We start from the raw sequence: 57,671 nt of genomic DNA on the forward strand, positions 1-57,671 counted from the left end.
GGGTGCTCGCCGGTGACCGCGCGCAGGACCTCGCCGTAGACGCTGTAGTTCGTCTCCGCCGTGTACCAGTCGAGACCGGACGTCGAGATCGGCAGACCGTCCTCGTTGTACCGGGTGACGATCTTCTCACCGCTCAGGGTGCCGGCGGCGGGCAGGGAGGCGGACTTCAGCAGGCCGCCCTTGCTGTACTCGTAGGCGTAGGAGTAGTTCTCCTGAAGCCCGTACGCCGAGGCGATCGACGCCGGGAGCGTCAGCTTCTTGCCCGTCGGCTGGTAGTCAGGCGTGTAGCCGGTCACCGCCAGGGTGTACGGCAGGCCGTCGGTGTACCGCGTCTCCGTCGCCGGCAGACCCAGACCGCCGATCACGGTGTCGTACGTCGCGGCGGTGAGCACGTCACCGGTCGCCGACCCGACCCGCTGTTCGGTCTGGCGGGACAGCTTGTCGTAGCCGTTCCAGACCGTCACTCCCCGTGCGGTCTTGAAGGTGACGGGCCGGTCGAGTGTGTCGTACGTCGTGAACGTGGTTCCCGCGTCGGGGTCGGTGGCGGAGAGCTGCCGGCCTCGGACGTCGTACGTCCAGGACCAGGTGTTGCCCTTGGAGTCGACCGCCTTGCTCTTGTCGCCCCGGGCGTTGAACTCGTAGGTGACCGAACGGGCCGTCGTCCGGGCCGTGTTGGTGAAGGTGTCGACGCGGACATTGCGGCCGTTCGCGTCGGTCCAACTGCGCTGTGCGGCTGCGCCGGTGGGCGGGATGACGGTGGAGTGGTCGAAGCCGTACTCGTACTTCGTGGCCTTCTCGGGCTTCTCCGTACCGGCCTCGTACGGGGTCTCGGCAAGGATGCGGCCGGCACCGTCGTACTTGTAGAACGTGGCGTTGGGGACGTTGAAGTCCGAGGCCAGCTCGTACATCACCGTCTGCGGGTCACCCGCCGCGTAGTACGCGTTGTTCGTCCGGGAGATCGTGCCGTTGGCGCTGTAGATGGTGTCGGTGATCAGCCGGCCCTTGCCTACCGCGGGCATCTGGCGCTGGCGCTCACGACCGAGACCGTCGTAGAAGACGACCGACGTGTCGTAGTTGCCACGGTCGTCCAGCGTCTCGGTGACGACGGAGACCGGTTCGCCGGGGGTGGTGTTGTACGTGATCTTGACCGAGGGGTCCTCGGTCGTCGCCTGCGACGTCTTCCAGCCCCTGATCGTGCGGCCGAGGGCGTCGTAGGCGAAGGAGGTGCTGCGTCCGTTGGCGTCGACATCCTTGATCGACGTGCCGCGACCGGGCTCGACGTAGGTGGTCTCGCTGTGGTTCAGCGGATTCTTCGTGGTGATCGAGTACACCTGACCCGTGGCCGGGGTGTACGTCGTGGTGCTGGTGTTGCCCAGTGCGTCCGTGGTGGACGTGGGACGGCCATAGGAGTCGTAACCGACGGTGCCACTCTGGACCCACGCACCACCATTGGCGCCGATGTCCCAGGTGGCGGTGGCGAGACCCACAGTGGGAGCCGCCCCGTAGGCGCCGTTGTCATAGGCGACCCGCGAGCCGCCCATCCAGTCGGCCGCCGTGGCGGTCGCCGCTGCCGCACACGTACCGACCGTGGTCAGCGTCTCCTTCGACAGACCGATCAGGTGCTTGGCGGTGTTGTGGACATACGACATCACCGAGCAGGACTCGTCGCCGGTCTTGCCGGTGTCGCCCAGCGTCTCCACCTTGACCGGGAGGCCGTAGGTGTCCTCGTAGGTCGTGGCCGTCCTCGTCGTACGCCAGGTGCGCGTGTCACCGGGAAGGGTGCCGGAGGCGCGGGTGACGGAGATGTTGTGGCTCTCCTGGACCCGGTGGGCCTTCAGCGCGGGTATGCCGCCGTCGCGGGCACGGCTCGCGAGTTCCACGGCGACCGGGTAGTCCACGGAACGGGTCAGCAGGTTGCCGCCCACACCGTCATACGTCAGCGTCTCCGCGACGCGCCCCTGGAACGGCAGCTTGTCGACGGCGATCGTCGCGCCCGCGCTGTCGGTGACCGTCACCGACCGCTTCGTGCCGTCGGGCAGCGGGTCGCCGTCCATGCCCCGGAAGTACCGGGTCTCACTCATCGACCGCTTCGTACCACGGTAGGTGTCGGCCGAGTCGGCGCCACTGATCGTGCGCACGAGCGCGTAGCCGCGCCACTGGTCGTACGTCCGGGTCTTCTTCTTCGAGAACTCCGCCTGGTTCAGCGCCCAGGCGCCGCCGATGGTCTCGTCGTACTGGTAGCTGGTCGTGGTCTCGGCGACACCGGAGACGCCCGGGAGTTCCTGGACGTTGGTGACGACGTACTTGTGGAACCAGTCGATCGTCTCGTCGGCCTTGTCCGGGTCCGGGTGCCAGTACGCCGGGAAGCAGCGTCCCTTGTTGTCCTTGGGAGCGGGGAATCCGGTGCCGGTGGCGCAGGGGCCGGTGGGCTTGGAGTAGGTGACGACGGTCTCGCCGCCGTACTCGTTGACGATCCGGTGGATGCGCAGCCGGTCGAAGGTGGGGTTGGGGTCGCTGGCGCCCTTCTTCACCCGGTTGTGCATCGGCAAGGTGTTCGCGACGAACGTCACCGGCCGCAGCGCGATCGCCTCGCCGTTCGGCGCGTAGCCGGTCCGGGTGATCGACTCCAGCCACAGCGCGGTGCCCTCATCGGTACGCTCGGCCGGCAGCGACTGCTGCAGCGTCCACGTGTCCAGCTTCGACAGCGCCGTCGAACCCTCGGTGCGCTGCGCGAACGTGGTCACCTGGGCGAGGCGCTTGCGCGACCAGAACGTCGGGACCGGGACGAAGCACTCCTTGCCCGTCGCGCCCGAGCAGTACAGGTCGGCGGGCGTGTCGTACCAGATCCGGTTCTTCGCGAAGTCACCCGACGCGAAGTTCGTGTCCGTACACGCGATGCCGTCCTCGACATAGCACCGCTCATCGATCGAGAACGCCACCCGCGCCACCGGGGCACCGGTGTACAGGGCGCTGGAGCGCAGGCCGTAGTCGATGCGGTTGAGGTAGCCGCCCCGGTCGTACTTCACCGGAGCCTTGAACTTCAGGTTCTGCGCGTAGTAGTTGGCCTCCTTGGACCACCACAGCGTCATCGCGCCACCGGAGGTGTCCACGACGTAGTCGAGGTTCCACCGCCACGCCTGCTTGCAGAACGAGCTCGCGAAGGAGGTGTTGTAGCACGGCTCACCCGACTGGTTACCGGAGACCGGGACCGTCAGCACGGAGTTGGTGACCGGGTCGGGGTCGACCTTGTCGGTCGTGGCGGGGTTGTCGGAACGCCATCCGGGCAGCTTGTGCCTGCCGAAGTAGTACTGCGTACCGTCGCGCGTGGTGACCCGCCAGTACTCGCCGTCCTCGTCGCCGTTGCCCAGCGACGTGTCCTTGAGGAGTTCGACCTTCGAGCCGTCACCGTTGGCCGTGATCCAGGCGCCGGACGTGTCGTCCTTCACCAGCTCCGTCGTCGTACCGCCGAGGGTGAGGATCGCGTTGTCGGAGCCCCAGCACAGGTCAGCGGTCTTGCGATCGGCGTTGTTGCCGTTGGTCCGGTCATCCCGGCAGGCCCGGTACGTACGCGAGATCGAACCCGCGTTGTACTCCCAGCCCTCACCGATCCACGACGCCTGGTTGTTCGTCGCCGACGTCCGGCCATCCGCGCTCTGCGAGCTGTAACCGAACCCCAGAGACGGCGACGGACCACCCGGCACCGTCGGCGCCTGCATCGCGTACGTGTACGAGAAACCACCCGCCGACGTACCCGCCGACCACGAACCCGCCGACGGCAGCGGCGTCGCCGAGAAGTCACCCTTCGCGCCACTGCCCGAGGACGTGGCCACGAAGACGGACGAACCGGAGGCCGCGGCAGCAGCCGTCAGCACCGACGGGGCAACAGCCTTGCCGCCCTCCCGGTACACGGCGTCGTTGACCGTGCCGTCACCGTCGGCGGAGGCGGGGGTGGTGCCACCGGCGGCCGGGTCGGTCAGCGTGGCGACATCCACCGTCGCCTCGATCCGACGCGTACCGTCCAGCACACCGTCACCCGGCTGGTCACCCGCCTTCGGCGTCACGACATTCGTCGTGTCCACCTCCGTCGGCTCCTGACACCCCTCCACCTGTGGAGTCGTCAGGAAACACTGCGGATACTGCACGAGCTGAAGACGGTCCGCCCAGTTCGCGCCGTACAACTCCGCGAACTGCGTGTAATCCAGAGCCACCACCGCCGTGCCCGTCGCCGAAGCCGGCGGCGTCACGGTGAACACCATGCCCTCGATCTCGGTGTCGACCAGCTCCGACTGATCCGCCAGCGAAACCTGCCAGTCACCCTCAAGCGCCCGAGCCTGCTCCGCCGTCGCCGACACCGGAGCACCCACCGCCACCGGCAGCGTCCCCACCGGCACCGTCTGACCAGCCGACAGACCCGTCACCGTCTCCGTCGCCGCCGCACCCGCCGGCGCCACCGTCTTCGTCGGCTCGTACTCGACCGCCGGAGGCACCTCCGCCGTCGTCATCTCCGCCAGCAGGCCACCGTCCTGACCCGACGCCACATCCGACTTCGGCAGGTCGACCAGATCGACACCAGCACGGTCATCATCCGCCGGCGGCAACGCGTACGCGGCCGGCAACAACCCGACCGTCAACGCCAACGCCACCGGCGCCACCACAGCAAAGCGCAGACGAGCACGTCTGCGCCTCACAGCCCTCGTGCCGGGCGGCAACCCACCCCGGCCACTCCAAGAAACGGATCTGAACACGACGGCGGCAGCCCCCCACGAACGATTCGGATCGACCGCCGGACAGAGGTGTCCGACGATCACACAATCAACGTGGCGAATGCTCAGTCACAAGATCACAAGTCGTCAAATCACGATTACATAAAGCATCGGCAGCGTGTCGCTTATGGACGAATCGACCGTTACGACGCGAAGACTTCACAGGGAATCGATGCCCTTCACCCTTAATGGGCGGTTCACTCCCGCTTTAGCTGGGCGTCCGATATGACCGACGAAGATGATCACAGGATGACTACACCAGTGGAGGATCTGCGCACCAGCGGTCATGATCTGATTCGCGCTGCTCAGGATCGGTCTACCCGGTCTGAGCGGCCAGCAGAAACAACGTCACGGTATGCCCAGGCCGGACGGGTCGCGGGCACGACTGTTGCGGTCGAGCGGCGAAACGACCGCGTGGGCTTCCGTCCAGGGAGGGAAAGCCAGACAGTGAATCGCCGTAATTCGATCCGGGGAATATCCCGGCGCACTGTCGCGGGGGTGGCCGGTCTGGTCGCTGCCGCGTTGGGTGTGACGTTGTTGACCCCGATGTGGGGCGAGCCGGACGGTGCCGCCGAGCCCGGCCCGGCGAAGGTGGCCGGTCCCCTGGACGAGAACGCCGCGCAGAAGAAGGCCCGCGCCACCGGCAAGCGCGTCGAGGTCACCGCGCTGCGCAACGAGACCTCCACCACCTACGCCCTGCCCGACGGCAGCTTCCAACTCACCGCCCACGGCGCCCCCATACGCGCCAAGGTCGGCGACACCTGGAAGCCCATCGACACCACCCTGACCCGCACCGGCGACGGCTGGGCACCCAGGGCCGCCGCCGACCCCGTCGTCTTCCACACCGGCAACCAGAACAAGGACCGGGCCTCACGGGCCGTGTACCGGAGTGTCCTCAACCAGCTCCCCGCCGACGGCACCAACACCTCGTTCACCGACCTGGTGACCTTCACCTCCGGCGGCCACCAGCTCACCGTCGGCTGGCACGGCACCCTGCCCGAACCCGTCATCGACGGCGCCAGCGCCCTCTACAAGGACGTCTTCCCCCGCGTCGACCTCCTGCTGACCGCCCGCGACAGCGGCTTCAGCCACGTCCTGGTCGTCCACGACGCCACCGCCGCCGCCAACCCGGCCCTGAAGAACATCGCCTACCGGCTCACCTCGCCCGACCTCACCTTCCACCACAACCCCGTCACCGACGTCGTCTCCGCCAAGGACTCCAAGGGCAACGAGATCGCCGTCTCCCCCACCCCCTACATGTGGGACTCCGCCGGCAAGATGCCCACCGCCGGCAACGGCAGCGTCTTCACCCTGCCCGGCCTGGCCGGACCGCAGATCGGCACCCACACCGCCATCGGCGACGCCGACCTCACCGGCGGCGGCACCAGCACCGCCACCATGACCATCACCCCCGACACCGACTGGCTCACCGGCCCCGACCTCACCTGGCCCGCCTTCGTCGACCCCTCCATCACCGGCAAGACCAAGAACTGGACCACCGTGTACGCCAAGTACCCGTCGTCCAGCTTCTACGACGGCGCCAACTACAACTCCGGCACCACCGAGGCCCGCGTCGGCTACGAGTCCACCACCGGCGGCCTGTCCCGCTCCTACTTCCGCCTCGGCTGGACCACCGCCTTCAAGGGCGCCACCGTCACCTCCGCCTCCATCCGGCTCCTGGAGACCTACGCCTGGTCCTGCTCCGCACGCGAGATGCAGATCCACCACACCGGCGGCATCTCCTCCGCCACCACCTGGAACAACCAGCCCGCCAAGAAGTCCGAGATCGGCCGCAAGTCCTTCGCCCACGGCTACAGCAGCTCCTGCCCCGACGCCTACGTCACCTACGACGCCAAGAGCATCGCGCAGAGCGCCGCCACCGGCGGCTGGACCGAGTTCACCATCGGCCTGTTCGCCACCACCGAGACCTCCTCCTACTCCTGGAAGAAGTTCAAGGCCGAAGGCGAATCCGCGCCGAAGATCACCATCAGCTACAACCGGCCGCCCAACGTTCCCACCGGCCTCACCATGACGCCCGGCCCGGACTGCGACACCAACGGTGGTGACGGCTACGCCTCCGTCGGCAAGAGCGACCTCACGTTCGCGGCCGCCGCCTCCGACGCCGATGGAAACCTGGCGAATCTGGACTTCGAGGTCTGGCAGTCCGGCAGCACGACGAAGCTCGCCGACAGCATCCGGCCGGTCGATTCGACCGGCAAGGCCAGTGTGGCCGTGTCCAGCGCCAAGTTCATCGACGGCAAGACCTACTTCTGGCAGGTCCGGGCCATCGACACCTCGGGCGCCGCATCGGACTACGCGCCCGTCGGTACGGCCGTCTGCGGCTTCAGATACGACGCGTCCGCGCCGAACAGCCCCGAGGTCAACTGCACACCGACCGCTCCGGCCGCGTTCCCGCCCGCCGGGCCTCACGGTGAGGTGTGGAGCACCGTGGAGTTCGGCACAGCCGGCCTCATCGAGTTCTGCCCGAACGGCACCACGGACATCAAGGAGTACAAGTACAGCTTCGACACGTCGTTCTCGAAGACGGCCCTGCCCAACCCGAATCGGGAGAACCGCTCCTACCCGGCGGTCACTCCGCCGCACGCCGGGCCGAGCGTGCTGTACGTCCGTACCGTGGACACCGCCGGCCAGGTCTCCTCGCCCACCAAGTACCTCTTCAACGTCAAGCCCCGGGCCAGCGCGGACACCGCGGGTGATGTCACGGGTGACGGCGTTCCGGACGTGTACACGATCGACCCGGCGGGCAACCTGCTTCTGTACGCGAAGACCAGGGGAACGGACCGTCTGCACTTCCCCATGCGGGCCGCGTACGCGGAGGACGCCGACGGCAGGTCCGGCCCCGTCGCCGCCGGCTACTGGACCGGGGCCCTCATCACGCACAACGGTGACTGGCTGCCGGGTGACGGTATCCAGGACCTGGTGGCACGGATGCCCGACGGCAAGCTGTACCTGTACCGGGGCGACGGTTACGGCGGTTTCGACGTCGGCAAGCGCCACGAGATGCTGCTGCCGCCCAATTCACCTGCGCCGAGCACCTTCCGCCAGATCATGTCCGTGTCGGACATCAGCGGTGACGGCCGTCCCGACCTGCTGGCGCTGGCCGGCGGCACCCTGTGGTCGTTCACGGGATACACAGGCGCGAGCTTCAGCGCGGTCAAGCAGCTCAGCGGTGACGACTGGGCGCCGCGCACGCTGGTGCAGGCGGACAGCATCGCGGGTGGCGCCGCCCTCGACCTGGTGTACCGCACGGACACGACCGGGCGGGTCTTCCTCCGCAAGGGTCTGAAGAACGCGAACGGCATCGGTACGGATCCGGCGTCGTTCGCCACGCAGGCGGCGTCGGAGGGAGGCATCGACGTGGTGTACGGCTCATCGGGCTGGTCATCGACCGCGCTGCCGATCGTGATCGGCACACCCGACGTCACCGGTGACTCGGTGCCCGACGTCTGGGTCGTACGGGCGGACGGCAATGCCTCCGTTTACCCGGGCAACAGCACGGGCGCCCTGAGCACGACCACGATGTTCAACGTCATCAGCAGCACCGTGGGAACAAGCTGGACGGGACACACCGCGCTCGGCTGACCATCCGACTCGGACCGCCCAGACCGCCCACCCTCCGCAATCACGCGCGGAGGGTGGGCGGGCGCGCTCGTGGGGACGTACGGGTGGGCGCGGCGAGCATCTGCGGGGGCCCGCCCTGGCGCGGCACGCGTTCGCCCGCCTCAGCGCACGCGGTCGCCCGCCTCAGCGCACGCGGTCGCCCGCCTCAGCACACGCGGTCGCCCGCCTGCCAGACCGCTGTGACCAGGGGGACGCCCGGGCGGTAGGCGAGGTGGACGTGGGACGGGGCGTCGAGGAGGGCGAGGTCGGCGCGGGCGCCGGGGGTGAGGCGGCCGATGTCGGTGCGGCGGAGGGCCGCCGCGCCGCCCGCCGTGGCGGACCAGACGGCCTCGTCGGGGGTCATGCCCATGTCCCGTACCGCGAGGGCGACGCAGAACGGGACGGACGAGGTGAAGGACGAGCCGGGGTTGCAGTCCGTGGACAGCGCGACCGTCACGCCCGCGTCCAGCAGGCGGCGGGCGTCCGGCCAGGTCGCGCGGGTGGAGAACTCGGCGCCCGGGAGGAGGGTGGCGACCGTCGACGAGTTCGCCAGGGCGTCCACGTCGGCGTCCGTGAGGTGCGTGCAGTGGTCGGCGCTGGCCGCGCCCAGCTCCACCGCGAGTCGCACGCCGGGGCCGTACGTCAGCTGGTTGGCGTGGACGCGGGGGTGCAGGCCGCGCGCCTTGCCGGCGGTGAGGATCGCGCGGGCCTGGTCGCCGTCGAAGGCGCCCTTCTCGCAGAACACGTCGATCCAGCGGGCGTGCGGCGCGCACGCCTCCAGCATCTCCCCCGTGACCAGGGCGACGTACGCGGCCGGGTCGTCGGCGTACTCCGGGGCGACGATGTGCGCGCCGAGGTACGTCACTTCGCCGGTGTGACGGGACGCGATGCGCAGCGCCCTGGCCTCGTCCTCGACCGTCAGGCCGTAGCCCGACTTCGTCTCGAAGGTGGTCGTGCCCTGCCGGAGGGCTTCGGCCAGGTAGCGGGTGAGGTTGGCCTCCAGCCAGGCGTCGGTCGCGGCGCGGGTCGCGGCGACCGTGGTGCGGATGCCACCGGCCTCGTACGCCCGGCCCGACATGCGGGCGTTGAACTCGGCGGTGCGGTCGCCCGCGAAGACGAGGTGCGAGTGGGAGTCGACGAAGCCGGGGATGACGGCCCTGCCCGCGGCGTCGACGTGATTGTCAGTGGCGGGTGCTTTGCTTGATTCACCGACCCAGACGACGCGGTCGCCGTCGATGACGAGCGCCGCGTCCTGGATCAGTCCGAGGGGGGATCCGTCACCGAGGGAGGGGTCGTTGGTGACCAGGCTGGCGATGTTCGTGATCACTGTGGCGGGGGCCGCGACGGCGCTGTTCGTCGTGTCGGGGCCGGCGGTCGCCGGGGGCCTGTTCGTGGGCTCGTTGCCGCTGTTCATGGTGCGGGGTGTCTCCTTCAGTCGTGCAGCAGCGCGGCGATCGAGTCCGTCAGGGCTCGGGCGACGTCCGGGACCCGGGTGTGGACCCCGTCCCGTACGACATGGCGGCCACCGACGACCGTATGACGGACATCTGCCGCGGACCCGGCGAATACCGCTGTCTCAGCTGCCAGACGCGGTGGCGGCCCCGCTGTCCTGACGGAGTCCAGGGCCACGGTCGTGAAGTCGGCCAGGGCGCCGGGCTCCAGACGGCCCGCGTCGGGCCAGGCCAGCGCGGCATGGCCGTCGGCGGTGGCGGCGCGCAGCAGGTCGGCGGCCGTCCAGTTGCCCCGGGTGCGGGTGCGCAGCCGCTCGTCCAGCTCCATCGCCCGCGCCTCCTCCAGCAGGTCGATCACGGCATGGCTGTCGGAGCCGAGCGACAGCGGCGAGCCGGCCCGCTGGAGGGCGACGGCCGGGCCGATGCCGTCGGCGAGGTCGCGTTCCGTGGTCGGGCACATGCAGACTCCGGTGCCGGAGCCGCCGAGCAGCGCGATGTCCTCGTCGGTGAGGTGGGTGGCGTGGACGGCGGTCGTGCGGGGGCCGAGCGCGCCGTGGTCGGCGAGGAGCCGGGTGGGGGTGCGGCCGTGGACGTCGAGGCAGGCCGCGTTCTCGGCGGGCTGCTCGGAGAGGTGGACGTGCAGGGGCGCCTGGTGGTCCCGTGCCCATGTCGCGACGGTGTCGAGCTGGTCGGCGGGGACGGCGCGTACGGAGTGGATGGCCGCCCCGATCCGTACGGTCCCGGCCCGTGCGGTGTCGCCGTCCTTGAGCCGTGTCACGCGCGCGGCCCAGGCGTCGGCGGTGCCGTCGGAGAAGCGCCGCTGGTGGGCGGTGGGCGGTTCGCCGAACCCGGACGACAGATAGGCGGTGTCGAGGAGGGTGATCCGGATGCCCGCCTCGACGGCCGCCGCGATCAGGGCCTCGCCCATGGCGTTGGGGTCGGTGTAGGGGGTGCCGTCCGGAGTGTGGTGCAGGTAGTGGAACTCGCCGACGGAGGTGATGCCCGCGAGCGCCATCTCGGCGTACACGGCCCGCGCGAGGGCGTGGTACGTATCGGGGGTGAGGCGGGACGCGGTCTGGTACATGGTCTCGCGCCAGGTCCAGAACGTGCCGCGGTCGGCCTGGACGCGGCCGCGCAGGGCCCGGTGGAAGGCGTGGCTGTGGGCGTTGGCCAGGCCGGGGATCGTCAGGCCGCGCAGGGCCGTCGCGCCGGGGGGCGGGGCGGCCAGGCCGGTGCGGACGGCGGTGACGCGGTCGCCCGTGACCTCCAGGGCCGCGCCCGGCTCGACCCGGTCGCCGAGCCAGGCGTGTTCCAGCCAGTACGTCGCCGTCAGCGGCATGCCAGGCCCTCCAGTACGTCGGCCAGTGCCCGCACCCCGGCCACGCAGTCGTCCTCGGCCGCGAACTCGTCCGGGGAGTGCGAGACACCCGTGGGGTTCCGTACGAACAGCATGGCGGTGGGGATGCTGGCGGACAGGATCCCGGCGTCGTGTCCCGCGCCGGTGCCCAGTACGGGCACCGTCAGGTCGCTGTCCGCGCCGATGATGCGGGCGAGTTCGTCGCGCAGGGCGTGGTCGAACTCGACGACGGGGGTGAAGGACTCGCGGACCACGTCGAGGTCGACGCCGTGCGCGGCGGCGTACTCGCGGGCGGCCCGCTCGACGCCCCGCACCACGGTGTCCAGGGTGTCCTGGTCGGCGGCGCGGGAGTCCAGCCAGCCGCGTACGAGGGAGGGAATGGCGTTGACGCCGTTGGGTTCGACCGCGATCTTGCCGAAGGTGGCGACGGCGCCCGCGAGTTCCGCCTCGCGGCGGGCGGCGATGACGGTCTCGGCGTACGACAGCATCGGGTCGCGGCGGTCGGCCAGCCGGGTCGTGCCCGCGTGGTTGGCCTCGCCCCGGAAGTCGTACCGCCAGCGGCCGTGCGGCCAGATGGCGGAGGCGATACCGACGGGATCGCCCGACAGGTCGAGGGCGCGGCCCTGCTCGACGTGGAGTTCCACGAACGCGCCGATGCGGGCGAGCCGCTCCGGGTCGGGGCCGATGGCGTCCGGGTCGTATCCGGCGGCCTCCATGGCCTGGGGCAGGGTGATCCCGTCGCCGTCGCGCAGCTCGTACGCGGCCTCCCGGGTCAGCCGCCCGGCGGTGAGCCGGGAGCCGACGCAGGCCAGCCCGAACCGGGCGCCTTCCTCGTCGCCGAAGTTGACGACGGCGACGGGCTTGGTGAACTCCGCCCCCCTGTGGCGGAGTTCGTCGAGGGCGGCGAAGGAGGACACGACGCCGAGGGGGCCGTCGAAGGCGCCGCCGTCCGGGACGGAGTCCAGGTGGGAGCCGGTGACGACGGCGTCCCCCGCGGCCGGGTCGCCGAGCCAGGCCCACTGGTTGCCGTTGCGGTCGGTCTCGTAGGCGAGGCCGCGCGACTCGGCCTGCTCCTGGAACCAGGTGCGGCAGTCGGCGTCGGCGCCGGTCCAGGCGTGGCGGCGGTAGCCCGTGGACCGGGTGTCCCGCCCGATGGGGGCGAGCTGGGCCCACATCTCGTGGAACGAGGCGCCTGCCGCGGGCGGGCCGCCGCCCGGGGTCGCCGCCGTTCCACGGGCGGCCGCGCGCCGGTGGTCGCGCTGGGCGTCCCGCTCGGCGGGACGGTCGCCCACGGCGGGGTTCACGACTCCTCCCGCATCGGGACGCGGACGCCGCGCTCGTCGGCCACCGACTGGGCGGTGTCGTAGCCCGCGTCGACGTGGCGGATCACGCCCATGCCCGGGTCGTTGGTGAGGACGCGGCGGATCTTCTCGCCGGCGAGCGGTGTGCCGTCGGCGACCGTGACCTGGCCCGCGTGGATGGAGCGGCCCATGCCGACGCCGCCGCCGTGGTGGAGGGACACCCAGGACGCGCCGGACGCGACGTTGACCATGGCGTTGAGCAGTGGCCAGTCGGCGATGGCGTCGGAGCCGTCGAGCATGGCCTCGGTCTCGCGGTACGGGGAGGCGACGGAGCCGCAGTCGAGGTGGTCGCGGCCGATGGCCAGGGGGGCCGCGAGTTCGCCGCTCGCCACCATGTCGTTGAAGCGCTCGCCGGCGCGGTCGCGTTCGCCGTAGCCGAGCCAGCAGATCCTGGCGGGCAGGCCCTGGAAGTGGACGCGCTCGCCGGCCATCTTGATCCAGCGGTGCAGGGACTCGTTCTCGGGGAACAGGTCGAGGATCGCCTTGTCCGTCTTGTGGATGTCGGACGCCTCGCCGGACAGGGCCGCCCAGCGGAACGGGCCCTTGCCCTCGCAGAACAGGGGGCGGATGTAGGCGGGTACGAAGCCGGGGAAGGCGAAGGCCCGGTCGTAGCCGGCGAGCTGGGCCTCGCCGCGGATGGAGTTGCCGTAGTCGAAGACCTCGGCGCCCGCGTCCATGAAGCCGACCATGGCCTCGACGTGCCTGGCCATGGACTCGCGGGCCCGGGTGGTGAACCCGGCAGGGTCCTTGGCGGCGGCGTCCGCCATGTCGTCGAAGGCGACGCCGAGCGGCAGGTACGACAGCGGGTCGTGGGCGCTGGTCTGGTCGGTGACGATGTCGATGGGCGCGCCCATCGCGAGGAGCTGGGGGACGAGTTCGGCGGCGTTGCCGAGGACGCCGATGGACAGCGGGCGGCGGGCGTCGCGGGCCTCGACGGCGAGCTGGAGCGCGTGGTCGAGGGAGTCGGCCCTGACGTCCAGGTAGCGGTGTTCGATGCGGCGGTCGATGGCGCGCGGGTCGCAGTCGACGCAGATCGCGACGCCGTCGTTCATGGTGACGGCGAGCGGCTGGGCGCCGCCCATGCCGCCGAGCCCGGCGGTCAGGGTGATGGTGCCGGCCAGGGTGCCGTCGAACTTCTTCGCGGCGACGGCGGCGAACGTCTCGTAGGTGCCCTGGAGGATGCCCTGGGTGCCGATGTAGATCCAGGACCCGGCGGTCATCTGGCCGTACATGGTGAGGCCGAGCTGTTCCAGGCGGCGGAACTCCTCCCAGTTCGCCCAGTCGCCGACGAGGTTGGAGTTGGCGATCAGGACGCGGGGGGCCCATTCGTGGGTCCGCATGACGCCGACCGGGCGGCCGGACTGGACGAGCATGGTCTCGTCCTGCTTGAGGGTGCGCAGGGTGCGGACCATGGCGTCGAAGGAGCGCCAGTCGCGGGCGGCCTTGCCGGTGCCGCCGTAGACGACGAGCTTGTCGGGGTGCTCGGCGACCTCGGGGTCGAGGTTGTTCTGGAGCATGCGCAGAGCGGCTTCCTGCTGCCATCCCAGGGCGCTGAGTTCCGTACCGCGCGGGGCCCGTACGGGTCGGGGTCCTGACATGGGGGTGCCTCCTCGAAGCCGGTCCACGGTGGTGAGCCGGCCGGGTCGCGCCCGGCCGGCATGTCTACGAGCTATTCACATCCTGACCGTCTGAATAGATGTAGTCAACAGCTGCGCGGCCCGACACTCGGTGCTTGGCTGGGGGCCATGGCTTCAGACGCTGCGGAACGTCGCGACCAGGCCCCCGTTTCGGCTCCGGCCACCGGCCCCGATGCGGCCGCCCCCCACGATCCCGCCGTACCGGACGGGGCCGGGGACCATGCCGTACGGGCCACCCCCCACGATCCCGCCGTACCGGACGAGGCGCGGGACCATGCGGTACGGGCCGGGGCGCGCGACCGGGCCGTGCGCGGCGCGGTCGAGCACGCGCTGCTCTCCGACGCGCGGCCCGTCGTCGCCCTCCTCGACATCGCCGGCATCCGCGCGTCCGCCGCCGCCCTGCACGCCGCCTTCGCGGCCGTGACCGACGCCCCCGTCCTGCACGCCTTCGCCGTCAAGGCCTGCCCGCTGGTCCCCGTGCTGCGCCTGCTGTACGAGGCGGGCCTGGGCGCCGAGGTCGCCAGCCCGGGCGAGCTGGCCCTCGCCCGCGCCGCGGGCGTCCCCCCTGACCGCACCGTCCTGGACTCCCCGGCCAAGACGCCCGCCGAACTCCGCGAGGCGCTCGCCCTGGGCATCGCCGTCAACGCCGACAACCCGCAGGAGCTCGACCGGCTGGACGCCCTCGTCGCCGCCGCGCCCACCGCCTCACCGCTCGGGCTCCGGGTCAACGCCCAGGTCGGCGGCGGAACCATCGACGCCCTGTCGACCGCGACCAGCACCTCCAAGTTCGGTGTCCCGCTGCGCGACGAGGGCGCCCGCGACCGGATCGTGCGCGCCTGCGTCGCCCGGCCGTGGCTGACCCGGCTGCACACCCACTCGGGCTCGCAGGGCATACCGCTCGACCTGATGGCGGCCGGGGTGCGGGCGGTGTACGGACTCGCCGAGGAGATCAACGCGGCGGCCGGGCGGCGGCAGATCGACACGATCGACATCGGCGGCGGGCTCCCGGTGAACTTCGCGTCCGACGAGGAGACGCCCACGTACGCCGCGTACGCGCGGCTGCTCGCCGCCGGGGTGCCGGGGCTGTTCGACGGGCGGTACGGCCTGGTGACCGAGTTCGGCCGGTCGCTGCTGGCCAAGCACGGCACCGTCGTGGCCCGCGTCGAGTACACGAAGACGTCGGGTGCGCGGCCCATCGCCGTCACCCACGCGGGTGTGCAGGTCGCCACGCGGACCGTGTACGACCCGGCGTCCTGGCCGCTGCGGATCGCCGCGTACGACGCGGAGGGGCGGCCGAGGACGGGGCCGGCCGTCGACCAGGACGTGGCGGGGCCCGCCTGCTTCGCCGGCGACCTGCTGGCGGTCCGGCGTCCGCTGCCGCGGCTCGCGCCGGGCGACCTCGTGGCGGCGCTGGACACCGGCGCGTACTACTTCGCGCACCACTACGCGTACAACTCGCTGACCAGGCCCGGGGTGTACGGGTTCCTCGCGCCGCCCGACGGCCCGGTCCGCTTCACGACCGTGCGGCCGCCGCAGACGGTGGCGGAGATCGTCGCCGAATCGGGCGGAGACCACCGGGACGCGCTGCTGCTGGAGTGACGCGAGACAGCGGGCGTCAGGGGCACGGTGGACGTGAGGGGCATGGCGGACGTGAGGGGCGCGGCGGACGTGAGGGGCATGGCGGACGCGAGGGGCATGGCGGACGCGAGGGGCGCGGCGGGCGTGGCCGGCGGAGCCTACCGGTTCCGGGCATGTTCCAACGGAAAATGCCCGAACTCCTGCCCATGGCGGCGACGTTGCGTAACCTCTCCCTCACTGACGCGACCGCACCAGGGAGGGAGCCGCGTGCCCGGAATCGACGAGTGCCTGCTGGAAGCCATGGCCCTGCCGGGCGCGCGCGGAGCGGCCCTCGTCGACTGGACCAGCGGGCTCGCGCTCGGCACGGCGGGTGAATCGCCGGTCGGCGACCACGAGACGACGGCCGCGGAGACCGCCGAACTGGCGCGGGCGGCGGCGGAGTACGAGTCGTTCGCCCCGCCGGTCGACGCGTCCGCACCGCCGAGCGCATCGGCCGCACCGCCAGGCAACGCGTCCGCCCCGTCGAGCGCATCGGCCGCACCGCCGAGCGTCGCGTTCGCGCCACCGGGCGAACCGGGCGTGCCACCGGACACGTCGTTCGCGCCGCCGGGTGAGCCGTTCGCCCTGCCGGGCGGTGCGGACGCCGGGGCGCGGCCCGCCGCCGGTGCCACCGGGCCGGGTGAGCCGCCCGTCGAGGACGTCATCGTGACCACCCGCGACAGCTACCACGTCCTGCGGTTCGTGGAGACCACGTTCGACTCCAGCGTCTTCCTCCACCTCTGGCTCGACCGTACGACCGGCAACCTCGCCCTGGCCCGGCTGCGGCTGCGGGACCTGGCGCGGCGGCTGGTCCTGGGATGAGCACCGTCGTCTCACCGATGCTGCGGCGGCTCGCCGTCGAGCGGGCGACCGGCGCGCTGTTACGGGACCACGGCACGCTCTACCTGGTCGACGGCCGGGTGGTGCACGCCGAAAGCCCCGTGTCCCCGGGCGTCGACGTCCTGCTCACCGCCGGGGGCAGGCTGCCCCGCCGGGGCGTGGACGGCGGTCGGGCCGGCTCGGAGCCGGGCGGCGGCGAACTGGAGATCTGCCGCCTGGCCGCCCTGTACGACGCGGCGTTCTTCGCCCTCGCCCCCGGCCGGGGCCCCGCCCGCTTCCGCTACGGCGACGCCTACGACACCGACTGGATCGGCGCCCCGTGGCCCGGCACCGTACACCCCGTCTCCGCGACCTCCGTGGAACGCGAGACGCTCCGCCGTCGGCGGCTCCTCGACCGCGTGTGGCCGTACCCGGCCGTCGACACCGCGCCGGTGGTCGCCCGCCCGGCCGCTCCCGGACAGCGCGTCACCCCCCGGCGGCGCGCCCTCCTGGCCCACGCCGACGGTGTCCGCACCCCGGTCGGGCTCGCCCGCGTGCTGGGCCGCCCGGCGTTCCACACCGTCCTGGAGGTCCGCCGCCTCGCCGCGGCCGGGCTCGTGGAGACACCGCCCGCGGACACGGCGCCGCCGCCACGGCCCCGGGTCCCGGCCCAGGCGGGCCCCCGGGACCCGCTCGACGCCCCGGCCCCGCGCCCGTCGGCCCCGGGGACCCAGCACCCGGCGGTCCAGGGCGCCCCGCACCCGGCCGGGTCACGGATCCCGGCCGGGTCGCCGGCCCCCGACCGGTCACCTCTCCCGGACCGGGCGGGAGCACCGTTCCCCGACCGGGCGGGGCCGCCGGTCCCGCCCTGGATCGCGGACTACGCGCCCGAACCCGACATCGCCCTGCTCCGCCGGCTCCGTGACGCTCTGGAGGCTCACCTGTGACCACCCGCTCCACCCCCGTCCCGTCATGAGGGAACCGTCATGAGACTCACCCTCAGACAACGTGCCGAGAGGAGGCAGATGAGGCAGTTGATGACCGCCGAGGCCGATGTGCTCGGCGAACTACGCCGGTTACGGGCCACGCTCCCGCAACTGACCGGGGCGCTCACGGCAAGCGCCGACGGGCTCGTCCTGGCGCAGGACACGCTCGACGGCGAGGCGGAGGGCGTCGCGGCGCTGACCGCCGCCGCCCTCGGCGTCGCCCTGCGGCTGACCGACGCGACCGGTCAGGGCGGCTTCCGGGAGCTGCTGGTCCGGGGCGAGCACGGCTACATCGCGACGTACGCGGCGGGCACATCGGCCGTCCTCACCGTGCTCGCCGAGCCCCGCGTCAACGTCGGCCGGCTGCACCTGGAGGCCCGGCGCTCCAGCGCCCGGATCGGCGCGCTGGTGGACAGCGCGCTGGAACGCCGCGAACCGACCTGACCCCCGACCACAGCCCCCGGCACCGGCCCTCGCCGCGTCGAGGCGCCGCCAGACCTCACCCACGTACTCCACCCCCCGTACCAGGAAAGGAATCCGCATTCCCATGGCCAACACGGAAACCGCCCTCAAAGAGGCGACCACGATCATCGACGGCGCCCTCGGTGCCGCCCTCGTCGACTACACGAGCGGCATGGCCCTCGGCACCATCGGCGGCGGCAAGGACCTGGACCTGACGGTCGCCGCCGCCGGGAACACGGACGTGGTGCGCGCCAAGGTGCGCACCATGGAGATGCTCGGCCTCAACGAGGACATCGAGGACATCCTGATCACGCTCGGCAGCCAGTACCACCTGATCCGGCTGCTGAAGTCCCGGGGCTCCAACGGGCTGTTCCTCTACCTGGCGCTGGACAAGAACCGGGCGAACCTGGCGATGGCGCGCCACCAGCTGAAGAAGATCGAGGCCGACCTGGAGATCTGAGGGTCAGCGGCGGCGCCGCGCCCCACCGGGCGCGGCGTCACCCGCCGCGATGCCGGTCGTCCGGTACGCGGTGACGGGCTTGCCCACCGGGCCGCCGACGAGGCCCTTGCCCAGCCGGTCAACAGGCACCCACAGCAGCGCGTCGGCGGCCAGTTCGCGACGGCCGAGCCACACCGCCTTCAGCCACAGCCCGGCGCCCGCGCCCGCGAGCACGAGCCCGCCCGCGCCGGGCAGCGCGAACGACGAGCCGACGGCGGCGACGAACGCGGCGAGCAGCCACCACACCCGGGCGCGCCGCCATGTCCGCAGGGTCACCGCCCGGTCCTGGAGGAAGTCGGCGCGGGCGGCCCTGGTGGCGCCGTCGGCCAGCGACACGTACCGGCCGCGCCGTGCGAGGGCCACCGCGGCGGCCGTCACCAGGAACAGGGCGGCGCCGGCGAGCAGCCCGACGCGCCGCCCGGTCAGCCCGGGGAGCAGCGCCCCGACCCCGGCGGCGATCAGCCCCGGCCACCACAGGGGTGCCGCCCCCGCCCTCACGACCACGGCCACTCTTGCGAGCGCCTGCCCTCCGCGCGCCACATCCGCCTCCCTGCGATCGTCCGATGGTCATCGGTGCCGGTGTGCGGCGGCAGGGTACCCGCGCTTCCTTAAGGTTCCATGAGGGCGGGGCCCGCCCTCAGCCGGTCGTCAGTCGACGAACAGGCCCCGCGCGGCGGCGCCCGCGTCGAACTCCTCCAACCGGGCCTGGGCGTCCGGGAGGCCGTCGCACATCGCCTCCAGCAGGACCCTCCCCAGCAGCATCGGCGCGCACGCCGTGTCGAAGGCGAGGCCCGTGCCGACGGCGGCCGGGAGGAGCAGGTCGCTGTGGCGGGCGACCGGGGCGAACGCCGAGTCGGCGACCGTCACCACGGTCAGGCCGACCGTCCGCGCGTACGCGAGGGCCTCCACGACCTCCCTGGGGTGCCGGGGCAGCGCGAAGCACAGCAGCACCGAGGCGCCCGCCCGTACGGCGGCGTCGATCCGGTCGGTGAGCATCGTCCCGCCCTCGTCGAGCAGCCGTACGTCCGGATGGACCTTGGCGGCGAAGTACGCGAAGCCGCGCGCCTGCGACGAGGCGGCGCGCAGGCCGAGGACGGGCAGCGGCCGGGAGGAGGCGAGCAGGCGCCCCGCGCGTTCGACGGGTGCGGGGTCGGCGAGCACTTCGGCGAGGTGGCGCAGGTTCTCGATCTCGGCGTGCACGGCCTGCTGGTACCCGTTGAACCCCGTGTCGCCCTTGTCGGGTTCGCCGGGGACGGGCTCCACGGGCGCCACCTCGCGCAGGTGCCTGCGGAGCGCGGGGTAGCCGTCGAAGCCGAGCGCCACCGCGAACCGGGTGACGGACGGCTGGCTGACACCGGCGAGCTCGGCCAGCTCGACGCTGGACAGGAACGGCACGTCGGAGGCGCGGCGCACCATCCAGTGGGCGATCCGGCGCTGGGTCGGCGTCAGCCGGTGCCCTTCGAACAGCGCCTGGAGCCGTGCACCGGGACTGTCGCTCATCGCAGCTCCCCCTTCTCGTACCTATTCAGCCACCCATGCCCTTGCATGACCATATGCAAGCGGTGGGGCGGGGCGAAAGCGGGGGTTAACCCCACTGACGCGCGCCGCGCCCTTCCGTACGGTGATCGGTATGGAAGCCAGCGACACGGACCTCAAGCACGAGCTCGACGCCACCCTCCACGCCCGCAGGGAGCTGGGCACGGAGTACGAGTCGGCGCTCATCGAGTCGTTCCTGGAGAAGGTCGAGCAGCGGCTGGACGGGGCGATCGACCGCCGCGTGCGCCGCCAGGTGGCCGAGCAGCAGACGGCCGCCGTCCGGGGCGTCCGGCCGGGCGCCGCCCGTTCCCGCGCGGGGGGGCTCCGGCGCCGAGAGCTTCGGCGACCGCTTCGGGTTCGCGATCGTGTCGCTGGTCCTGGCGGTGCCGCTGTCGGCGATCGGTGCCACGACGGCGGGGTTCAAGGGCCTGCTGGTGACCTGGCTGGGCGTCGTCGCCGTGAATCTGGCGCACGCGCCGGGCGGCGTGCCGTGGGCCCGCCGGAAGCGGCGGAGCGGGGACGAGAAGTCCGACTGGGAGGGCTGAGCGGGCCTACGAGCCCGGGGGGCCGGCGGGGCCGGCGGGGGCGGCAGGGGCGGCTGAGGGGAGTGCGCACGTGCTCTGAGTAGGACTACTCAGGCGCGGGCAGCGGCGGCGTTCCTAGCCTTGACGGCATGATCAGGATTCCAGTTCGCGCCGCGCGGGTCCCTGAGCGGCCTCTGCCGCACGCCGTGCGCCGCCTCGCGGGGCAGGCCCTCGCCTCGTCGGCCGTCCTCGCGGCCTGGTGGCTGTGGAACGGCTCGTGAGGTACGGCGCGGAGGCACGTGGCCGGGAGGCACGGGACCCCGAGGTCCGGGGTCGGGAGACGCACGGCCCGGAGACGCGGGAGACCCCGCGCCCGCGGGCGCGGCGTGCCGGGACGGCGGCGGCGGCCCGGGAGACCGGCGGCACCAGCGGGGGCGGCGGGGAGGTGGCGGCTCCGCCGCGTGCCGGGCGGTTCTCCCTTGGGCTCGGGATCGCCGCCGTCGTCCTGCTGTGCTGTCCGCTCCTGCCGTCCACGGTCACGAACTGGGTGCGCTTCCTGCCCGTGTACTTCATCGTGCCCATGGGCATCTGGGCCGTCGCCTCGGGCATGGTCGCGCTGGGCGCCCTACGGGGCGAGGAGGGCGCCGACCGGCGCGCGGCGCGGGCCGGGATCGCGCTCGGCGCGGTGGCGGTGGTGGTGCCCCTGGGAGTGGTCCTGTGGGCGCTGTGGGCGCTCCGCGCGTACCTGTGACGCGCCGCGCGACCCCCCGGGAGGGGTTGCGCGGGGACCGCCGCACCCCCGTTGCCGGGGGGCGGGACGACGGCGGTCCCCGCGAGGGACACGGGCCCGGGTCAGGGCCGGTCTCCGCGTCCGGCGGCGTTCACTGGAGGTCCGGGAGCCGCTCCGGTTGTCCGTGACGCCGACAACGACAAAGGTGCCGGACGCGTGTTAAGCGGGTGCTGCCGGTACGTGACGCGCTCGTACCGATTGCGCGAAGCTCCCGCGCGATGTGGCCTACTTGCCGTCGCGGGCCAGGAAGGCGAGCAGGTCCTGACGGCTCACCACACCCGTCGGCTTGCCCTCGACCAGCACGATCGCCGCGTCGGCGGTGCCGAGTACGGACATCAGGTCGGCCACCGGCTCGCCGGAGCCGACCTGCGGCAGCGGCGGGCTCATGTGCTTGTCCAGCGGGTCGCTCAGGGACGCGCGCTGGGTGAACAGCGCGTCCAGCAGCTCCCGTTCGACGACCGATCCGACGACCTCGGCGGCCATCACGTCGGGGTGGCCCGCGCCCGGCTTGACGATCGGCATCTGCGAGACGCCGTACTCGCGCAGGACCTCGATGGCCTGACCCACCGTCTCCTCGGGGTGCATGTGGACCAGATGGGGGATGCCGTGCTCCTTGTGGTCGAGGACGTCGCCGACGCTGGCGGACGGCCCGGCCTCCTCCAGGAAGCCGTAGTCGGCCATCCACTCGTCGTTGAAGATCTTCGACAGGTACCCGCGGCCGCTGTCCGGAAGCAGGACGACCACGACGTCGTCCGGGCCGAGGCCCTCGGCGACGCGCAGGGCGGCGACGACCGCCATGCCGCAGGAGCCGCCGACGAGGAGGCCCTCCTCCTTGGCGAGGCGGCGCGTCATCTGGAAGGAGTCCTTGTCGGACACGGCGACGATCTCGTCCGTGACGGTCCGGTCGTACGCCGACGGCCAGAAGTCCTCGCCGACGCCCTCGACCAGGTACGGGCGGCCGGAGCCGCCGGAGTAGACCGAGCCCTCCGGATCGGCGCCGACGATCCTGACCTTGCCGCCGCTGACCTCCTTCAGGTAGCGGCCGGTGCCGGTGATGGTGCCGCCGGTGCCGACGCCCGCGACGAAGTGGGTGATCTTCCCGTCCGTCTGCTCCCACAGCTCGGGGCCGGTCGTCTCGTAGTGCGAACGCGGGTTGTTCGGGTTCGAGTACTGGTCCGGCTTCCAGGCGCCCGGCGTCTCACGGACCAGCCGGTCGGAGACGTTGTAGTAGGAGTCGGGGTGCTCCGGGTCGACCGCCGTGGGGCAGACGACGACCTCGGCGCCGTACGCGCGCAGCACGTTGATCTTGTCGGTCGACACCTTGTCGGGGCAGACGAAGACGCACTTGTAGCCCTTCTGCTGGGCCACGATGGCGAGCCCCACCCCGGTGTTGCCGGACGTGGGCTCGACGATGGTGCCGCCGGGCTTGAGGGCGCCGCTCTGCTCGGCCGCCTCGATCATGCGCAGGGCGATGCGGTCCTTGACCGAACCGCCCGGGTTGAAGTACTCGACCTTGGCCAGGACGGTCGCCTGGATGCCCGCGGTCACACTGTTGAGCTTCACCAGCGGGGTGTTGCCGACGAGGCTGATCATCGAGTCGTGGAATTGCACCGTAGTCTCCGGGGTCTCCGTAATGGTCCAGCCAGCGTAAGCGCAGTCGATGCGTAGGCGGATGCCGTTACGGGGCAGTTAGCTCAGAGACGGCTCGGAGGAGGTGGCTGCGCCTATGTCGAGGGCGAGGGTGGCACGGCGGATCGCCGCGGGTGCGGCATACGGGGGCGGCGGCATCGGCCTGCTCGGAGTGGCGGCCGTGGGGGTGCTGCTGGCCGAGGTGCACCTCGCCAAGCGCACGGTCGGCGGGGGCGTGGCACCGCTGCCGCCGGCCGCCGACGGGCTCTACGGCAGAGCCTTCGAGGGCGCCGACGAGCCGCTGAGACTCGCCCTCCTGGGTGATTCCACGGCAGCGGGTCAGGGCGTCCGCCGGGCGGGCCAGACACCGGGGGCGCTGATCGCCTCCGGGCTCGCCGCGGTCGCCGAGCGGCCGGTGGAGCTGCGGAACGTGGCGCTGCCGGGTGCCATGTCGGACGACCTGGAGCGGCAGGTGACGCTGCTGCTCGCCCATCCGGGGCGCATCCCGGACGTCTGCGTGATCATGATCGGCGCGAACGACGTCACGCACCGGATGCCGGCCACGCGGTCGGTGCGCTACCTGTCCGAGACGGTGCGCAGGCTCCGCGCGGCGGGCGCCGAGGTGGTCGTCGGGACCTGCCCGGACCTGGGCACGATCGAGCCGGTGTACCAGCCGCTGCGGTGGCTGGCGCGGCGGGTGTCGCGGCAGCTGGCGGCCGCGCAGACGATCGTGGTGGTGGAGCAGGGGGGCCGTACGGTGTCGCTGGGCGACCTGCTGGGGCCGGAGTTCGAGGCGAACCCGCGGGAGATGTTCGGTGCCGACAACTACCACCCGTCGGCCGAGGGGTACGCGACGGCGGCGATGGCGGTGCTGCCGACGGTGTGCGCGGTGCTGGGCGTGTGGCCGGAGCCGGAGCGGCTGGACGCCGACCGGCACGAGGGCATGCTGCCGGTCGCGCAGGCGGCCGCCGAGGCGGCGCAGGAGGCCGGTACGGAGGTCACGGGCGCCCGTGCGCCGTGGGCCCTGCTCAAGCACCGGCGGCGGCGCAGGCTCGCCACTCCCGAGCTCGCGCCGGAGACCACGGAGGTCCCGGCACCGGCCCCGGAACCGGGCTCCTGAGCGCGCCAGGACCGCCACCGGGTGAGCGAGCGCTTAGAAATGCGGTCCGCATCACACGTCCAGGTCGGTGACCGACGCGGTACGTACGGGTAACTTCCCAGGGAGCCAGCCCTACACCCCCTTGGAGCCGTGATGCCCGAAGCCGTGATCGTCTCTGCCGCCCGCTCACCGATCGGCCGGGCCTTCAAGGGCTCGCTGAAGGAGCTGCGGCCGGACGACCTGACCGCCACGATCATCCAGGCCGCGCTCGCCAAGGTCCCCGAGCTCGACCCGCGGGACATCGACGACCTGATGCTCGGCTGCGGCCTGCCCGGCGGCGAGCAGGGCAACAACCTGGGCCGGATCGTCGCCGTGCAGATGGGCATGGACCACCTGCCCGGCTGCACGATCACCCGCTACTGCTCGTCGTCGCTGCAGACCTCCCGCATGGCGCTGCACGCGATCAAGGCCGGCGAGGGCGACGTCTTCATCTCGGCGGGCGTCGAGATGGTGTCGCGGTTCGTGAAGGGCAACTCCGACTCGCTGCCCGACACGCACAACCCGCTGTTCGCCGACGCGGAGGCCCGCACCGCCGCCCGCGCCGAGCAGGAGGGCACGGACTGGCACGACCCGCGCGAGGACGGCCTCGTCCCCGACGCGTACATCGCGATGGGCCAGACCGCCGAGAACCTGGCCCGCCTCAAGGGCGTCACCCGCCAGGACATGGACGAGTTCGGCGTACGGTCGCAGAACCTCGCCGAGCAGGCGCTCAAGAACGGCTTCTGGGAGCGCGAGATCACCCCGGTGACGCTCCCCGACGGCACTGTGGTCAGCGCGGACGACGGCCCCCGCGCGGGCGTCACCCTGGAGGGCGTACAGGGCCTCAAGCCGGTCTTCCGCCCCGACGGCATGGTCACCGCCGCCAACTGCTGCCCGCTCAACGACGGCGCAGCCGCGCTCGTGATCATGTCCGACACCAAGGCGCGCGAGCTGGGCCTGACCCCGCTCGCCCGGATCGTCTCCACCGGCGTCTCGGGCCTCTCCCCCGAGATCATGGGCCTCGGCCCGGTCGAGGCCAGCAAGCAGGCGCTGCGCCGCGCGGGCCTGACGATGGGCGACATCGACCTGGTGGAGATCAACGAGGCGTTCGCCGCGCAGGTGATCCCCTCCTACCGCGACCTGGACATCCCGCTGGACAAGCTGAACGTCAACGGCGGCGCCATCGCCGTCGGCCACCCCTTCGGCATGACCGGCGCCCGGATCACCGGCACGCTGATCAACAGCCTCCAGTTCCACGACAAGCAGTTCGGCCTGGAGACGATGTGCGTGGGCGGCGGCCAGGGCATGGCGATGGTCATCGAGCGGCTGAGCTGAGCTGTAGCGGAGGGTAGGGGTCGCCGAGGCACGAGGCGGCACCTGCCCGCAGCGGTAGCGAGGCACAGCGCGAGCAGAAAAACGCGCGGCTGAGCTGAGCTGTAGCGGAGGGTAGGGGTCGCCGAGGCACGAGGCGGCACCTGCCCGCAGCGGTAGCGAGGCACAGCGCGACCGGAAAAACGCGCGGCTGAGCTGAGCTGTAGCGGCAGCTGTAGCGGCAGCGGCAGCGCGACCGGAAAAACGCGCGGCTGAGCTGAGACGGAACCGAGCCGAGCTGAGACGGAGCCGAGGCGAGGCGAGCCGTAGCCGAGCCGAGCCGGCCGGGATCGGGCCGCCGTGCGGGGCGGTTCGGCCGCTCGCCGCGTCCCCGTCGTGACCGAATCTCCCCCAGGATGTGACCTACCTCCCGGGGGAGATTCGTTTATGCAGGTCATAGTCGTGGGAGCGCGAAACATCAGGCCAAAAGACCTGTCCATTTCGTGACGTAATGCACTGACACCGGGCCCATGGCCACGCCAAGCTGATGTAGGAAGTCCGGGGGATCGATTGAAACCGGGAGTAAGTCAGTGAGCGCCATGTCTCTCGCCCTGCTGCTGACCACGGCCACCGCCACGGCCGTGGGCGCCGCTGCCCTGCACGCCGCCCACGGGCTGCGCAGGCAGGTCACCGCTCTGCGCAGCGAGCTCGCCGCCGCCCACACCGGCGGTCTCGGCCCCGCCGTCCCCCACGCCCGTGCCACGAGCCCGGCCGAGGAGATACGGACGGCCGTGGCCGAGGCCCTCGCCGAGGAGCGCGAGCGCGAGCTCGCCGAGGCGCGCGCGTTCTGGGCCGCCCAGGAGGCCCGTGACGCGGCGGACGCCCCCGGCTCCGCGCTCGGCGGCGCGGGCGGCCCGCTGGGCGCCGGCGACGAGGGCCCGTTCTTCGTACCGCGCCAGGCGGACTTCGCGGGTCTGGAGTCGCTGGACCTGGACGCCGAGTACGCCCGGTACGCGGACGAGCCCGACGCCCTCGCGGAGCTGGCCGAGCTGACGGACCTGCCGGAGCTGCCCGAGCAGTCCGGGTACGCCGAGGACTCGCCCGAGCTGGCCGCGGCCCGCCGCCGCCACCCGTCGCACCCCGACTTCGTGCCCGTCCAGACACCGGTCGTCACCGACCACGAGCGCACGGTGGCCCGGCTGGAGGAGCTCGCCGCGACCCGTACGGCGCTCACCGACGTACGGCCGGGTCCGCTCGGCACGCTGGACGTGTACGTGTTCTCCGACGGCACCACGCTCTGCATGACCCCGGGCCACCGGGAGACCGCCGAGCGCCTCGCGGACGCCCTCCACGCGGGCGACGCGCCGGTCCTGCTGGGTGGCTCCGGCGTCTCGGGGGCGTACGCCCTGACCTTCACCTGCGGCGAGGAGACCGTCTACATCCTCGCGGACCGCGTCATCGCCTCGCTCTGACCCGCCCGGCGGCTTACAGCGCCGCCCGGGCCGCCGCATCCCGGACCGAGGCCACCGCCTCGGCCAGCTCCCGGCGGGCGAGGTCCGCCGGGGCCGTCCGCAGAATCTCCGCCATATCGTTTCCGGCGACGACCACCTGGTCGGCGACGGCGAAGAGCCCCGCGTCCGGCATGGTCGTCGGCGCCTTCTCCGGGGCCTCGATCCGCTGTGCCCGGAGGGCCAACTCCCTTGCCAGCGCGAGCCCTTCGGCTGCCGCGCCGCGCTGGAGACGGCTCTGCGGGGCGGCCCGCAGACGGTCGGCGAAACGGTTCACGGCGGCGGTCAGTTCACTCGTATCAAGCACGCCGCGACCCTATGCGCCGTGAAGGCACTGTTGCCAATACGCGAACGCTCGGGCACGGTGACCTGAAGGAGCACACGCGCACAGCCTCCGGAGGCGCCGATGTCCCAAGTCTTCTCCGAAGAGACCCATCGAAATCTGCTCTCCCGCATCCCGCACTGCACCGGTCGTGAAGTGGCCGACTGGCTTCGCACCGTCGAGGAAGGCCCTTCCCTCGTCCGCTTCGAGGAGAAGGTCAGCTGGCTCCGGGGCGAACACAACCTCGCGTACGGGCACGCCAAGGCGATCATCCACGAGTACGACCTGCGGCGCGCCGCACGGAAGCTGTTGTAGGGAGGAACAGCGGAAGGGCCCGCCCGGCAGTGCCGGGCGGGCCCTTCCCTCATCTCGCTGTGCCGGGTCCCAGACGGTCGGCGTGGGCGTCAGTCGTCGCCCTGCAGGATCGAGATCAGCCGGAGGAACTCCAGGTAGATCCAGACCAGGGTCATGGTCAGACCGAACGCGGCCAGCCAGGACTCCTCACGCGGGGCACCGTAGGTGACGCCGTCCTCGACCTGCTTGAAGTCCAGGGCCAGGAAGCACGCGCCGAGGATGATGCCGATGATGCCGAACATGATGCCGAGGCCGCCGCTGCGGAAGCCGAGGCCGTCACCGCCGCCGAACAGGGCGAACAGCATGTTCACGGCCATCAGCAGCACGAAGCCCATCGCGGCCGCCATCACGAAGCCGTAGAAACGGCGCGTGACGCGGATCCAGCGCATCTTGTAGGCGATCAGGACACCGGCGAAGACCGACATCGTGCCGAGGACGGCCTGCGGAACCGCGCCCGCCGCGACGTACGTCGTGACGGCGCTGGAGATCACGCCCAGGAAGACGCCCTCGAAGGCCGCGTACGCCAGGATCAGCGCGGGGGCCGGCTTGCTCTTGAACGCCTGGATCATCGCGAAGACGAAGGCCACCAGGGCCGCGCCGATGCCGATGCCGTACGACGTGGTCAGGTTCTCCGGGTCGACCGGCAGCAGGAACCAGGCGAGCGCCGCTGTGACGAAGACCGTACCGAGCGTGATCGCGGTGCGGGACACCACGTCGTCGATGGTCATGGCACCGGTGCGCGCCGGAGCCTGCGGGGCGCCGAGCTGGACGTCCTGCTGGGCGTACGGGTTGGTGGCGTACGGATTCGTCCCGTACGGGGCGGTTCCAGCGGCGGGGCCCCCGGCCTGCTGCTGCGCGTTGAAGCCCGCGTAGCCGTTGTCGCGGCTGAACCCCCGTCGCGAGAAGACCGGGTTGCTGCTCCTCATCTCACTCCTCCATGGCCGCCGTGCGCGGCCTTGGGGCAAGCGTAATCGGAGGGCAAAGGAAACACCCTAGTGCTCGGGGAGGATCTTCTTAACGGATACGCATCGGCGGGCGCATCCACCGAGGTCGTCGGTGGATGCGCGGCGGACGTGATGAGTGCCCGGAGCCGGACTCGAACCGGCACGGCCTGAGGCCAGCGAGGTTTAAGCTCGCCGTGTCTGCATTCCACCATCCGGGCAGTACGCGCGGCTCCGCGTTGGCACACGAGCCTATCCGGGGCGGTCCCCCGAACAGCGGAACAACGAGCCGATGTTGTCTTATTTTATTGGCGCTTGAGGGTGTGTCAGCGCAGGTGAGCGGCGGCGCACGGCAGCCCTGGAGGGCTTGCGGGCGCACATGCCCCCGGCAGGGAATGACGGAAAGTCGCCGCCGGGAACCACTCTTCCGGTGACGTCCCGCCGGGGGTTCCTCGGGCTCCCTCACCCGGACGGGCCACTCAGGGGTGCCGTCATACCTCAGGAGGAGGGGCGGGCCCACCGGTCCGACTCCAGGCTGCCCCGGGAACGGGCATGCGGACGGACGTCCGGCGGCCCGGCGGCGACGACGATGGTGTGGTCCTCGAACAACGCCACGAAACGCCGTGACAGGAGCTCCTCGTGATCACCACTCCCACCGCACACCGCGCCACCGCGGTGGCCGCCCGCGCCACGGATCTGTCCAAGATCTACGGAGAGGGCGAGACCCAGGTCGTCGCCCTCGACCGGGTCACCGTGGAGTTCCGGCAGGGCGAGTTCACCGCGATCATGGGCCCGTCGGGCTCCGGCAAGTCGACGCTGATGCACTGCGTCGCCGGACTCGACACCTTCTCCAGCGGCTCCGTGCGGCTCGGGGAGACCGAGCTCGGCGCGCTCAAGGACAAGCAGCTGACCCAGCTGCGCCGGGACAAGATCGGCTTCATATTCCAGGCCTTCAACCTGCTGCCGACGCTGACGGCGCTGGAGAACATCACCCTCCCCATGGACATCGCGGGCCGCAAGCCCGACAAGGCGTGGGTGGACAAGGTCATCGACATGATCGGCCTGTCAGGCCGGCTGAGCCACCGCCCCGCCCAGCTCTCCGGCGGCCAGCAGCAGCGCGTGGCCGTGGCCCGCGCCCTGGCGTCCCGCCCGGAGATCATCTTCGGTGACGAGCCGACCGGAAACCTCGACTCGCGCTCGGGCGCCGAGGTCCTGGGCTTCCTGCGCAACTCGGTACGGGAACTGGGCCAGACCGTCGTGATGGTCACCCACGACCCGGTGGCCGCGTCCTACGCCGACCGTGTGGTCTTCCTCGCGGACGGCCGGATCGTCGACGAGATGCTCGACCCGACGGCGGACCGCGTGCTCGACCGGATGAAGGAGTTCGACGCCAAGGGGCGTACGAGCTGATCCCCGCCGGGGCCGCCGCGCCCCGGGGGCCTCCCCGACACCGGACCGCCCACCACCTCCAGGACACACACCTCATGTTCCGTACCGCCCTGCGCAATGTGCTCGCGCACAAGGCCAGGCTGCTGATGACCGTGCTCGCCGTCATGCTCGGCGTCGCCTTCGTCTCCGGCACCCTGGTCTTCACCGACACCCTCAACCAGGCCTTCCGCAACCAGTCGGCGAAGAGCTACGACGATGTCGCGGTCGCCGTCACCACCTACGCCTCGCCCGACGACCCGAAGGAGTCGGGCGTCCCGCAGGCCACCGTCGACCGGATCGGGAAGCTGGACGGCGTCGCCTCCGCCACCGGCCGCGTCGACGGCTTCGCCGGCGTCCCCGACAAGAACGGCAAGCTCATCGGCGTGGGCTGGTCGAACAAGGGCGCCAACTTCGCCCCCGGCACGGACGGCAAGGACCCGCGCTACGCCTTCACCGAGGGTTCGGGCCCGGTCGCGGCCGGCCAGATCGCCCTCGACCGGGCGACCGCCGACAAGGGCGCGTACAAGGTCGGCGACTCCGTGCGGGTCGCCACCAACGGCCCGGTGAAGGAGTACACCCTCCAGGGTGTGTTCACCACCGACGACGGCGCGGTCAGCGCCGGCGGCAGCCTCGTGCTGTTCGAGACGCGGACGGCCCAGCGGCTCTACCTCAAGCCGGGCTTCTTCAAGGACGTCATCGTCACCGCGGCGCCCGGCGCCGACGACGGCAGGATCCTCGCCGCGGTCGAGCCGCTGCTGCCGGAGGCGGCGGAGGCCCAGACCGGTCAGGCCCTCGCCGACCAGCAGGCCAAGGACATCGAGGAGGGGCTCGGCGCCCTGAACAAGGTGCTGCTCGCCTTCGCGTGCATCGCGCTCTTCGTCGGCGTCTTCCTCATCTACAACACGTTCGCGATGCTGGTCGCCCAGCGCACCCGGGAGGTCGCGCTGATGCGGGCCGTGGGCGCGTCCCGCCGGCAGGTCAGCCGCTCGGTGCTGGCCGAGGCCGCGATCGTGGGCCTGGTGGCCGCCTCCGTGGGCTTCGCCCTCGGTGTCGGTCTCGCGGCGGGGCTGCGCTCCGGCATGGCCGCCTTCGAGCTGAAGGTCCCCGACGGCTCGCTCGTGATCGGGGCGACCCCGGTGATCGCCTCGCTGTCGGTCGGTGTCCTGGTCACCATGCTCGCCGCGTGGCTGCCCGGCCGCCGCGCCGCGAAGATCCCGCCGGTCGCCGCGATGAACAGCGTCCACGCGGCCGGCACCCCCAGGTCGCTGCTCGTCCGCAACATCATCGGCGGGGTCATCACCCTCGTCGGCGGCGGTCTCATCGTCATGGGCGCGAACAAGGGCGGTGACATGGGGCAGCTCGCCATCGGCGGCGGTGCCTTCCTCGCCCTCATCGCGGTGATCATGATGGCTCCGGTGCTGGCCCGCCCGGTCGTCGCCCTGGTGCGGCCGATGCTCGCCCGGGTCTTCGGGGTCTCCGGCAAGCTCGCCGCGCAGAACGCGGTGCGCAACCCGCGCCGCACCGGCGCCACCGCCTCGATGCTGGCGATCGGCCTGACCCTGGTCACCGGCCTGTCGGTGCTCGGCGTCACGGTCGGCCAGTCCATCGACCGGATGACCACGGACCAGATCAAGGCCGACTACATGGTCAGCATGGCCAACGGCGGCGGGCTGGACGCGTCGGCGATGGCGGCCCTGGAGAAGGCTCCGGGCGTCACCGCCCTCTCCCCGCAGCAGTCCTCCTCGTTCGAGGTGAAGGACCAGTGGGTGTCCGTGTCGGCGGTCAAGCCGGCCGACGTCCAGCAGGTCCTGAAGATCGAGCAGGTCGGCGGCTCCCTGGACTCCCTCGGCGCGGACCGGATCGCGGTCGCCGAGAAGACCGCCGACAAGCAGGGCTGGAAGGTCGGCGACACCCTCCCGGTGACGTTCAACGACGACAAGAAGGGCCGGGTGACCATCGGCGCGGTCTTCAAGGACAGCGAGTTCCTCTCGCCCGTCATCGCCGACACCGCCCTGGTCGACGCCCACGACCCGAACCCGTTCATCTTCCAGATCTTCGTGAAGACGCAGGGCGGGGAGTCCGAGGCCAACGAGAAGGCCCTGGCCGGCGCGCTCGGCGACAACCCGGCGATCACCATCATGGACAAGCAGGACATCCGCGAGCAGTTCGGCGGGATGATCAACATGATGCTGAACATCATGTACGGCCTGCTCGCCATGGCCCTGATCATCGCGGTGCTGGGCGTGGTGAACACCCTGGCCATGTCGGTGTTCGAGCGGCAGCAGGAGATCGGCATGCTGCGGGCGATCGGGCTCGACCGGCGCCGGGTGAAGCGCATGGTCCGCCTGGAGGCCGTGGTGATCTCGCTGTTCGGCGCGCTCGTCGGCATCGCCCTCGGCTCGTTCCTCGGCTGGGCGATCGGCGAGTCCATCAGCTCCAGCCTGCCGGACTACGCCCTGGTCCTGCCGTGGGAGCGGATCGGGATCTTCCTGGTGCTGGCCGGTCTGGTCGGTGTGCTGGCCGCCATGTGGCCGGCGCGCAGCGCGGCGAAGCTCAACATGCTGAACGCCATCAAGGCCGAGTAGCCGTACGCCGTCGAGGCCGAGCGGCGGTACGCACGGCCGGACGGTGAGAGGGCCGGGTTCCCCGAGGGGAGCCCGGCCCTCACGCGTGCGCCGGGTCAGGAGCCCGCGCAGTACTCCATCAGATGGTCGTGGTCGGCCCTGAACCGGTCGTACAGTCCGGCGTGCTCGATCCTGAGGAGCGTCTCGTCGTTGGCCCGCAGCGCCGGGTACGTGTAGTTGTGGCTGCCGGTGAAGACCAGCTTCCGGCCGGGCGTGCCGTTGTAGGTGCCCTCGACGAGCAGGTACTTGGAGTGCAGGCCGACCTTGGGGAGCCCGCCGTCGCGGTTCTCGGCGCACTGCACCCGCTTGGTGAGCTTCCCGTACAGGACGTTCTCCACGGCGGCGCTCGTCGAGCCGGACGCGCCGTCGTGCGCCAGGGTCACCGAGCAGCCCGCGTTCTTGAGCGCGACGAGCTTGGCGGCGACCTCGTCACGGGTGAACAGGCTGGCGGCCATCCGGACCCGGGTGCCGGCGGCGCAGCCGACGTTGTCGAGGATCAGCTTGACGGTGTCGGTGGAGGCGTCGTTGTCGTACGCGGTGCCCGCTGCCTCGCGGCGGGGGAAGAAGTACGCCTTGTACGGGCCGCTCGCGGGCGTCCGGTAGTAGTGGTCGAGGCCGGTCGCAGAGGTGCCGTAGGACAGCAGGTCGGTGAAGTACGCCTGGTAGATGTCGTACAGACCGGCGTCCACGATGGTGACCGCGTTGTTGAAGAGGTCGGTGCGCTGGGTGTTGGTCATGTTGGCCGAGGTCTGCACGACGACCTTGTCCGCTCCTCCGGTGGAGGAGAACAGGAAGAACTTGTTGTGGTTGATCGCCCCGTCGCTGTCGCCTGGCAGCTTCCGGGTGCCGACGCAGCCCCGGCCGGCCGGGCAGGCGTACACCCAGGACGACCTGGTGCGGTCGGTGCCGAGCGCCGCCGCCAGGCGGCTGTACTCGCCGCCGGTCATGACGGACGACGTGTGGTCGAGGATCACCTTGACGTGCACGCCGCGGGCCTTGGCGGCGGCCAGCGCGTCGGTGACCGCGTTCTCGGTGAACGTGTACATCACGACGGTGATCGTGGAGCCGGCCGGGGCCTGCCCGATCAGGCCCGTGATGTGGTCGCGGATCCGGCTCTGGGCGGCGGTGCCGCCCGCCGGGTCGTTGAACGTGGCGGTCGTCGTGACGGCGGCCGGCTGGACCTCACCGCGTACGACGGCGCCGGGTGCCGTGGATCCGGGTGCGGCGGTGCCGGCGATGAGGCCGGCAGCGGACAGCAGGCCGAGCAGCCACGTGGTGCGGCGGCGCAATGGAACTCCCCTTCGGTGCTCTCGGGAAAGGCGGGGCGCGTGACGCGCCCCGCCTCGATGAGCCGTGAAGGGTCGAACGTATCAACTGCCGCCTGGCGCGCTCCAGATGCGCGAGCGCAGCGGCAGACCGGAGGCGCCGCCCTCCGGGGTGCGCACCGCGAGGATCTGGTTCACGCCGATCCGGTTGCGCTCGAAGGAGATCGCGGACGCGGCCATGTAGAGCCGCCAGACCCGGGCCCGGCCGGGTGAGGTCAGCCGCTCGGCCTCGGCCAGGCGCGTCTCCAGGTTGGTCACCCACTGGCGCAGCGTCAGGGCGTAGTGCTCGCGGATGGCTTCGACGTCGCGGACCTCGAACCCGGCCTCTTCGAGCGCGCTGGTGGTGCGGCCGACGGGAGCGAGTTCCCCGTCGGGGAAGACGTACGCGTCGATGAACGCGTCGACGTGGTACGCCTCCTCGTTCCGCTCGGGGCGCCGGGCGATCTGGTGGTTGAGGAGCCGGCCGCCCGGCCTGAGCAGCGCGTACAGGTTCTCGGCGTACGCCTGGTACTGGGCGGCGCCGACGTGCTCGGCCATGCCGATGGACGAGACCGCGTCGTACGGGCCGTCCGGGACGTCCCGGTAGTCCTGGACGCGGATCTCGACGCGGTCGGCGAGGCCCTCGTCCGCGACCCGCTTGCGGGCGTAGGCGGCCTGCTCGGTGCTCAGGGTGATGCCGACGACCGTCGCACCGTACTCGCGGGCGGCGTGCAGGGCCATGGAGCCCCAGCCGCAGCCGACGTCGAGGAGCCGGTCGCCCTCCTTCAGGCCGAGCTTGCGGCAGATGAGGTCCAGCTTGTCGCGCTGGGCGTCCTCCAGGGTGCCGCCCTCGGTCCAGTAGGCGCACGAGTAGACCATGGAGGGGCCGAGGACCAGCGCGTAGAAGTCGTTGCCGACGTCGTAGTGGTGGCTGATGGCCTCCTTGTCGCGGCGCTTGGTGTGCAGCGGCCCGCTGCGGCGCCTGACCTCCTCGACGGGCGGGGCGGGCGGCGGCCACGGCCCGGCGATCCTCAGCAGATCGAGGGCGGCGGCCCGGAACCGGGGGTCGCGTACGGCGTGGACGACGTCCTTGGCGTCGCCGCCGCGCTCCCAGATGAGGCCCGCGAGCCGGTCGAGCGCCTCGTACAGGTCGCCGTCGACGTCGAGTTCCCCGGCCACCCAGGCACGGGCGAGCCCGAGTTCGCCCGGCTTCCACAACAGCCGCCGCAGGGCCCGACGGTGGCGGACGACCAGAGCGGGCGCGTCGGGCGGCCCCGCCTCGCTCCCGTCCCAGGCACGGATCCGCAGCGGGAGCGGAACCCCCAGCAGGTCCTCGGCGACAGCGGCCAGCCGCGACGCGGCGTCGGACATGGTGCACACCTCCGTGACGGTCGATCCCAGAAATGCTCTGCACCACTTCAACACCGTCGGCGACAGAATGCAGTCCCGAAACCACATGACGTCGCGGGCAATGTGCGCGACCGGCGCGAACCCGCCGGGCCCCATGGGCGGAGCGCCGGTCACCGCGCCGGTCACGCGCCGGTCACCGCTCCCGTCACCGCCGCGGTCACCGCACCCCGTCACCGCCGCGTTCACCGGGCCCGTCACTCGGCCGGTCACCGCGCCGCGCACACGACACAGGGGCCGCCCGCACCACGGATGGCGGGCGGCCCCTGGACGGGACGCGCTGGGAGTGCCGCGCCGGGCGGCACCCGGGTCAGGAGGCCTTGGCCTTCTCCGGTGCGGAGGAGGCGGCGGCCGGCGCCGGGGCCGGCCTGGCGGCCTCGTAGAACTCCTCGCGCGGCGACTCGATGGCGCCGAGCGAGACGACCTCGCGCTTGAGGAACATGGCGAGCGTCCAGTCCGCGAAGATCCGGATCTTACGGTTCCAGGTCGGCATGGCCAGACCGTGGTAGCTGCGGTGCATGTACCAGGCGAGCCGGCCCTTGAGCTTGATCTTCATCTTGCCCACGACGATCATCGCGACGCCCTTGTGCAGGCCGAGACCGGCGACCGCACCCTTGTTGGCGTGCTCGTACGTCTTCTGCGGGAAGCCGCGCATCCCGGAGACCACGTTGTCGCCGAGGACCCGGGCCTGGCGCAGCGCGTGCTGGGCGTTCGGCGGGCACCAGGCGTTCTCGTTGCCGGCCTTGCGGGCGGCGACGTCCGGGACCTGGGCGTTGTCGCCGGCGGCCCAGATGTAGTCGGTGCCCTGGACCTGGAGGGTCTCGGAGGTGTCGACGTGGCCGCGCGGGCCGAGCGGCAGACCGAAGCGGGCGAGCGCCGGGTTCGGCTTCACACCGGCGGTCCACACGATGGTGTTGGAGTCGACCTCCAGGCCGTTCTTCAGCACCACGTGGCCGTCGACGCAGGAGTCCATGGAGGTGGAGAGGTAGACCTCGACCCCACGGCCCTCCAGGTGCTCCTTGCCGTACTTGCCGAGCTTGGGGCCCACCTCGGGGAGGATCTTGTCCGCGGCGTCGACCAGGATGAAGCGCATGTCCTCGCGCTTGACGTTCTGGTAGTACTTCGCGGCGTCGCGGGCCATGTCCTCGACCTCGCCGATGGTCTCCGCACCGGCGAAGCCGCCGCCGACGAAGACGAAGGTCAGCGCCTTGCGGCGGACCTCCTCGTCGGTCGTGGAGTCGGCCTTGTCCAGCTGCTCCAGGACGTGGTTGCGCAGGCCGATGGCCTCCTCGATGCCCTTCATACCGATGCCCTGCTCGGCGAGGCCGGGGATCGGGAAGGTGCGGGAGACCGCGCCGAGCGCGATGACCAGGTAGTCGAACGGCAGCTCGTACGCCTCGCCGACGAGTGGCGCGATGTGCGCGACCTTGCGGTCCTGGTCGATGGTGGTGACCCGCCCGGTGAGGACCTCGGCCTTGGGCAGCACGCGTCGCAGCGGGACGACGACGTGCCGCGGCGAGATGCTGCCGGCGGCTGCTTCGGGGAGGAAGGGCTGGTACGTCATGTACGAGCGGGGGTCGACGACCGTGACGGTCGCCTCGCCGTAGCGCATCTTCTTCAGAATGCGGCGAGCTGCGTACAGGCCTACGTACCCTCCGCCTACTACGAGGATCCTGGGACGCTCCGTGGTGCTCATGCCATCGAGTATCCACCCGCCTCAGGGGGGCCGCTCGTGCGCCCCTTCACAAGCTTCGAGGAGACCTCTGCTACACTGCGCGGCCCACGTGACCGAGGTCATGGCGCGGCACGGGAACCAGGGTGTAACGGAAGTCGTTGTTCACGGCCCCATCACCCCCTGTGAACTGGACCGGAGAGTCTTTCTTAACGACAGACCGCCGCCTTTGTTCACATGGAGGAAACATGCCTGGGGCTACGAATCAGGGGGCCCAAGAGGCCCTGGCGGCGATCCGCAAGGGGCCGGAGAGGCCCCGGGACCCCCGCCAGAGGGCTTTTCCTTGTGAAGAACTTCACGAACCTTTTCCGGCGGGGCGACGCCGGGGGTCCCCCAACCCCCGCGACCACACCGGCGACCAGGCGGTTCCCTCGGGGATCGCGGACGAACACGCCTCCCCGACGGATGCCCTGTGTACACGTAGCCGCGTACACCGACGTCGTGAATGAGAACGCCGTGACCGTACGCGAAGCCCGTGCGCACCTCGCCGACCACATCGACCGGGCCGAGGAAGACGTCCCGACCGTCATCACGCGCAACGGCGCTCCGGTGGCCGCCGTGGTGCCGATCTCGGACTTCGAAGCGCTGGAAGAAGCGGCCGACGTGATGCTGGCGCGTGAAGCCGAGGCGGTCCTGGCCGAGGGCGGCGCCACCGTGACGTCAGGAAGCTCACCGGCCCGTCGGGCCTCTACCGGCTCCGCGTCGGAAGCCACCGGGTCGCCTACCAGATCGACGACGGAGAACTCGTCGTCCTCGTGGTCAAGGTGGGCGACCGGCGGGACGTCTGCCGCGGTCTCTGACGCCCCGCCGCCTGCCACCCCCTCAGCACACCCGGCTCGCCCCGTGATGAGCGGTGCCGTCGAGGCTCGCCCACGCAGGTCACTCAGCGGACGCGCAGCTCCAGGCGATGCCGTCCAGGATGTCGTGTTCGCTGACGACGACCTCACGGGCCCCGATCCGCTCCATGAGCTGCCGCAGGACCAGCGCGCCGGCCCCGATGACATCCACCCGGCCCGGGTGCATCACCGGGATCGCCGCCCGCTCGTCGTGCGTGAGCGCGAGCAGCCGGTCGGAGACCTCCACGACCCGCTCGTAGGGGATGCGGGAACGGTGGATCGCCGCCGAGTCGTACTCCTCCAGCCCCAGCGCTATCGCCGCGACCGTCGTGACCGAACCTGCGAGGCCGACCAGCGTCCGCGCCTCCCGCAGCGGAACCGTCTCCTCCGCCAGGTCGAGCGCCGCCTCCACGTCCGCGCGGATCGCGGCGACCTCGGCGGCCGACGGAGGATCGCTCCGCACATGGCGCTCCGTCAGCCGTACACAGCCGATGTCCACCGACCGGGCGGCCTCGACGTGTTCGCGCCCCACCACGAACTCGGTGGAGCCACCGCCGATGTCCACGACGAGGTACTCGTCGCCGGAGCCGCGCAGCTCCTTCGTGGCGCCCGTGAAGGAGAACTCGGCCTCCTGGTCACCCGTGACGACCTCGGGCTCCACGCCCAGGATGTCCCGCACGCCCCGGACGAAGTCGTCCCGGTTCTCGGCGTCCCGGGACGCGGACGTGGCCACGAACCGGACCTTCCGCGCGCCGGACTCCTCGATGACGGCGGCGTACTCGCGGCAGGCCGCGAACGTCCGCTCCAGCGCCTCGGGCGCGAGACGGCCCGTGCGGTCGACGCCCTGACCGAGGCGGACGATCGTCATCCGCCGGTCGAGGTCCACGATCTCGCCCGTGTCGGGGTCGGCGTCGGCGACGAGGAGGCGGATGGAGTTCGTACCGCAGTCGATGGCGGCGACCCTGGTCACGCGGGCTCCTCCCCGTCCTTCGGCCCGTCCTTCTGCCCGTCCGTCTGCCCGTCCTTCTCGCCGGCCGCGTGGACCGTGACGCACGGGCCCTTCGCCCACCACTCGGGCAGCATCGCGATGGCCTCGTCGCCCAGCGGGTTCACACCGGGCCCGGCGGCGAGCGAGTGGCCCACCAGGACGTGCAGGCACTTCACCCGGTCGGGCATGCCGCCCGCGCTCGGGAAGCCCTCCAGGACCTCGATGGCGTCACGGCGCGCGATGTAGTCCTCGTGCGCGGCGCGGTACGCGGCGGCCAGCTCGGGATCGGTCCCCAGCCGCTCGCTCATCTCCCTCATCACGCCGTTGGCCTCCAGCGTGCCGATCGCGGAAGCGGCACGCGGACAGGTCAGGTAGTACGTGGTGGGGAAGGGTGTGCCGTCGGGGAGCCGCGGCGCGGTCTCCACCACGTCGGGGTTGCCGCACGGGCAGCGGTGCGCGATGGCGCGCAGACCGCGTGGCGGGCGGCCGAGCTGTTCCTTGAAGGCCGCGACATCGGCCTCCGTCGGCTCGGTACGGTCGGTCTGCGGAGGGGGCGTTTCCATGCCTGCCTGCTACTTACTAGTCGTCTTCGCGGTCGGCGCGGTCCACGCCGTCCCAGAGGTCGGAGTACCAGGGACGGTCGGCGCCGCCCTGGTCGGAGCGGTGCTCGCGCACCACTTCCGGGTCGTTCATGGTGAACCCGGTCTCACCGGGCATCACATAGTGCAGATGTTCACGGGCCAGCCGCCTGATGTAGGCGTCGTCCCTGAGCCGCGCCTTCTCGTCGCGCAGCTCCTCCACGCGGGCCCGCGCATCGGCGGCCAGCCGCCGCTGCTCCTCGATCTCGCCGCGCTGCGACACGTACTGCCGCATCGGGTAGGCGAGCGCCACGACGAGCGAGCACACCACCAGCGCCAGGAACGCCGCGCGGCCGGTGAGCCGGGAGCGGCGCGCCTGCCGGCGGCTCTGGGAGCGGTAGACCCGGGCGGCGGTCTGCTCGCCGAGCAGTCGCAGCCTCGTCGCGGTCGAGAACCGGTCCCGCGCCATGTCTTCCGCCTCCCCTGTCCGGTGTCCGTACACGTACGACGTCCCCGGACACGGTACGGGACCGTGGCCGGGGACGTACGGAGGTGCGGGCCTGCAGCTGCCGGCCCTCGCCGGGATCAGTGGTCGGCGGGGCGGAACCTCGGGAACGCGCTGCGGCCGGCGTAGACGGCGGCGTCGTCGAGGATCTCCTCGATGCGCAGCAGCTGGTTGTACTTGGCGACGCGCTCGGAGCGGGCCGGGGCGCCGGTCTTGATCTGGCCGCAGTTGGTGGCGACGGCCAGGTCGGCGATGGTGACGTCCTCGGTCTCGCCGGAGCGGTGCGACATCATGCACTTGAAGCCGTTGCGCTGGGCCAGCTCGACGGCGTCGAGGGTCTCGGTCAGCGAACCGATCTGGTTCACCTTGACGAGCAGCGCGTTGGCGGCGCCCTCCTCGATGCCACGGGCCAGGCGCTCCGGGTTGGTGACGAACAGGTCGTCGCCGACGAGCTGCACCTTGGTGCCGAGCTTCTCGGTGATGACCTTCCAGCCCTCCCAGTCGTCCTCGAAGAGCGGGTCCTCGATGGAGACGAGCGGGTAGGAGGCGACGAGCTCCTCGTAGTACTCGGTCATCTCGGCGGCCGAGCGCGACTTGCCCTCGAACTCGTACGAGCCGTCCTTGTAGAACTCGGAGGCGGCGACGTCGAGGGCGAGCGCGATGTCCTTGCCCGGGACGTATCCGGCCTGCTTGACGGCCTCGAGGATGAGGTCGAGCGCGGCGCGGTTGGAGTCCAGGTTCGGGGCGAAGCCGCCCTCGTCGCCGAGGCCGGTGGACAGGCCCTTGTCCTTCAGGACCTTCTTGAGGGTGTGGTAGACCTCGGTGCCCCAGCGCAGCGCCTCGGAGAAGGACTCCGCGCCGACGGGCGCGATCATGAACTCCTGGATGTCCACGTTGGAGTCGGCGTGCGAGCCGCCGTTCAGGATGTTCATCATCGGCACCGGCAGCAGGTGCGCGTTCGGGCCGCCCAGGTAGCGGAAGAGCGGCAGGTCGGAGGCCTCGGAGGCGGCGTGCGCCACGGCGAGGGACACACCGAGGATGGCGTTGGCGCCGAGCGAGGACTTGTCCGGCGTCGCGTCCAGGTCGAACATCGCCTGGTCGATCAGCCGCTGCTCGGTGGCGTCGTAGCCGACGAGCTCCGGGCCGATCTGCTCGATGACGGCGAGGACGGCCTTCTCGACACCCTTGCCGAGGTAGCGGTTCTGGTCACCGTCGCGGAGCTCGAGGGCCTCGAACGCACCGGTGGAGGCACCGGACGGAACGGCAGCACGGCCGGTGCTGCCGTCGTCGAGGCCGACCTCGACCTCGACCGTGGGATTGCCTCGGGAGTCCAGGATTTCCCGGGCTACGACGACGTCGATGGACGGCACGAGCATCTCCTTCTGGGATGTGACGCGTGGAGTGCAGGGTCACTTTGGCCTTGCGGCAAGAGCCTAACCGCCTCAGGGCCCGCCGCCCGCGACCGCCCGCCTCCTGGGACGAAAAAGGGCCCAACGGCCAGCGTTCCGGGGCAAACGCCCACAAGGTTACTGCCGGGTAGCCCCGGGAACGGGTCGCGGTGGCGCGGCGACCCGGGGGGCGGCACGGCGGCGACCCGGGGGCGGCACGGCGCAGGCCGGGGCGTGCGGCGGGGTGGCCGGCGGCGCCGAGGTGCCGGACGGCCGACGACCCCGGACCGGCGCGTACGGGGTCGGGGGTGTCCCCGCACCCGCCCCGGCCGAAAAGCCGGGGGGGTGCGCCGGGCCGGGGTCGGCCTCGGATCAGGCGAGGTGGAGCTGCTGGCCGGGGTAGATGAGGTCGGCGTCCTCGACGATGTCCTTGTTCAGCTCGAACAGCTTCTGCCAGCCGCCCTTGACGCCCTCGGCCTCGGCGATCGAGGAGAGCGTGTCGCCGGCGACGACCTTGTACTCGCCGTCGCCCTTCTTGACCGTCTTGCCGGCCGGGGTCTTGACGGTCTTCGCCTCGGTCGTGGCCTTGGCGGGGCGCTCCTGGGCACGCGAGGCGCGCTCCGTGGACTTCTGCTCGGTCTGCTGCTTCGGCTGGGCCGGCTGCGCGGCGGCGCCGCCGTCGTACGCGGCGTTCGACAGGCCGACACCGCAGGACGGCCAGGCGCCCTTGCCCTGGCCCGCGAGGACCTTCTCGGCGATGGCTATCTGCTGGGACTTGGAGGCCTTGTCGGCGGTGGACGCGTAGGCGGTACCGCCGTAGGCCGCCCAGGTGGAGGCCGAGAACTGGAGGCCGCCGTAGTAGCCGTTGCCGGTGTTGATGGACCAGTTGCCACCGGACTCGCACTGCGCGACGCGGTCCCACTCGGCGGCGGTCGCGGCCGACGCGGACGTGGCGCCCATCAGCGGGGCGGCGACGGCGACACCGGTGACACCGGCGAACGCGGCGAACCGGGTGACCTTGGACGGGCGACGGTGCTTGCCCTTGCCGGAAATCAGCATGACGAATCTCCTCACCGACGCCTTCGAGGTGAGCTGTCGGGTTCGGGCCTGTGAGTTGCCCGGCCGCGCGATGTCGCGCGACTACACCCCAAGCCGGTTCCCGCCGTCGGGTGGGAGCGGTGATCCGCTCCCCCAACGGCCGGACCCGGCGCTAACCTTGGGTCCCCCGCTCCTGCCTACGGCGCTCGTAGCGACGACTGTTTCCGTCGGCCGGCGGCAGGATTCGGCGTACCGGTCGGACGGAGCCCGCGGTGGCGAGCGGAACGACGGTAAGCACAGAGCCCCGGCAAGTTCAAAGGGGGACATCAGGGTCATTCCCGCCCTACTTGCCTTCACTTTGCGGGCGTTTACGCAGGTGAGAGGCGGAGCGAGCCGAGGTCACGGGAGAGACACGCCAGTTGGAGCAAAGAGACTCATATCTCACTCGGACACAAGCGGACATACGCCCCGAACGCGCCCCTGAACTCCCCGCGAACTACCCCCGCTCCCCCGTCAGATCGAGGCTCTGGCCAGGGAGGATCAGATCCGGGTCGGCACCGACCGTCGAGCGGTTGGCGTCATAGAGGGCCGCCCAGCCGCCGGGGACCTCGTGCGCGTCGGCGATGGCCCAGAGGTTGTCGCCGGCGCGGACGGTGTACGTGCCGGCGGGACCGAGGCCGCTGGCGTCACGTGCCGATCCGTCACCTCGTGAGGTGTGTCGCCCGGATTCACGCTCGATGGACGAATTGTCACCTTCGATCGTTTCGTCCGTCACCTGGGCGCCCGGGCCGGCCGACGCCTCCTCCTTGGCGGGCTCGCCGCGGTGCTTGCCGGTGCCGGTGGAGGTGCCGTCCTGCTCGGCGCCGGGGGTCGCCTCGGGGGACGCGGAGGTCTCGGGGTCGACGATGCCGGGGACCCCGGTGGCGGAGCCGTCGACCCCGGCGCCGGTTCCTGCCCCGCCGGACGTTCCCCCCGTACCGCCCGAACCACCTGTACCGGATGAACCGGACCCTTCGGGCTTTACGGTCGTGTCGGAGGCGCCGGGGTCCGGGGACCCGGTGGAGCCGCCGGTCTCGTCCGGCGCGCCCGACCCGCTCGCGCCGTCCGCGCCGGAGCCGCCGGTCGAGGACGGCAGGCCGTCCGTCAGCCCGGCGATCGGGGCGCACGTCTCCCACGCCTTCGCGCCCCGGTCGGCGTACACCTTCTCGGCGATGGTGATCTGCTGGGCCCGGCTGGCGAGGTCGGCGCGCTGGGCGTAGGACAGACCGCCGTACGCCTCCCAGGTCTCCTGGGAGACCTGGAGTCCGCCGTAGAAGCCGTTGCCGTGGTCCGCGCTCCACATGCCGCCGGACTCGCACTCGGCGACCCGGTCCCACGTGGCGCCCTCGACGGCGGACGCGGTGCCCGCGCCGAGCAGCGGAAGAGCGATGGCGGACCCGGTCACCCCTGCCGCGACGACGAGGGCGGGAGCCTGGCGGGGTCGACGGTGTCGTCCGTTCCCGGAGCGCATGCGGTGTGCCTTTCGCGTGACTGCTGAGGTGACGGTGAACGTAGCGGCATTCGAACGTCAGTCACAAGTCGATGCAGAGGAGATTACGCGAAGATCACAGTGTTGACGCTGCGTCACTTTTCGAGGGGTCTGAACTCCACCGGGAGCGTGCGCAGTCCACGCATGATGAGCCCGCCACGCCAGCGCAAATCACCCGGATCCACCGCAAGTCGCAGGTCCGGCAGGCGGGTCAGCAGCGTCGCCAGCGCGGTCTGCCCCTCCAGCCGCGCGAGCGGCGCACCCAGGCAGTAATGGATGCCGTGTCCGTACCCGAGGTGCTGGTTGTCACGCCGGGACAGATCGAGCGTGTCGGGGTCGGTGAACCGCTCCGGGTCACGGTCGGCGGCCGCGAGCACCACGAGCACCGGATCGCCCGCCGCGATCCGCTCGCCGCCGATGGTCAGCGGCTCGGTCGCGAACCGCCAGGTCGCCAGCTCGACGGGCCCGTCGAAACGCAGCAACTCCTCGACGGCGGTGGCCAGTAGGCCCGTCTCGCCACCCGCCAGCGACGCCTGGAGCCGCTGCCGCTGATCCGGGTGGCGCAGCAGTGCGTACGTGCCGTTGCCGATGAGGTTGACGGTGGTCTCGAAACCGGCGAAGAGCAGGATGAACGCCATCGCCGCGGCCTCGTTCTCGGTGAGGTGCTCGCCGTGGTCGCTGGCACGGATGAGACCCGAGATGAGGTCGTCGCCGGGGTCCTCGCGCTTGCGGTGGATCAGCTCCGCGAGATAGCCGCGCATCCTCTTCACGGACCGCGCCACGCCGCCGCGCGGGCCGCCGCCGTGCCGGATCATCATCCCGGCCCAGTCGCGGAAGTCGTCCTGGTCCTCGCGGGGGACGCCGAGCAGATCGCAAATGGCGTAAATCGGGAGCGGAAAGGCGAAATCGTGGATGAGGTCCGCGCTCCCCTTTGTTGCGAAGTTGTCGATGAGACGGTCCGTCAGCTCCTGGACGCGTGGTGCGAACTCCGCGACGCGGCGGGGCGTGAACGCCTTGGCGACCAGTCGGCGCAGCCGGGTGTGGTCCGGCGGGTCGATGTTGAGCAGATGGGTCATCAGCTCGGCCTTGCGCTCGCCGGGAATGCCCGTCTTGCCCTTGGCGTGCGCCGGCTCGTCGTGGTGGGCCGGGTTCTTGCTGAGCCGCTGGTCGGCGAGGGCCTGCCGGGCGTCCGCGTACCGGGTCACGAGCCAGGCCTCGACCCCGCTGGGCAGCCGGGTCCTGTGCACGGGCGCGTGCTCCCGCAGCCAGGCGTAGGCGGGGTACGGGTCGGTCGCGAACTCCCAGGTGAAGAGCTCGGGCGAGCCGGGCCGACCACCCGGTGCGGCGGCCGGGCCGACCGGGGCGGCGGCCGGGTCGTCCGGGGTGGCGGCCGGGTCGACTGGGGCTGCTGGGGCTGCCGGGTTGTTCGGGGTGGGCGGGTCGTTCGGAGCTACCGGGTCGTACGGGGCGGTGGCCGGGTCGCTCGGGGCGGTGGCCGGGTCGCTCGGGGCTACCGGGTCGTCCGGGGCTGCCGGGTTGTTCGGGGTGGGCGGGTCGTTCGGGGCGTTCACCCCTCGACGGTATCCGGCCCCTCGCCGCGTGCCTCCCGCGCACCGGGCGGCCACGCCGCCTGTCCGGGCTGCCCCTCCGCCGCGAGAATCGCCTCCCTGTACGCGCGCGCGGCCGCCCGCAGCGCGGCTTCCGGGTCGACGCCCGCCGCCTCGGCCCGTACCGCCATGGCGAGCAGCTCATAACCGATGCCCTCGCCCGGCGGCGGCGTCACGTCGAGGCCCGCGTTCCTGACCCGGCTCGCCAGCTTGGCAGCGAGGGCGAGTCCCGGCTGGCCGAGCGGAACGCCGTCGGTCACGGACGTGCGCCGCTTCTCGACGGCCTTCGTGCGCAGCCAGTGCTCCTTGACCTCCTCCGGGGTCTCGGCGGTCTCGCCGCCGAAGACGTGCGGATGGCGGTGGATGAGCTTCTCCACGAGCGTGCCCGCCACATCGTCGAGGGAGAACGGCTCCTCCTCCGCCTCCTGAGCGATACGGGCGTGGAAGACGACCTGGAGCAGGACGTCGCCGAGCTCTTCGCGGAGCTCGTCGCGGTCGCCGTCCTCGATCGCCTCGACCAGCTCGTACGCCTCCTCGATGGCGTACTTGGCCAGGCCCTTGTGGCTCTGCCGCGACGACCAGGGGCACTCGCGGCGGATCCGGTCCATGACCTCGACCAGGTCGAGCAGGCGTGCGCCCGGCAGGTCGTACGAGCCGGGCAGCAGCTCCAGGTCGGGCATGGCGACGCGGCCGGAGCCCGCCATCCGGGCGAGGCCGTCGGTCAGGGCGCTGTCCCCCTCGCCGGACGGCACGACCACGACGGTCCGGCCGCCGGCGCAGGCGTCGACCAGCTCGCCGGCGGTGGGCGCGGCGATCTCGACGGTGACGCCCGCCTCGCGCAGGTACGGCAGCTGCGGGTGACCCGCGTCGGCGCACAGCACCCGGTCGGCGGCGTGCAGCGTCCGCCACGCGGGCCAGGACAGCAGGCCCGGCGCGACCCGGTGGCTGGCGGTGAGCAGGACGATACGGCCGGGGGTCGGGGTGGCTGCGCTCGCGGCGTTCTCGGCGTTCACCCCACGAACCTACATCCCGGTCGGCGCGGCCTCCGCGTCCTGGGTGACCTGCCGGATCCAGGGGGCGCTGTACCGGCCGAGCTGGATCTTGGTGTCGTCCCAGGTGCCGTAGCGCGGGTTCACGTCGATGCGCAGCTTCTTCGACGCGGCCGTGAACAGTTCGGTCAGCTTGCGCTGGCCCTCCGGGCTGTTGGTGACGCCGAGCTTGTCGGCGACCTTGTTCATGAGGATGTTCCGGCGGACCACGGCGTCGATCTCGTCGGGGGCGACGCCCTGCTGCTGGAGCAGCATCGCGGCGAGCTGCTCGTCGCCGCCGCTCTGCTCGGCCGCGGTCTTCCGGGTCTGCTGGATCTCCTTGCGGGTGACGGTGACGCCCGCGTCCGAGGCGACGCGCTCCACGACCCGGTCGAAGATCATGCTGTTGAGCTTCTCGCGGTTGAGGTCGCCGGTCGCCTTGATCAGCTGCTCGGCCTGCGGGGACGCCTGCTGGGCGGCGCGTACGTCCTTGACCTGCGCCTGGAGTGCGCCCACCTCGATCCGGTCGCCGCCCACGACGGCCGCGGCACCCGGGTGGGCGTCGCTGCCGCAGGCGGTGAGCAGCGGGGCCGCGGCCATGAGCGCGGCGGACAAGGAGAGCGCGGTGCGACGGCGGCGGTGCAAGGGGGCCTCCCGGCGTGGGTCGTGCGTCAGTGGGAACGACCGTGCGGTGATCGATGGTAGGCAGTGGTCGTGGCCCAGGCCACTACTTCGGAGTTACTTCTGCCAACGAGTCACGGTCCCGGGGGGTCTCGGGGCGCAACATGATCGTCCGGGAGACGACGAACGTGATGGGGATGGCCGCCGCCGCGGCGATCAGCGGCGCGTACCGGCTGGAGAAGCCCGCGACGTCGACCAGGAGGTACACGCCGCTCGTGGTGATCACGAAGTTGGCGGCGTTGGTGAGCGGGAACAGCAGGAACTTCCGCCAGGTGGGGCGGGTCCGGTAGGTGAACCGGCTGTTCAGGAAGAAGGAGCCCACCATGGCGAGGAGGAAGGCGATGACGTGCGCGGCCACATACGGCAGGCCGACCGCCAGGAGGAGGAGGTAAAGGCCGTAGTACGTGGCGGTGTTCACCACGCCCACCAGCGCGAACCTGGCGATCTGGCCACGGACGGTCATCGTCGTACGAGCTCCCCTGGGGATGGTTCCTGCGGTTCCTGCGGCTCCTGCGGCGCCCGTGGTGCCCGTGGTGCCGTGGCGTTGGTCGCCTTGACCAGGAAGTGCGGGCGCCGCTTCACCTCGTAGTAGATGCGGCCCACGTACTCCCCGACCAGCCCCAGCATCACCATCTGCACTCCGGCGAGTGCCGTGACCGTCACGAGAAGAGTGACATATCCGGGGGTCTCGACGCCGTTCAGCAGGGCGTCGCCGACGATCCACGTCGCATAGAGCCCGGCGGCCGAGACCAGCAGCAGACCGAGGTAGAGAGCGGCTCTCAGCGGTTTGTCATTGAAGGAGAGCAACCCGTCCAGACCGTAGTTGAGGAGTTTCCCGAAACTCCATTTCGAGCGGCCCTGCTCGCGCGTCGCGTTCTCGTAGGCGAACGTCGCCGTGGGAAATCCGACCCAGGCGAAGAGGCCCTTCGAGAAACGGTTGTACTCGGTGAGCGACAGCACCGCGTCGACGGTACGGCGGGACAGCAGCCGGAAGTCGCCGACGCCGTCCACGAGCTCGACGTCCACGAACCGGTTGATGAGCCAGTAGTAGGCACGGGCGGTGGCCGTACGGGTCACCCGGTCGCCCTTGCGGGTACGGCGGGCGACGACCTGGTCGTACCCGTCGGCGTGGAGTTCGAGCATGCGGCGCACCAGCTCGGGCGGGTGCTGCAGGTCGGCGTCCATGATGACGACGGCGTCGCCCGCCGCGTGCCGCAGCCCGGCGAGCATCGCCGCCTCCTTGCCGAAGTTCCGGCTGAAGGAGACGTACCGGACGCGGGGATCGCCGGCCGCCAGCTCCTGGAGCAGGAGGAGTGTGCGGTCCCCGCTTCCGTCGTCCACATAGACCAGCTCGAATTCGGCCGCCGTCTCCGCGCCGAGGCGGGAGAATTCCTCGGTCACGTGCGCGTGGAACCGGTCGATGATCTCTTCTTCGTCGTAACAGGGCACCACTATCGAGATCAGCACGGAAGAAACGACAGCGGGTGTGCGTGTCGCCGGTGGACTCCTTCCGTGGCGGGCAGTCGACCATTGCGTGAACTGGTTCGGCGGCCCGTGGATTTCCCGCCGCGCGCTGGCATATTCGGCACGTGGCCGCTTCCCGAACCCCTTCCCGGCGCCCGTCCGGCCTCCGGTCCGGTCCGCGTGCGCGTGCGCGTCGCGGTGCCTGCGCGGGCGCCGCCGTGCTCGCGGCCCTCGCCGTCTGCGCCGGAGACGCCGTCGCCCGTACGTTCCCCTTCGGACCGCACACGCGGAGCGTCAACGACCTCGGCAACCAGTTCGTGCCGTTCCACGCCCGGCTGTGGGACCTGCTGCACGGACGGGCCGACGGCGGCCTGTTCCTCAACTGGGCGTCCGGGTTCGGAACGAGCTTCCTGCCCGATCTGGGCACCTATCTGACGAGCCCGTTCGCCCTGCTCGTCGGGGTCTTCCCGCGCGACCGGATCGACCTGGCCGTGTATGTGATCGGCGTGCTGAAGACGGGCACGGCCGCCGCCGTCATGACGCTGCTGCTGCTCGCCCAGCGCCCGGGGAGCCGGTGGGGCGCCGGAGTGCTCGGCGCCTCGTACGCGCTGTGCGGCTGGTCCGTGATCGAGGCGTCGTACAACCCCATGTGGCTCGACGGGCTCATCGCCTTCCCGCTGCTGTGCCTGGTCGGCGAGTGGGTACGGGACGGCCGCCACCGGGCCCTGGGGCCGGTCGTCGTCGGTGCCGTCTGGGTGGCCAACTTCTACACCGCCTACATGGCGACGCTGGGCGCGGCGCTGGTGCTCCTCGCGCGGGGCGGGGCACGGCCGCGCGTCCTGGGCCAGGCCGCCGGGACGGTGCTGCTGGGCGTCGGGCTGGCCGCGCCGGTCCTGGTCCCGGTGTTCCTCGGCTCCCGGCACGCCTACCCCGGCTGGACGCGGTCGTTCCAGGCGGCGGACTGGACGGACGTGGCCGCACGCGCGCTTCCCGCGACGTACAGCTTCTTCACCCCGGCCGTCTTCCTCGGGACGGGCGCCCTGCTGCTGGCGGCGGCGCTCGCCTTCCACGGCGGAGTGCCGCGCCGGGAGCGGTGGGTGTGGCCGGGCCTCGTGGCGGGGGTGCTGCTGTCGGCGCAGTGGGAGCCGACCCACCTGGTGTGGCATGTGTTCGCCACGCCCAACGGCAGCCCGTACCGGCAGACGTTCGTCCTGGCCGGTGTGGTGGTCATGGCCGCGTGGACCGGTGTCTCCCACGGCTGGCCGGGCCCCCGGGCCCTGCTCGGGGGCGGCGCCGTACTGGCTGCGGTGGCCGCCGCCGCCGGGCCCAGCGCCCTGGTGACGGGCCCGGCGTACGCCCTGTTCGGCGCGGGGCTCGCGGGCGCGGTCGCGGCGGTGGCGCTGCTGCGGCGGGGACGGGGACGGCGGGTTCTCCGGGTGGCCGGGGGCCTGGTGCTGGCGGGGGCGCTCGTCGGGCAGGCCGCCGCCACCACGGCGTACGCCGACCGGGAGCGGCTCCGGCGGCTGGACGACTACCCGGCATGGGGCGCGGCGCACGAGGCGCGGGCGGCGGCGGTGGCCCGCGCCGACGGCTGGCCGCGCCACCGGACCGACCCCGGGCGACCGCAGCTCACCGGGAACGATCCGCTGCTGGTCGGCGGGCAGGGCGCCGCCTACTACAGCAGTCACACCCCGGACGTGCTCACGCGGACGCTGGCGGCGCTGGGCGGCGGCTGGACGTCGAACGGCCGGAACCTGCAGAGCCTGGACAACCCGGTCACGGACGCGCTGTTCGCGGTCGGCGCGCGCTGGCGGGACGGCTCGCTCACCCGTACGAGCGAACCGCCGCCGCTGGTGACGGTCCGTCCGTCGGGACGGGAACTCCGGTACGGGGCCTCACCGTTCCACAACCAGGAACTGCTGCTCGGGTCACGCGTCTACGACCTCCCCGCGGACGGCGCGTGCCCGGTCGGCAGCGAGGTCTTCGTCTGGGCGCCCGACGTCACCGGCACGGCGCGCCTCGGCGACGGCGGACGCCCGGTGGAGCTGCGCGGCGGGCTGCCCAGGCGGCGCGCGCCCATGACCCCGCTGGGCGTCCAGCGGGAGGCGGGCGCCACGGTGCGGCTGGAGGGCCGTGGCGCGGTGCCCGACGGAAGCGTGGGCTGCCTGGACCGGGACCGGCTCGCCGCCGCGGTCGCCGGGCTGCGCGCGACCGGCGCGGTCGCGGTGCGGGTCACCGGCGACGGCGTGCGCGCCGAGCTGCCGCCGGGCGCGCGCGGCACAGCCGTGCTGGCCGCGCCCCGGATCGCGGGCTGGAAGTGCGAGGGCCGCCCGGCCGGCTCGTACCTGGGCCTGGTCGCCGTCGAACTGGGCGAGGGGGAGGGCGCGGACACCGGGCCTCGGACCGTCACCTGCGCGTTCCGGCCGCCGGGGCTGCGCGCGGGCACGGCCGTGGGCGCGGTCGCCCTGGTGGCGCTGGCGGGAGTCGTGGTGTTCCCCGGATGGCGCAGCCGTCGGCCGCGTCGCCCGGACGCCACCAAGACTTCACCCGTACAGCACCGAGCCGTGGCCCGTGCGAAGGCGGGCGCGGCGTAGCTTCACGGCATGCCCTCTCTCCTGAGCAACCGGCTGGCGAAGCGGGTTCTGCGGCCCGCGTTCACGCTGATCGAGCAGCGTCTGGAGCGTGCCACCCACGCCTTCCAGTCCGACCTCGACGCCCTGCACCACCAGATGGCCGACCTGCGCCGGCAGAGTTACGGGCTGTCCCTGCTGCTGGGTCAGGCCGGCCGGGACGGGCACCGGATGCCGACCGCCACCCAGGTCGACACCCTGGTGCACGAGGTCCGCGTCCTCGCCGGGGAGCGCGACGAGCACGTGCGGCGGGACGTGACCGTCGCCTACCGCCATCTCGTCGCGCTGGAGGCGCTCGGTGCGGGCGGGCTCAGCGGGTCGGTGTCCGACGTGTGCGGGCGGCTGGCGGCGGTGCCGCTGCTCACCCCGCCGAACGGCGAGGTGCTGGAGATCGGCACCGGACACGGACTGTTCGCGGCGGCGCTCCAGCGCATACTGCGCCGCGACGGGGTGGAGGCCCGGCTGACGATCGTGGATCCGCTGGACGGCCCGCCGACCCGGGAGGAGACGGTACGGGCCAACCTGACGCTGGGCGGCGCGCCTTCCTCGCCCGGTGCCCGCCTCGTCCGGGGCGGCCTCGACGACGCGGAGGTCCGCGACCGGGTCGGCGACCGCAGGTACGGCGTCATCGTGGTGAACGGCCACGGCCGGGGGCCGGGCGGCGCCCCGGAACCGGACCTGGCGCAGGTGCGGCGGCTCGCGGCGCACGGCGCGGTCGTCGTCCTGGCCGGGGACGCCGCGCCGACGGCCGCGGCCCCCACCGCCGGGCTCACGCTCCTGGGCCGGGTCGCGGACTCCGCGTACTGCCGGGCGGCGTGACGGTCTGGTCGGTGTGGCGGCCCGGGGCGGCGCGACGCCCCGGGGTGGCATGACGGTGTCGCGCTGTGACGGCCCCGGAGGCCGGTGGCGGCCGGAGCACGGCCGGTCCGCTATACCCCGCGCATCTCCTGCTGCCGCTGGAGTGCGCGGCGCAGCTCGGCCGCGAGCGGATGGTACGGGCCGTACGCACGCTCCGTGTCGTACAGCAGGGTCTGCAACTGCTGGTAGGCGGCGGTGTGGTCGCCCATCGTCAGCAGCAGGTGCCCCATGCGGTGCCGGATGTCGAACGCCCTGGTCAGGTCCTGGCCGGACGGCCCACCGCTCTCGAAGTACGGCAGGACCGCGCGGTATTCGGCGAGGGCGGCCGCCGACTCGCCGAGCTGCTCCAGGCACTGGGCCGCGTCGTAGCGGTACTGGAGCGTCTGCGGGTCGCCGGGGCCGGCCTCGGCCTCCCTGTCGTCGGCGAGGCGGCGCAGTTCGGGCAGCGCCCGGCGGTACTGGCCGTCGTCCATCAGCGTCGTCGCGTACTGCTTGCGCAGGATACGGACGACGGCCGACCGTTCGCCGTGCTCGGCGGCGGCCGCCGGCAGGATCGCGCCGAGGATGTCGACCGCCTGCGTGATCCGGCCCTCCCCGAGGAGCCTCTTGACGTCGTCGACGGCGGCCGCCACGTCGGGACGGCCGACGGCGGGCGGCACGGGCGGCACGGGCGGCGGTACGGGCGCCGCACCGGGCGCCGCGGCACGATCCGGCCAGGGGGCGAGCGGCCGCAGGAACGGACGCGTCGGGTCGAGCGGACCCGCCGGGGTGCCGCCGCCGCGGACGGGCAGCAGCGGTGCGAGCGCCTCGTACACCTCCTGCGCACCGGACGGCCGGTGCCCGGGGTCCTTGGACAGCAGCCGCAGGACGAGCGCCTCCAGGGCGTCGGGGACCTCGGGGCGCAGCCGGCGGACGGGTACCGGCGGCTCGTAGAGATGGCGGTGGAGGACGCCGAGGGCGGTGGAACCGGCGAAGGGAACCGTGCCGCTGAGGAGTTCGTGAAGCAGCACCCCGAGCGCGTACAGATCGGTGAACGGGCCGACGGCACCGCCCATCGCCTGCTCCGGCGCCATGTAGGCGGGCGTCCCGATCGGTGATCCGGTATGGGTGAGGCGGGTGGTGTCCATGTCGATGACGGAGGCCACGCCGAGGTCGAGGACGGTGACCGTGCCGTCCGGCTTCACCATCACGTTGCGGGGCTTGAGGTCACGGTGGACGATCGGCACGGCGTGCACCGCGGCGAGCACCGCGCAGAGCTGCGCGGCGACGGCGACGGCCCACGGCCAGGGGTACGGCTCGTGCTCGGCGAGGTGGTCGGCGAGGTCGGCGCCCTCGACGTACTGCATGACCAGGTACAGGTCGTCGCCGTCGCTGCCCGCGTCATGGACGGTGACCAGTCCCGGGTGGGCGACCTGTGCGGTGACGCGGCACTCGCGGACGAAGCGGCGGCGCATCTCCTCGGCGGCGGTGGCGGCCGCCATGTGGTCGGGACGGAGCAGTTTGACGGCGACGCGGCGGTCGAGCCGCCGGTCGTACGCCGTCCAGACCTGGCCCATGCCGCCCTGGCCGATGACGGTGGAGAGTTCGTAACGGCCGGTGATGACCCGTCCGTTCACTTGCCCTCTTCCTTACGCAGAAGATCGCTGAGCTCGTCCAGTTCGGCGCGGACCTGGCGGATGCGCGGGGAGCCGGGGGCCTGCGGCTGCGGCTGCGGCGGGGTGGAGGGGGTGGGCTGGGCCACGTTCCCGTAGGGCTGAGGGAGGACCGGCGGCCAGGGGTGCGGACGGGACGGGGGCTGGGCCTGGGTGTGGGGGTGGGTCTGGGGCTGCTGCGGTTGGTGTCGGGGCTGGGGGTGGACCTGCGGTTGGGTCTGGGGGTGGACCTGCGGTTGGGTCTGGGCGTGGGGGTATCCGTACCCGCCGCCCGCCGTCCCCGGATACGTCAGGGCGTACGGCGAGGCGGCCGGACGACCGCCGCACCGGTCGTGGTGACGGATGTCGGCGTACAGGAAGTAGCCCGTGAACAGCGCCGCGTTCAGCAGGATCCCGCCCACCGCGAGGTCCGCCCGCGTGGTCTCGATGTCGTCGGGAACGAGCGCGGCGCACACGATCGTGATCGCCACGGAGACGCCGAACAGGACCCAGTCGAGCGCGCGGCGCGTCACGACGGCCAGCCGCAGCACCGTGGCCCACGTGAGCAGGCCGAGGCTCAGCAGCGGCAGCACCGCGAACAGTACGCGCCACACGATGACGTGCGTCGGCGTACGAGGCTGCGGTGGCACGAAGCCCTGGCCGTACATGGCTGCTCCTGAGGACCGTCGGGGACACGGGAGGATACGGGGTCGAGCGTATACACCGACACCGACGACGCCCCCAGGGTCGTACGGAACCGTGCCCCTCCGTCACGCCTCCAGGGTGCCGTCCGTGAGCCCGTCGTACATACCGCGGACCAGCTGCTCCCCGAGCCGGCTCGTCCGGCGCAGCGCCCACTCGAACTCGGCGAGCGCCCGGAACCGCTCGCCGTACCGCCGCTGTTCGGCCAGGAGCAGCCTGGGCAGCTGGAGGCGCCGCACGTCGAGCCGGCTGGCGGTGGACGCGTAGCTGCTGGCCTGCCGCTGATTCTCGGCACGGCCGCGCTGATCCTCGGCATCATCGGCACCGTCTCGGGCCTCATCCCGCTGTTCTTCTGGCCGGCGGGCATCCTCGGCCTGATCGCCCTGATCCTCGGCCTGGCCGCGCTGGTCCTCTCCGTCGTGGGCGCGGTCATCACGTTCAAGGCCGTGGGCGACGCCGTGGACGAGATCGACAAGGCGATCAGCAGCACCGCCCCGTCGGACACCACGACCGGTGCCGGCAAGGCCGACGGCGCGGACAAGGGCACCGGCGCGGGCACGGACAAGGAGAAGGAGAAGGTCCCGGAGCTCCTGGCCGCCGACGACACCCTCGTCTATGACGACGACCTGAACGTCACGGTCTCCGCGGCCAAGCCGTTCAAGCCGAGCGACACCGCCGCGGGCCACACGGAAGGCAACAAGGCGTACGAGGTCACCGTCGTCATCGAGAACGCCGGCAAGGAGAAGTTCGGCGCCGACCTGGTCACCCTGGAGGCCGCGCGGGGAAGGACGGGGTGGCCGCCGAGGAGATCTACGACGACACGGTCGGCAAGGGCTTCAGCGGTTCGGTCCTGCCCGGCAAGAAGGCCACCGTGACGTTCGCCTTCTCGGTCCCGGCCGACGCGAAGACCCTGACCATCGAGGTCAGCCCCGGAGTGGAGCACGATGACCAGCAGTGGGAACTGAAGCTCTGACCCACGGAGAACGACCCGTGCGCCCTGCCCCATGGATCCTGACCCGGGGGGGGAATGATCCAAGGGGCCGACGCGCACGGTCGGGCGACTCCCGGGTGCGGACGGCTCAGGGGAGGAAGGGGCTTCGGCCCCTTCCCGCCGTTCGGCGGCCCTGCGCAGGGGTGGCAGACCGACCGGCGCCGTTCGGCGGCCGGTTCACAGCCGGTGGCGCACCCACACATTGGGCTCCACGTACACGGCGTGGCCCTGGGACGCCTCGCAGCGCACCGGGGCCAGCGCGCCGGGGACCTCCACCGGCCCGTCCGTGTCGAACGGCAGCCCCGTCCACTCGCGCCACCGCTCCACGGAGTCGGCGATCGTCATGGAGGCGGGGGCCACCGAGTCGATGACGCCGCCCGCCCGCACGTGGACCCGCAGCCACGGGTCGTACGGCAGCCCGTCCCCCTGACGGGTGCGGAAGGCGTACTCGGCCATCGACGCGTACGGCTCCTGGGGCTTGCCGTTCGGCCGGACCGGTGCGACGACCTCGCCGAAGCCGCGTTCCCGGGCGCCGTCGCGCATCGCGGTCAGCATCCGCGACGAAAGGCCGCGCCCGAGGGCCTCCCGCGCGACGGTTATCTCGATGGCGCTGACCGTGTCGGGCTTCCGGCCCTCCCGCGCGTCGTCCATCGCCCACAGCAGCACCTGGTCCCAGCCCTTCGCCGGCAGCCTGCCGTCCCGGCCGTCGGCGGCCGACGCGAACGGCACGCTGAACGAGCGCGCCACCACGGTCCCGGTGGCGTCGACCGCGACCCGCGCGTACTCCGGGATCTCGGTGACCATCCACAGGTAGGCGATGTCCGCGACCGGGTCGTGGCGCATGAACTCCGGCCAGCGGTGCGGCATCCGCCACATGGCGTCCTCCAGGTCCGGCCGCTCGGCGAGGGTGAAGATCGTCAGCTCCATACGGGCAGGCTAGCCAGCCGGTCCGGTCCGGCCCACCCGGTTTCTCAGGGCAGGCGCTGCTCGGGACAGGTACCGAGGACACGCTTCATCGCGTCCCGTTCGGCGGCCGTGACCCACACCCCGTACTTCTTCTTCACGGCGACCTGCCGGGCCACATACGCACAGCGGTACGCCTTGGCGGGCGGCAGCCAGGTCGCGGTGTCGCCGTCGCCCTTGCGGCGGTTGGCGGGCGCGTCGACGGCGAGCAGGTTCAGCGGATCGTTGGCGAACCGGAGCCGCTTGCCGGCGTCCCACTTCCCGGCACCCTTCTGCCAGGCGTCGGAGAGGGCGACGACATGGTCTATGTCGACCTTGCCGTCGCCCCGCCGGAACGCGATGCGCCTGCCGGTGTACGGGTCGGCGGCTATGACCCCGCGCGCCACCTTGCAGCGCTTGTCGTCCTTGTACGTGATGTCGGTCGCGTCCCGCCGGAGGATGTCCTCCCGGGTGCCGCAGCCGTTTCCGTCGACGTCCGCCCACGCGCGGCCGAACTTCTCCCGCGCGTAACCGGTCCTGGGAGCACGGCCCTTGACGGCGAGGGTGTCGACGGCGGCGAGCGCCGGGCCGCCGGTGCCGTTCGCGCCGGTCCCGTCCTGGGCTCCCCCGCCCCGGCCGCCCTGGCCTTCCACGCAGCCGGACAGGGCCAGTGCGGCGGCGAGCGTCAGCGCGGCCAGGGCCCTGGGGCCGGTCGTGCGGCGGGGGGCGGTGGTCTTCGTCGAGGCGGGCACCCCGGAATCCTATGCGGGCGCCGGCGTCTTGACGGTGGTGATCCCCAGGGTGCTCTCCATCGGCAGGAGTCCGGTGCCGATCACCGCGATCCACAGGTCGCCGAGCAGCTCTGCGAGCCGGGCCGTGTCCGCGTCGCCGAGGGCCTGCCAGGGGCCGGCGGCCAGTGCGTCCGTCCGCCGCTCCACCTCGTCGCGCAGCTCCCGGCCGGCCGGGGTCGCGGTGCCGTCCGCCGTCACGAGCCCCCGCTCGGCGAGCCGCTCACGGGCCGCCGACCACGCCGGTTCGCCCCACCCCCGGCTGGCGAACCTCGCGGTGGGAGCGGCGCCGACGGCGGCGAACGACACGAGCGCCTCCACCGGGTCGAGCCCGGCGGTGAGGAGCGCGGCGATATGGCCGTCGCCC

At 72.1% G+C, this 57,671-nt stretch carries 44 protein-coding genes, 1 tRNA gene, 6 pseudogenes and 1 riboswitch (1 of these 52 running past the window's edge); of the genes and pseudogenes, 20 read left to right on the top strand and 31 right to left on the bottom strand.

All coding sequences use genetic code 11. From position 1 onward, the window contains the following. Positions 1–4,643, bottom strand: a pseudogene (locus tag ACGF5U_RS22880) (sugar-binding protein); the annotation flags it as partial. Positions 4,644–5,291: 648 nt separating this feature from the next. Between ACGF5U_RS22880 and ACGF5U_RS22885 the strand changes: the two are divergent. Further along, positions 5,292–8,366 (top strand): DNRLRE domain-containing protein, encoded by a 3,075-nt coding sequence (locus ACGF5U_RS22885; protein ID WP_392715001.1) that lies wholly within the window; start codon positions 5,292–5,294, stop codon positions 8,364–8,366. Positions 8,367–8,550: 184 nt separating this feature from the next. Here the strand turns inward: ACGF5U_RS22885 and hutI are convergent, their stop codons facing one another. The 4 genes from hutI to hutU all read right to left on the bottom strand — a co-directional run bounded on the left by hutI (position 8,551) and on the right by hutU (position 14,151). Beyond that, positions 8,551–9,798, bottom strand: coding sequence for an imidazolonepropionase (hutI, locus tag ACGF5U_RS22890; protein WP_392715002.1), 1,248 nt, complete (start codon positions 9,796–9,798; stop codon positions 8,551–8,553). A 17-nt stretch (positions 9,799–9,815) separates the two neighbouring features. After that, positions 9,816–11,174 (bottom strand): formimidoylglutamate deiminase, encoded by a 1,359-nt coding sequence (locus ACGF5U_RS22895; RefSeq protein ID WP_392715003.1) that lies wholly within the window; start codon positions 11,172–11,174, stop codon positions 9,816–9,818. Continuing rightward, positions 11,165–12,367, bottom strand: coding sequence for an allantoate amidohydrolase (locus tag ACGF5U_RS22900; protein WP_392715237.1), 1,203 nt, complete (start codon positions 12,365–12,367; stop codon positions 11,165–11,167). The genes ACGF5U_RS22895 and ACGF5U_RS22900 overlap by 10 nt, the downstream gene beginning before the upstream one ends. A 125-nt stretch (positions 12,368–12,492) precedes the next feature. Next, positions 12,493–14,151: a urocanate hydratase gene (gene hutU, locus ACGF5U_RS22905; protein WP_392715004.1), complete on the bottom strand. Its 1,659-nt coding sequence runs from the start codon at positions 14,149–14,151 to the stop codon at positions 12,493–12,495. Positions 14,152–14,298: 147 nt separating this feature from the next. Between hutU and ACGF5U_RS22910 the strand changes: the two genes are divergently transcribed. From ACGF5U_RS22910 to ACGF5U_RS22930, 5 genes are all read left to right on the top strand, one after another. After that, the gene (locus tag ACGF5U_RS22910; protein ID WP_392715005.1) at positions 14,299–15,789 is read left to right on the top strand and encodes a diaminopimelate decarboxylase; all 1,491 of its coding nucleotides are present in this window, start codon (positions 14,299–14,301) and stop codon (positions 15,787–15,789) included. Positions 15,790–16,035: 246 nt separating this feature from the next. Further along, positions 16,036–16,629 carry a hypothetical protein gene (locus tag ACGF5U_RS22915; RefSeq protein ID WP_392715006.1) on the top strand — a complete coding sequence of 198 codons (594 nt, stop codon included), beginning with the start codon at positions 16,036–16,038 and terminating at the stop codon, positions 16,627–16,629. Next, positions 16,626–17,573 carry a transcriptional regulator gene (locus ACGF5U_RS22920; RefSeq protein ID WP_392715007.1) on the top strand — a complete coding sequence of 316 codons (948 nt, stop codon included), beginning with the start codon at positions 16,626–16,628 and terminating at the stop codon, positions 17,571–17,573. The genes ACGF5U_RS22915 and ACGF5U_RS22920 overlap by 4 nt, the downstream gene beginning before the upstream one ends. 78 nt (positions 17,574–17,651) lie before the next feature. Next, positions 17,652–18,056, top strand: coding sequence for a roadblock/LC7 domain-containing protein (locus tag ACGF5U_RS22925; protein ID WP_392715008.1), 405 nt, complete (start codon positions 17,652–17,654; stop codon positions 18,054–18,056). Positions 18,057–18,159: 103 nt separating this feature from the next. Continuing rightward, positions 18,160–18,534, top strand: coding sequence for a hypothetical protein (locus ACGF5U_RS22930; protein WP_392715009.1), 375 nt, complete (start codon positions 18,160–18,162; stop codon positions 18,532–18,534). Between the two features lie 3 nt (positions 18,535–18,537). On the opposite strand, the gene ACGF5U_RS22935 is transcribed toward ACGF5U_RS22930, so the two are convergent. Together ACGF5U_RS22935 and ACGF5U_RS22940 are read right to left on the bottom strand one after the other, a co-directional pair. After that, positions 18,538–19,113 (bottom strand): hypothetical protein, encoded by a 576-nt coding sequence (locus ACGF5U_RS22935; protein WP_392715010.1) that lies wholly within the window; start codon positions 19,111–19,113, stop codon positions 18,538–18,540. Positions 19,114–19,221: 108 nt separating this feature from the next. Next, a complete protein-coding gene (locus ACGF5U_RS22940) occupies positions 19,222–20,073 on the bottom strand; it encodes a MurR/RpiR family transcriptional regulator (protein WP_392715011.1) in 852 nt (283 codons plus the stop codon). A gap of 130 nt (positions 20,074–20,203) precedes the next feature. On the opposite strand from ACGF5U_RS22940, the pseudogene ACGF5U_RS22945 reads away from it, so the two are divergent. The 3 genes and pseudogenes from ACGF5U_RS22945 (at position 20,204) to ACGF5U_RS22955 (ending at position 21,384) form a co-directional block, all read left to right on the top strand. Continuing rightward, positions 20,204–20,654 (top strand): annotated as a pseudogene (locus ACGF5U_RS22945) (hypothetical protein). A 128-nt stretch (positions 20,655–20,782) separates the two neighbouring features. Further along, positions 20,783–20,914, top strand: a complete 132-nt coding sequence (locus tag ACGF5U_RS22950) for a hypothetical protein (RefSeq protein ID WP_392715012.1) — start codon at positions 20,783–20,785, stop codon at positions 20,912–20,914. After that, a complete protein-coding gene (locus ACGF5U_RS22955; protein ID WP_392715013.1) occupies positions 20,911–21,384 on the top strand; it encodes a hypothetical protein in 474 nt (157 codons plus the stop codon). The genes ACGF5U_RS22950 and ACGF5U_RS22955 overlap by 4 nt, the downstream gene beginning before the upstream one ends. 264 nt (positions 21,385–21,648) lie before the next feature. On the opposite strand, the gene ACGF5U_RS22960 is transcribed toward ACGF5U_RS22955, so the two are convergent. Continuing rightward, positions 21,649–23,034, bottom strand: a complete 1,386-nt coding sequence (locus ACGF5U_RS22960; RefSeq protein WP_392715014.1) for a cystathionine beta-synthase — start codon at positions 23,032–23,034, stop codon at positions 21,649–21,651. A 115-nt stretch (positions 23,035–23,149) separates the two neighbouring features. Between ACGF5U_RS22960 and ACGF5U_RS22965 the strand changes: the two genes are divergently transcribed. The 3 genes from ACGF5U_RS22965 (at position 23,150) to ACGF5U_RS22975 (ending at position 26,973) form a co-directional block, all read left to right on the top strand. After that, positions 23,150–24,172 carry an SGNH/GDSL hydrolase family protein gene (locus ACGF5U_RS22965; protein WP_392715015.1) on the top strand — a complete coding sequence of 341 codons (1,023 nt, stop codon included), beginning with the start codon at positions 23,150–23,152 and terminating at the stop codon, positions 24,170–24,172. A 132-nt stretch (positions 24,173–24,304) separates the two neighbouring features. Beyond that, complete coding sequence (locus ACGF5U_RS22970; protein WP_392715016.1) at positions 24,305–25,525, top strand: acetyl-CoA C-acetyltransferase; 1,221 nt, start codon at positions 24,305–24,307, stop codon at positions 25,523–25,525. 575 nt (positions 25,526–26,100) lie between these two features. Next, positions 26,101–26,973, top strand: coding sequence for a hypothetical protein (locus ACGF5U_RS22975; RefSeq protein ID WP_392715238.1), 873 nt, complete (start codon positions 26,101–26,103; stop codon positions 26,971–26,973). A gap of 13 nt (positions 26,974–26,986) precedes the next feature. Here the strand turns inward: ACGF5U_RS22975 and ACGF5U_RS22980 are convergent, their stop codons facing one another. Then, on the bottom strand, positions 26,987–27,316 hold the full coding sequence (locus ACGF5U_RS22980; RefSeq protein WP_392715017.1) for a hypothetical protein: 330 nt from the start codon (positions 27,314–27,316) through the stop codon (positions 26,987–26,989). 99 nt (positions 27,317–27,415) lie between these two features. Between ACGF5U_RS22980 and ACGF5U_RS22985 the strand changes: the two genes are divergently transcribed. After that, entirely contained in the window at positions 27,416–27,646 is a 231-nt protein-coding gene (locus ACGF5U_RS22985; protein ID WP_392715018.1) for a DUF4287 domain-containing protein, read from the top strand. A gap of 89 nt (positions 27,647–27,735) precedes the next feature. Here the strand turns inward: ACGF5U_RS22985 and ACGF5U_RS22990 are convergent, their stop codons facing one another. After that, positions 27,736–28,611 (bottom strand): Bax inhibitor-1/YccA family protein, encoded by an 876-nt coding sequence (locus ACGF5U_RS22990; RefSeq protein WP_392715019.1) that lies wholly within the window; start codon positions 28,609–28,611, stop codon positions 27,736–27,738. A 155-nt stretch (positions 28,612–28,766) separates the two neighbouring features. Beyond that, positions 28,767–28,847 (bottom strand) — tRNA-Leu (locus tag ACGF5U_RS22995). Positions 28,848–29,265: 418 nt separating this feature from the next. On the opposite strand from ACGF5U_RS22995, the gene ACGF5U_RS23000 reads away from it, so the two are divergent. Then, the gene (locus tag ACGF5U_RS23000) at positions 29,266–30,036 is read left to right on the top strand and encodes an ABC transporter ATP-binding protein (RefSeq protein WP_392715020.1); all 771 of its coding nucleotides are present in this window, start codon (positions 29,266–29,268) and stop codon (positions 30,034–30,036) included. A gap of 74 nt (positions 30,037–30,110) precedes the next feature. Beyond that, on the top strand, positions 30,111–32,639 hold the full coding sequence (locus ACGF5U_RS23005) for an ABC transporter permease (RefSeq protein ID WP_392715021.1): 2,529 nt from the start codon (positions 30,111–30,113) through the stop codon (positions 32,637–32,639). 95 nt (positions 32,640–32,734) lie between these two features. On the opposite strand, the gene ACGF5U_RS23010 is transcribed toward ACGF5U_RS23005, so the two are convergent. From ACGF5U_RS23010 to ACGF5U_RS23020, 3 genes are all read right to left on the bottom strand, one after another. Further along, positions 32,735–33,967 carry a phospholipase D-like domain-containing protein gene (locus ACGF5U_RS23010; RefSeq protein ID WP_392715022.1) on the bottom strand — a complete coding sequence of 411 codons (1,233 nt, stop codon included), beginning with the start codon at positions 33,965–33,967 and terminating at the stop codon, positions 32,735–32,737. An 81-nt stretch (positions 33,968–34,048) separates the two neighbouring features. Beyond that, positions 34,049–35,353, bottom strand: coding sequence for a class I SAM-dependent methyltransferase (locus tag ACGF5U_RS23015; RefSeq protein WP_392715023.1), 1,305 nt, complete (start codon positions 35,351–35,353; stop codon positions 34,049–34,051). Between the two features lie 346 nt (positions 35,354–35,699). Further along, positions 35,700–37,085 (bottom strand): NAD(P)/FAD-dependent oxidoreductase, encoded by a 1,386-nt coding sequence (locus tag ACGF5U_RS23020; RefSeq protein ID WP_392715024.1) that lies wholly within the window; start codon positions 37,083–37,085, stop codon positions 35,700–35,702. A 477-nt stretch (positions 37,086–37,562) separates the two neighbouring features. On the opposite strand from ACGF5U_RS23020, the pseudogene ACGF5U_RS23025 reads away from it, so the two are divergent. Both ACGF5U_RS23025 and ACGF5U_RS23030 read left to right on the top strand, forming a co-directional pair. Beyond that, positions 37,563–37,781 (top strand): annotated as a pseudogene (locus ACGF5U_RS23025) (type II toxin-antitoxin system Phd/YefM family antitoxin); the annotation flags it as partial. Then, positions 37,766–37,921: pseudogene (locus ACGF5U_RS23030) on the top strand (type II toxin-antitoxin system RelE/ParE family toxin); the annotation flags it as partial. The pseudogenes ACGF5U_RS23025 and ACGF5U_RS23030, both read left to right, overlap by 16 nt. 79 nt (positions 37,922–38,000) lie before the next feature. Here ACGF5U_RS23030 and ACGF5U_RS23035 read toward each other — a convergent pair. The 11 genes from ACGF5U_RS23035 to ACGF5U_RS23085 form a co-directional block, all read right to left on the bottom strand. Beyond that, positions 38,001–38,927 carry an exopolyphosphatase gene (locus tag ACGF5U_RS23035; RefSeq protein ID WP_392715025.1) on the bottom strand — a complete coding sequence of 309 codons (927 nt, stop codon included), beginning with the start codon at positions 38,925–38,927 and terminating at the stop codon, positions 38,001–38,003. Further along, positions 38,924–39,508, bottom strand: coding sequence for a DUF501 domain-containing protein (locus ACGF5U_RS23040; protein ID WP_392715026.1), 585 nt, complete (start codon positions 39,506–39,508; stop codon positions 38,924–38,926). Before ACGF5U_RS23040 ends, ACGF5U_RS23035 begins: the two co-directional genes overlap by 4 nt. A gap of 16 nt (positions 39,509–39,524) precedes the next feature. Further along, positions 39,525–39,992, bottom strand: coding sequence for a septum formation initiator family protein (locus tag ACGF5U_RS23045; protein WP_392715027.1), 468 nt, complete (start codon positions 39,990–39,992; stop codon positions 39,525–39,527). Positions 39,993–40,108: 116 nt separating this feature from the next. Continuing rightward, positions 40,109–41,404, bottom strand: a complete 1,296-nt coding sequence (gene eno, locus ACGF5U_RS23050; protein WP_392715028.1) for a phosphopyruvate hydratase — start codon at positions 41,402–41,404, stop codon at positions 40,109–40,111. A 384-nt stretch (positions 41,405–41,788) separates the two neighbouring features. After that, positions 41,789–42,475, bottom strand: coding sequence for a transglycosylase family protein (locus tag ACGF5U_RS23055; protein ID WP_392715029.1), 687 nt, complete (start codon positions 42,473–42,475; stop codon positions 41,789–41,791). 3 nt (positions 42,476–42,478) lie between these two features. Further along, a riboswitch (cyclic di-AMP (ydaO/yuaA leader) is annotated at positions 42,479–42,669 on the bottom strand. A gap of 281 nt (positions 42,670–42,950) precedes the next feature. Further along, positions 42,951–43,964, bottom strand: a complete 1,014-nt coding sequence (locus ACGF5U_RS23060; protein ID WP_392715030.1) for a transglycosylase family protein — start codon at positions 43,962–43,964, stop codon at positions 42,951–42,953. 113 nt (positions 43,965–44,077) lie between these two features. Further along, positions 44,078–45,553 carry a cytochrome P450 gene (locus ACGF5U_RS23065; protein WP_392715031.1) on the bottom strand — a complete coding sequence of 492 codons (1,476 nt, stop codon included), beginning with the start codon at positions 45,551–45,553 and terminating at the stop codon, positions 44,078–44,080. Beyond that, positions 45,550–46,602: a nucleoside triphosphate pyrophosphohydrolase gene (locus tag ACGF5U_RS23070; protein ID WP_392715032.1), complete on the bottom strand. Its 1,053-nt coding sequence runs from the start codon at positions 46,600–46,602 to the stop codon at positions 45,550–45,552. The genes ACGF5U_RS23065 and ACGF5U_RS23070 overlap by 4 nt, the downstream gene beginning before the upstream one ends. A 9-nt stretch (positions 46,603–46,611) precedes the next feature. Next, entirely contained in the window at positions 46,612–47,262 is a 651-nt protein-coding gene (locus ACGF5U_RS23075) for a SurA N-terminal domain-containing protein (RefSeq protein ID WP_392715033.1), read from the bottom strand. A gap of 82 nt (positions 47,263–47,344) precedes the next feature. Next, positions 47,345–47,761: a GtrA family protein gene (locus ACGF5U_RS23080; RefSeq protein ID WP_392715034.1), complete on the bottom strand. Its 417-nt coding sequence runs from the start codon at positions 47,759–47,761 to the stop codon at positions 47,345–47,347. After that, positions 47,758–48,765 (bottom strand): glycosyltransferase family 2 protein, encoded by a 1,008-nt coding sequence (locus tag ACGF5U_RS23085; protein ID WP_392715035.1) that lies wholly within the window; start codon positions 48,763–48,765, stop codon positions 47,758–47,760. The genes ACGF5U_RS23080 and ACGF5U_RS23085 overlap by 4 nt, the downstream gene beginning before the upstream one ends. Before the next feature lie 122 nt (positions 48,766–48,887). On the opposite strand from ACGF5U_RS23085, the gene ACGF5U_RS23090 reads away from it, so the two are divergent. Next, complete coding sequence (locus ACGF5U_RS23090; RefSeq protein WP_392715036.1) at positions 48,888–51,356, top strand: YfhO family protein; 2,469 nt, start codon at positions 48,888–48,890, stop codon at positions 51,354–51,356. Between the two features lie 9 nt (positions 51,357–51,365). Next, positions 51,366–52,211, top strand: a complete 846-nt coding sequence (locus ACGF5U_RS23095) for a class I SAM-dependent methyltransferase (RefSeq protein WP_392715037.1) — start codon at positions 51,366–51,368, stop codon at positions 52,209–52,211. 110 nt (positions 52,212–52,321) lie between these two features. On the opposite strand, the gene ACGF5U_RS23100 is transcribed toward ACGF5U_RS23095, so the two are convergent. The 3 genes and pseudogenes from ACGF5U_RS23100 to ACGF5U_RS23110 all read right to left on the bottom strand — a co-directional run. Continuing rightward, entirely contained in the window at positions 52,322–53,866 is a 1,545-nt protein-coding gene (locus ACGF5U_RS23100) for a protein kinase (RefSeq protein WP_392715038.1), read from the bottom strand. After that, positions 53,863–54,549, bottom strand: a complete 687-nt coding sequence (locus ACGF5U_RS23105; RefSeq protein WP_392715039.1) for a hypothetical protein — start codon at positions 54,547–54,549, stop codon at positions 53,863–53,865. The genes ACGF5U_RS23100 and ACGF5U_RS23105 overlap by 4 nt, the downstream gene beginning before the upstream one ends. A gap of 102 nt (positions 54,550–54,651) precedes the next feature. Continuing rightward, positions 54,652–54,885 (bottom strand): annotated as a pseudogene (locus ACGF5U_RS23110) (SAM-dependent methyltransferase); the annotation flags it as partial. Between ACGF5U_RS23110 and ACGF5U_RS23115 the strand changes: the two are divergent. Further along, positions 54,781–55,556, top strand: a pseudogene (locus ACGF5U_RS23115) (DUF4352 domain-containing protein). The pseudogenes ACGF5U_RS23110 and ACGF5U_RS23115 sit on opposite strands and share 105 nt — an antisense overlap. A gap of 195 nt (positions 55,557–55,751) precedes the next feature. Here ACGF5U_RS23115 and ACGF5U_RS23120 read toward each other — a convergent pair. The 3 genes in view from ACGF5U_RS23120 to ACGF5U_RS23130 are tightly spaced (at most 44 nt apart) and all read right to left on the bottom strand, a layout consistent with a single transcriptional unit that may run on beyond the window. Further along, positions 55,752–56,501 (bottom strand): N-acetyltransferase, encoded by a 750-nt coding sequence (locus ACGF5U_RS23120; protein ID WP_392715040.1) that lies wholly within the window; start codon positions 56,499–56,501, stop codon positions 55,752–55,754. 44 nt (positions 56,502–56,545) lie between these two features. Continuing rightward, a complete protein-coding gene (locus ACGF5U_RS23125) occupies positions 56,546–57,268 on the bottom strand; it encodes an HNH endonuclease family protein (protein ID WP_392715041.1) in 723 nt (240 codons plus the stop codon). A 9-nt stretch (positions 57,269–57,277) separates the two neighbouring features. After that, a protein-coding gene (locus ACGF5U_RS23130; protein ID WP_392715042.1) for a hypothetical protein crosses the window boundary here: on the bottom strand, positions 57,278–57,671 show its 3' portion. The gene runs 494 nt beyond the window's last position; only the last 394 of its 888 coding nucleotides appear in the window; its start codon lies off the right edge, out of view; the stop codon is at positions 57,278–57,280.

Source organism: Streptomyces sp. NPDC047886 (assembly GCF_043204435.1).
In the GTDB taxonomy this organism is placed as follows: Bacteria; Actinomycetota; Actinomycetes; order Streptomycetales; family Streptomycetaceae; genus Streptomyces.

Bases quoted from the DNA above. Each gene is read 5' to 3' on its own strand.
- ACGF5U_RS22965 (WP_392715015.1), top strand. From the start codon at position 23,150: ATGTCGAGGGCGAGGGTGGCACGGCGGATCGCCGCGGGTGCGGCATAC.
- ACGF5U_RS22910 (WP_392715005.1), top strand. From the start codon at position 14,299: ATGGCTTCAGACGCTGCGGAACGTCGCGACCAGGCCCCCGTTTCGGCT.
- ACGF5U_RS22970 (WP_392715016.1), top strand. From the start codon at position 24,305: ATGCCCGAAGCCGTGATCGTCTCTGCCGCCCGCTCACCGATCGGCCGG.
- ACGF5U_RS23045 (WP_392715027.1), bottom strand. From the start codon at position 39,992: ATGGCGCGGGACCGGTTCTCGACCGCGACGAGGCTGCGACTGCTCGGC.
- ACGF5U_RS23080 (WP_392715034.1), bottom strand. From the start codon at position 47,761: ATGACCGTCCGTGGCCAGATCGCCAGGTTCGCGCTGGTGGGCGTGGTG.
- hutU (WP_392715004.1), bottom strand. From the start codon at position 14,151: ATGTCAGGACCCCGACCCGTACGGGCCCCGCGCGGTACGGAACTCAGC.
- eno (WP_392715028.1), bottom strand. From the start codon at position 41,404: ATGCTCGTGCCGTCCATCGACGTCGTCGTAGCCCGGGAAATCCTGGAC.
- ACGF5U_RS22925 (WP_392715008.1), top strand. From the start codon at position 17,652: ATGAGGCAGTTGATGACCGCCGAGGCCGATGTGCTCGGCGAACTACGC.
- hutI (WP_392715002.1), bottom strand. From the start codon at position 9,798: ATGAACAGCGGCAACGAGCCCACGAACAGGCCCCCGGCGACCGCCGGC.
- ACGF5U_RS22990 (WP_392715019.1), bottom strand. From the start codon at position 28,611: ATGAGGAGCAGCAACCCGGTCTTCTCGCGACGGGGGTTCAGCCGCGAC.
- ACGF5U_RS22895 (WP_392715003.1), bottom strand. From the start codon at position 11,174: ATGCCGCTGACGGCGACGTACTGGCTGGAACACGCCTGGCTCGGCGAC.
- ACGF5U_RS22900 (WP_392715237.1), bottom strand. From the start codon at position 12,367: ATGTGGGCCCAGCTCGCCCCCATCGGGCGGGACACCCGGTCCACGGGC.
- ACGF5U_RS23095 (WP_392715037.1), top strand. From the start codon at position 51,366: ATGCCCTCTCTCCTGAGCAACCGGCTGGCGAAGCGGGTTCTGCGGCCC.
- ACGF5U_RS23055 (WP_392715029.1), bottom strand. From the start codon at position 42,475: ATGCTGATTTCCGGCAAGGGCAAGCACCGTCGCCCGTCCAAGGTCACC.
- ACGF5U_RS23015 (WP_392715023.1), bottom strand. From the start codon at position 35,353: ATGTCCGACGCCGCGTCGCGGCTGGCCGCTGTCGCCGAGGACCTGCTG.
- ACGF5U_RS23020 (WP_392715024.1), bottom strand. From the start codon at position 37,085: ATGAGCACCACGGAGCGTCCCAGGATCCTCGTAGTAGGCGGAGGGTAC.
- ACGF5U_RS23040 (WP_392715026.1), bottom strand. From the start codon at position 39,508: ATGGAAACGCCCCCTCCGCAGACCGACCGTACCGAGCCGACGGAGGCC.
- ACGF5U_RS22930 (WP_392715009.1), top strand. From the start codon at position 18,160: ATGGCCAACACGGAAACCGCCCTCAAAGAGGCGACCACGATCATCGAC.
- ACGF5U_RS23120 (WP_392715040.1), bottom strand. From the start codon at position 56,501: ATGGAGCTGACGATCTTCACCCTCGCCGAGCGGCCGGACCTGGAGGAC.
- ACGF5U_RS22975 (WP_392715238.1), top strand. From the start codon at position 26,101: ATGTCTCTCGCCCTGCTGCTGACCACGGCCACCGCCACGGCCGTGGGC.
- ACGF5U_RS23005 (WP_392715021.1), top strand. From the start codon at position 30,111: ATGTTCCGTACCGCCCTGCGCAATGTGCTCGCGCACAAGGCCAGGCTG.
- ACGF5U_RS22950 (WP_392715012.1), top strand. From the start codon at position 20,783: ATGATCAGGATTCCAGTTCGCGCCGCGCGGGTCCCTGAGCGGCCTCTG.
- ACGF5U_RS22985 (WP_392715018.1), top strand. From the start codon at position 27,416: ATGTCCCAAGTCTTCTCCGAAGAGACCCATCGAAATCTGCTCTCCCGC.
- ACGF5U_RS23060 (WP_392715030.1), bottom strand. From the start codon at position 43,964: ATGCGCTCCGGGAACGGACGACACCGTCGACCCCGCCAGGCTCCCGCC.
- ACGF5U_RS22940 (WP_392715011.1), bottom strand. From the start codon at position 20,073: ATGAGCGACAGTCCCGGTGCACGGCTCCAGGCGCTGTTCGAAGGGCAC.
- ACGF5U_RS22920 (WP_392715007.1), top strand. From the start codon at position 16,626: ATGAGCACCGTCGTCTCACCGATGCTGCGGCGGCTCGCCGTCGAGCGG.
- ACGF5U_RS23105 (WP_392715039.1), bottom strand. From the start codon at position 54,549: ATGTACGGCCAGGGCTTCGTGCCACCGCAGCCTCGTACGCCGACGCAC.